This window comes from Bradyrhizobium sp. Kon10, from assembly GCF_055807395.1.
On record NZ_JBVVOZ010000003.1, the window covers coordinates 1 to 57,671 of the forward strand.

Sequence of the window (57,671 nt, forward strand, 5' to 3'; positions counted from 1 at the left end):
GAGGCCGCGCTCAAGGACCCGGCGGCGGCGCAGATCCAGGCGTCCGCTTCGCAGGACCCGTTCTTCATGGCGCGGCGCGCGGTGCAGATCGGTGTCGGCATACTCAACGGCCAGAAGCCAGCCTCGACGGTCGAGCTCCTGCCCTCGAAGCTCGTGACCCGGAACAATGTCGCCGAGTACAAGGGCTGGACCTCGGACCGGTCGCAGTAACCGATCGTTTCTGATGCGTTGCGCTCTGCGCCGCTCGCGGGACCACGAGCCCACGGGCGGCGTTTCCTCGCGCGCGCACCAGATTCATCCCTAGACCACTTAGTCAGGACGCCACATAGCGAGCGCCGACCGCGTCGCAAGCTCGAGAGAGCAGGTCTAGCCGGCAAACGAGGCCGGCGCTTCGCCAGCGCGATGCCGGCGCCATATTTCGTTGAAGGCGTTTTCGATGTGTCGCGTCATACCCACAGTATCGAACAGAGGCCAAGTGGACCGATGCGCCGCCAGCTTGCTCTTGAGGGCGGTTCGAAGTTCGGAATCATGCGCGATCCGAAGCGCTAGGGTCTCATATTCGTCCAGCGATCGCGTCACCAGCTCAGGAAGGCCGACAGCATTCAAGAGACTGGCTGCGACACGTCCCGCAAAGGCGGTGCCGAGACAGGTCAGGACGGGCAAGCCAGCCCAAAGAGCGTCGCTGGCCGCGGTATGGGCGTTGTAAGGCAATGTGTCGAGGTACAGATCCGCCAGCTGGTGGCGCGCCAAATGTTCGTCGGCAGCCGCGAATGGGGCGAACACGATTCGTTCGGCGGCGATGCCGCGCGCAACGGCTTCACGCCTCAGGTTCTCCCTGGCGATCGGGTCCGCATCAAGCAGCCAAAGGACGCTGCCGGCGGTTTTGCCAAGCAGCCTCATCCAGACATCGAACAGCACCGGCGTGATCTTGGACGTTCTGTTGAACGCGCAGTAGACGAATGCATCATCCGCAAGTCCGACCTCGCTCCGGGCCGGTAGCTTTGGCAGGATCGGTCGCTTTGCGTCGGTCGCCTGATAGCTATGAGGGAGGTAAATCACCTTCTCGGCGTAATACTTCTGCTCTGCTTCGGGGATCACGATCGGGTCGGCCATGATGTAGTCCATATAGGACGCACCCATGGTGCCGGGAAAGCCGAGATAGTTGACCTGGATGGGAGCCGCCCGGCGCGCCAGGATTTTCGGCCGCGCACCGGCGGTGAAGCCGCCCAGATCGACGAGCACCTCAACGTCGAGCTGGCGTATCAGCTTGACCACGTCCTCGTCGGGAACGTGGCTGACATCCTCAAAGCGTTCAAATGCGGCCTTGAGGCGGTCGCGCATCTTGCCGCGGTCGTCCGGTCCGTAGGAGATGGCGCTGATGTCGAAGCGCTCGCGATCGTGCGCCTCGAAGAGACCAGCCGCCAAATACGCGACGGCGTGATTGCAAAAATCGGCAGACATGTACGCGACCCGCAGCCGGGAAACCGGCGACGGAGTTCCAGGTCTCGCGGCACCTCGGTCCGGTGCGACCTCGGCGACATAGGTCTTGGCACAGGTCAATTGGTGCGCGGGAGACGACGAGGTATGAAAGAAGGTGAAGGGGTCGACCGCCACGCCGGATTCGACCGCCTCGTCCAGCGCGGCCTGTTCACGTTCGAAACTGCGCCAGTCGCCACGCTTCCGCCTGGCAGCAACGAGCTTGCTCAACGCGAACGGGAAAGCCTTGTTCAGCGCGACCGTTTTTTCGAGCGCTGCGATGGCTTCGTCGTGCCGGCCCATTTGGGCAAGGACCTCAGACAGGACGAAATGGTTATGCGGATTCGAAGGCACAAGCTCGACGGCCCTTTGGTAGCTGTCATGCGCCTGGTCCAGCTGGCCGAGCTGCTGGAACGCACTGCCTCGGTTTGCGAACGCTGCGCTCGATGGCGCGATCGCAATGGCGCGATCAAATTCCGCGATCGCGCCGCGAAGCTCCTGCCGTGCCATCAGGATCGCTCCGCGATTCACATAGGCGTCCGCGAAGTCGGGCGACAGCGCAATCGTTTTGGCAAGCCAGGCGAGCGCATCGTCTGGCTTGTTCAATGCGCGCAGCACGTTGGCATAGTTGAAAAGAACGTCGGGATTGCCGGGATCGACCCGGGCAGCCTTCTTGAGCAATGGCTCGGCATCCGCGAAATTGCCACGTTGGGCGTGCAACAGCCCCAGCATATGGAGCGCGATGGGATGCGTTCGGCTTCCCCTCAGGATGGCCGCGTAAGTCCGCTCTGCTTCCGACAGATTGCCAGAACGGTGCGCCGCAACGGCCTGGTCCAGAATAGCCGACGTATGCAGTGAAGGGGCCGAAGCTCCCTTGTTTCGGCTTTGCTGCGACATGTGATTGGGTTTCTGGATGAAGGATTTGTGCTCTGGCGAATTCGCACAAAAACTCTAGTCGGCTTTCATGGAGAGAACAACGGCCAGACCTGCGCCTCAAGGCGCGAAACGACCGTGCGGGTACCTAGATTCGCGCGCGAGAATATCGATGCCGGGCAATTGCGGTGGCCGCGATCGCAGCTATCGCGGACGTGGACCGCGGTCTGGATAGGACGGCCGTTGCACATAAGGGTTCGCCAAGCACATGGCGGAAAGTCCCGCAGCGGACGCTCTACACTCTTCCCACGAACTATACCGGCACGAAATCGAAGTGCCGCCGCCCCACTCCCACTTCTGCAGGCAAACCGGATAATCGCCGCCGAACCGTTGAGCCGCGGCTGGACCGGCCGCGGACATTGCAATCCAAACCAGGAGGAGAAAGGGAAGCGCGCGCATCATGTAACTCCGACGATTTGCGACCCTAACACGGCATCTCCAATTTTCGCGCGGCGAAGATGTTCAAGCTGACCCGCAAAAAAGTAGACCCCCAGCGAAACCGCTGGGGGCCTTTGGTATCGGCTCAGAATTAAGTCTTAGAAGTTACGCTGAGCGCGCAGCAGCATCTGGAGCGAGCTCTGGTCCTTCAGCTCGTACACAGCTGCCGGCTTGGCAGCGGCTGCAAACGCCGGGGCGGCGATGAAGCCCGAGTACTTCTGGTCCAGAACCGAGTAGCTCAGGTCCGCGGTGAAGGTCAGGTTCTTGACCGGGGTCCACGCGGTGTTGATGCCGACAGCCGCGAAGTTGAAGTCGGGATTACAGGTAGAACCCGCGACTGCAAGCGTAGCGAAGCCGGCGCAGATGAGTGCCTTGCCCGTATCGCCATACTTCAACTGAGCATACGCACCGTAGATGCCCGACGCCCAGTATGGGTTCCAGTTGTGGGTATAACCACCGCGGAAGCCCCAGGTCTTGACGGTATCGATACCGGTGTTCACGCCACCAATGGTGCCGAAGACGCCGTCAGCAATTCCGGCCACGCCGATGCTCTGGTACGCCGCGCTGCTGCCGCCGTACATGAAGAAGGCCTGCGGGAACAAGCTCTGGAAGTTGTACCGAGATGCGCCATCGGTGTAGACAGCCTGCAGGTTGATGCTGTCGCCAGCCCCTGTCGGGATGTTCTTGATGGACAACGCACCCTGAACCGCCCAGCCCCACTTATCGGCGGGATGGTCAGTGGGTTCGGTCGTGCCGTAGTACGCGGAGTGGATCTCATGCGCGACGGCCGAAATCTGGGCCAGACCCCAGGCCTGGTCGACGCGGACCTGACCGACGATGTCGGGCGAACGCGTGCCACCCCAATCATTGGCGCCATAGGTGCCCGTGATGAAACCAGCAGCTGTGAACCCGTTGGTGTTAAAGAGGTTCGACTGGCCACCGGCCGCCGTCGTCATGTCCTGCAACGCGATCGAAGCGGTGATGCCCTGGCCGAAGTCAGCCGTGTAGGCAACCTGGTTGATGCCGGTCACGTTGTTGCTGCCGCCCGGAAGCGTATCGGGACCGCCAGCGGGATAGCTCTGCCACGGAGCGTCGAAGATCGACACGGTGCGACCGAAGGTGAAGCCTGCGAACTGGATGAACGCATGGTAGAGGCCGAGCGTGGCGGAACCGGTCGAAAACGCCGACGGGGTGCTGCCGGTGACCGAGGTCGAGTCCCAGCTGAAGACCAGATCGGCGAAGGTGCGAACCACGCCGTACTCGGTCGCAGTGCGCGTATCGATGGTCAAGTCCTGACGAGCGCGACCATGGTAGTAGTCGGTCAGGCGGTTGTTCGTACCGGCTGACGAGCCCTGGCGGAAGTTGTAGTCGCCAGCGCCGCCGAGCATCAGGTCGGCGCGCAGATAGCCGCCGAGCTTGATGCAAGTGTCAGTGCCCGGGATGTAGTAGAAACCCGCACCGTACAGGGAGCAGATCCTCACGTATTCGACGGCCTTGGCCTTCAACGGAAGATCGGCTGCCTGGGCTCCGCCAGCGGCGACCAGACCCGCCACTGAGCCGAGCAAAAGGCTCTTAAAGTTCATGTTAACCTCCAAGTTTGCTCTCCAGGGACGGTCATTGACCGGACGGCCAATTCCCCGTTCCCCCTCTAATCACCGCTAGAGCCGATCGCGTCTTGGGACACACCCGCATAAACGCGAGGGACTTAAGCGAAAGACTTAGACGGGACGACCTCGGGATGCCCCCCTCCGTCGCAACGGGATAAGAAACGATCGGACCTGATCAATCAATGATCGATTGCCTCGGTTTGGGCAGGGAACGGCCGTTTTCCAGCGATTGTTGCACAAATATCACGATTGCTTGAACCGAAGAATGGCGCGCAAGCACTTGATAAATGGTGGCATTTTCTCTTGGAATCGTTCAATATGCACTTGTCCCCAAGCGCACCATGTCCGCCTCGTTGGCAGCCCAAACCTGCCCGATTTACCCGCCGTGCCGTGATGCCACGCGGCATCTTCATCTCAGCCCAGTGGCGGCGGACTAGAATCGGTCCCGCGTGCGTTTGGGGGGCCGCGGCGTCTGGATTCGGTCCCCATTTTCCCCGCCGGCGGTCCGGATTGGCGCCGGTTCCGCGGAGCCTTATGCTCGCCGGATCTCTTGCGAATAGGTTGCCGGCTCGACGCTTCCCGTCATATCGATTCTGCTGGAACGTGGTCGTAAAAGCGCCGACATTGCCGCAGATCAACCTTGTCCTGCGCGAACGGCATCACGTGAAAATTCTCGATTACGGACGGTATTCAATGGGCAGCTTCACCACCAGGTCGATCGTCGGGCGCCCCGGGCAGGGTATGAGGCGCCGGCTGAAGTTCGCCGCCGTGATGCTGGGTGTCGGTCTGGTATGTTCGGCAGGTGTGGCCCGCGCCGGCGATGACGATGAGGACGACGATAGAACCTTCGAGGAGAGGATCATCGACAACCTCATGTCCGGTCTCGGCGCAAAGAGCATGGAAACTCCCGGCATCGAATATCGCGAGCGGTCGCCCTTGGTGGTTCCGCCCAAGCTCGATCTGCCGCAGCCGACTTCAGCCGAAGGAGCCAAGGTCGCACCTAACTGGCCCAAGGATCCCGACGAGAGGCGGCGCAGGGAAGCCGCTGCCGCAAGGAAGAAAAGTGGAGGCAACAGGGCGGTCGACCCGTATGTGGCTGCCCAACCCTTGACGCCGAAAGAACTCGATGCCGGCCGCGTAGCAGCACCACGGGAGAACTCTGATCCCGTCCAGCCGGGGGTCAGCCCGAATCAACCGACTCTGAGCCCTGCCCAGCTCGGCTACTCAGGTGGCTTGTTCGGTACGTTGTTCAAGAGCGGCAGCAGCGAACAGAAGCCGTTCACGGGAGAACCCACGCGGAGGAGCCTCGTAGAGCCACCGCCGGGATACCAGACCCCTTCGTCCAACTATGCCTACGGCTCTGGCGCTGATGACTCGAAGCGGACCTATTTCGACGTGCTATCGGGCAAGGAAAAGGAGAAGTGAGTCGCTTCTGAGCGATCCGGAGGATTCGCATCGACTCCCGAGCGGCCAGCGCTGCACACCCTTCGCCATCGTCGCCGCCGTCAATTCCCCGCAAGCGACTATTCCAACAGACCTCCGACTACGGTCTTTTTGCGTATGCTCACGTCGGAGCATCTCGATCATCGCGATTAGCCCTGGCCACGATGACGCGCGACGGAGATGCGCCTACTCGCCTGGAGCAGCGGCACTAACAAGCGCCAGCCGCAAACCCTCATGTCTGCCCAATAGGAACGTTCACGCTCCGCTCAGTTTGTCCCGCACCTGCAATCAAACTGGAGTTGTGAAATGCGAAATACGACCTTGTCGATCCTCACGTGTGCGCTGCTCGCCGCGGCCTCGATGACGGGAGCTTATGCTCAAGGAGCCGGTGGCACTGGTGGAGCTGGTGGCGCTGGGGCCGGGGCCGGTGCAGGGGCTGGAACTGGAGCTGGAAGTGGCGCAGGAGCTGGGGTGAGCGGTGGCGGGACAACCGGAGCTGGCACGGGAGGCGTCGGAGCTAGCGGCGCAGGGAATTCCGGCATGGGGAGCAGCGGCGCGAGCGGAGGAGCCGGAGGGCTTCAAAGAAATGCAATTCGGCCAGGCAGAGGAGAAGATCCTACCCACCGCTAACGAGTTGCGGAAACGCCGTGTAGATTTTGGCGAGACAACAAATTAGACGTCTCGGCGAACGACCTCAGCCCGCCAGCGTAGCTGGCGGGCTCTTCGGACCACCTACGAGAAGAACCAATCATGCATACCATTCTGCTTTTGCTGGCGTTGGCGGCGCCGAGCCCGCCCACTGCCGACGCACCAGCCTCTCGGATATCCTATGAATATCCTTGGTGCGTGATGGGAGGTGAGATGGGCTATGACTGCTCATACAGTACGAGAGCTCAATGCCTGGCGTCAGCTTCTGGCCGCTCGAACGTATATTGCGATTTAAACCCGCGGGCATCGATCCAGGAGCAACCGTCCGCAGGACGGACCGTGCACCCGCGCCGGGCACGTTGAGTGTACCTTGCCTGAACTCTGTAGATTCGCAGTGGTCCGCGTTCCTCATCGCGCGACCGCGTTGACCAGCAAAGAGCCTGCCGTTCAGTTCGCATCGTCTCCTTCGGATACATCGGCCTCTTGGCTACTCTTACCCCACTCCGTTCGACTGGCTCTTTGATTCAGCCGCGTTCGTTGATGTTCGTCTTGATAATGTTCGCTTCCGCCGTTGTTGACTTTGCGCAAAGGAATCCATTTATCCCGCATCGTCGTCTGCGATATACCTAGCGCCACAGACAACGAATACTGTTGTCAAACCTATGCCTTTCGACGCGCGACTTCTTCGAGTCGCCATTGCATCGCGATCCAATCTGCCCGAACAAAGAGAAGTGGTCACGGCGGTCACATGAACAACAAAGAACCGGATCTACTCAACGGTCTGATCCAGCCGGCGCGACTGACGTCGGTGGTCGATGTCGGGGCCAACCCGATTGACGGTGACCCGCCCTACAAAGCGATGCTGCAACGAAGACTTTGCACCGTCGTTGGTTTTGAACCGCAGGACGAGGCGCTCGCTGTGCTCAATGCCCGCAAGAGCGACCTGGAGAGCTACTATCACTACGTCCTCGGAAACGGGCACAAGGCGAAACTGCGCTTCTGCCGGACACCGGGAATGACAAGCCTGCTGCTTCCGGATCAGAATGTTCTGTCGCATTTCGCTAAATTCGCCGAATGGGGCAGCGTGGTCAGTGAACATCCGGTCCAGACCCGCAGGCTCGACGATATCGCCGAAATCCGCGATCTGGATTTGCTGAAAATCGACGTTCAGGGCTCCGAACTGGCTGTCTTCGGAAGCGGGCGCCAAAAGCTGAAGCAGGCGGTCGCCATCCAAACGGAGGTCTCGTTTCTTTGCCTCTACAAGGAGCAGCCGACATTCGGCGATATCGACGTCGAATTGCGCAAACAAGGGTTCGTTCCCCACGCTTTTACGGCGATCAACCGGCGCATGATCGCCCCGTTGAGCGACCCGTCCAATCCGTATGCGGCCATGAACCAGTTGCTGGAGGCTGACATCGTCTATGTGCGAAACTTCATGCGGCCAGCCGAGATGACGGTCGAGCAACTGAAACATCTCGCAATGATTGCTCATCATTGCTACCGTTCGTTCGACCTTGCCGCGAACTGCGTTCACCACCTGATTGCGCGCAAGGCGATCCCCGACCAATCGATCCGCGAGTACCTGGCGTCTTTCCAGGCCCCTGCCGCGCCGACCGTGAGTAGTTCGGAAAATGCAGGTTTGTAGCCGGCGAAGAATGAGCCGCAACGCTTCGGGGAGGCCAGCGAGCAAGCGTGGTTCGACCACCGGGGCTAGTGCGAAGCACCCTGCCCTGCGCGCTCCCGGAGCCGATAGAACTGGAGCGCCGCCTTCGCGGTATTCGGCTTCAGCCGCAGGAAGCTCGCAAAGCATTGCTCCAATCGTTCTTTCGCCTCGTGGGCTGCGTCGGGCTGAAACGTCAAGATCGCCTTCGTCGTGTCCCAGGATAGACCGACGGCTTTGGCGAGAATGAGAATCTGCTCGGGCTCGGAGCGGACCAGCGCACGCTCGATCGCTCCAATCGGCAGATCGCTCATGAGCGACAAGGCAACGGCAGTCTTGTCAAAACTTCGCTCGCCGATGAAGCCCAGCACGCGTGCCTCGTCGAGTTGCCCGACCGAATGCAGGGATTTCACCTCGGCCAACGCCCGGGCATGCTCGCTTGAGCCTGCTCGCGCTACCGTCTGAAGCTTATCGGAACCCTCCGCAATGGCACTCTGGATCAGAGCTGCCTGGCGTGGATCGGCCGTCTCCAACTTGGATCGCACCATCTCGGATGCATGGACGAACAATTTCAGCAGGGTCTCGCGCGGAATATCCGGGCGGGCCCAGATGCACATCGCGAGCGCGCTATTGTCTCGCGCGCGCCCGACGAGGCTGGACATACCCTGTGGCGAGAATCTGGCGCCGCCATTGCTTGCGGCCCGTACCGCAACATCGTTGTTGCCGCGTCCGACGAGGACATCGGTGACGGGTTCCGTCAACTGGGTTCGACCGGCGATGGCCAGCAGGTGATCCTGGCTCTTGGTCCTCGCGTTCTCCGCCAACGTCGCCTCGTCGAGCCGTGGCGAGTGCTCAAGTATCGGCATCGCCACCTCCGGCGCGTCGTCAAACGCCAATAGACGGATGGTCCGGCGGGGTGCGTCGGGCAATCTGGAAAGACGGCTCCCGAACGACGCCCGGGCGGCACATTCGATGGTCCGGAGCAGCGTGCTCATCACCTCGTCGAATAGATCGATCTGCTCGTCCGTAAATTTGCCCGAGCCGAACACGAAGAGATCGGCGACCTTTCGCAGGAGCTCGGCACGCTTTGACAGCTCGCGGCTGGCGAGCGTCGCCTCGAGTTGATCGATCAGGCCGTTCTCCAAGTTCATCTTCTGCATCCTGAACAATGAGCCGCCTGTGTTCCGGCGGAGGTCATGCCATCACGCGACGTTCTGCACCGGCAAGATCGCCTTGAAGTCGAGTTCGGAATTCGGCACCGGCCGCCCGAACAGATATCCTTGCGCGAAGTCTACTCCGGCCGCTTTCAAGGCCTCGAATTGCGCGGGGAGTTCGACGCCTTTCGCGACCGTCGCGACATCGAGACCACGCGCCAATGCGGCGGCGGAGGCGACCACAGCGGCGCAGTCCCTTCGCGTCGCACAGCCCTGCACGATCGCCCGGTCGATCTTGAATTTGTCGAATGGAAAGCTCTGGAGGTAGCTTGCGGCGGAATAGCCCACGCCGCAATTATCGAGCACGACGCCAATGCCCAGGTTCTTCAATTGCCGGACCGTGAGCAGGTGAGCCGCCAGATTCCCTTCGATGAGCGCAGCGTCGGGAATTTCGAGTTCGAGCCGCTCGGGCGACAGCCCCGACTCGACGAGCGCGCACAGGACGACATCCAGGATGTTGGGCTTGTGGAACTGGGCAGCGCTCATATTGACGGCGACGCGGATGTGCGCCGGCCAGGCGGACGCATCCAGGCAAGCCTGCCGCAAGATCCATTCACCAAGTGGCAACATCAGTCCGGCCGCCTCGGCAGCGGCCAGAAACTGCGAAGGCGGCAACACGCCCTTCGAAGGGTGATGCCAGCGCACGAAGCACTCCAGGCCCGTCGTCGCGCGCGTCCGAACATCAATCACGGGCTGGTAGTGCAGCTCGAATTCATTGCGATCAACGGCGTCCCGCAGTTCGCCCTCCATCCACTTTTGCGTGTCGGCAGCTTCCGTCATGTCGGTCTGGAAGATGCGGAAATCGTTTCGTCCGCCGGATTTCGTGGCATAAAGTGCGAGGTCAGCCTTCCGCAGCAACGTCTCGGGGTTGACGCCATGCTCGGGCGCAAAGGCGATCCCGATGCTAGTACCGACGCTGACGCGGTTGCTGCCGAGATCGAACGGTTGCTCGATGAGGCCAATGATCCTCAGCGCCAGTGCGATCGCACCTTCGCTCTGATCGTTTTCGTTCTCCTGGATGATCGCAAATTCATCGCCGCCAAGCCGGGCCAACACGTCCGTATCCCGCAGCGACGAACTCAGTCGGCGCGCGACATCGACCAGCAGCTGGTCGCCTGCGGCGTGACCGAGCGTATCGTTGACCAGCTTGAACCGGTCGAGATCGAGCATCAGCACGGTGAATGTCGTGCCATGCCTTTGCAAACGCTTTGCCGCTTCGTCGAGCTTTTCCGAAAAGACGGCGCGGTTCGCCAGACCCGTGAGCAGGTCGTGCTGTGCGAGATACGCGATACGCTTCTCGTTTCTCGCCCGATCGGTGATGTCCTCATGGGTCGTGAGCCAGCCACCGTCCTGCATCATGTGCCGCGCAATCGCGACGACACGCCCGTCCGCAAGCTCGCGCGTCTCGTTGAGCTGCTTCACGTTGCGATCGAGATAGACCTCCGGCGCGACATCGACAAAATGCGTACCTTGCTCGCGACGATACTCGAGAATTTGCGCCAGCGTGGTTCCGGGTTTGATCCGGCTGTGGTCAATGTGGTAAATGTCGCAATAGCGCGCGTTCGACACCACGATCCTCTGCTCCGCATCGAACATGCAAAGCCCCTGGGACATGTTGTTGAGGGCGGCATCGAAGCGCAAGTTGATGGCCTCGAGCTCCGCAGCTTTCTGCGCCAGCATTTGCTCGCCACGTTTCTGCTCGGTGACGTCTTCGTGCGTCGCGACCCAGCCGCCGTCGGGCAGCGGCTTGCGCTGGATCAGGATCTGGCGGTGGTCTTTCAACTCATAGTCCTGCTGTCGCTGGGTCGGCATGAGCCGGACATGCTGATCGACGCTCAGCGAGCTGGCTTCGCCGCGATCCTGATAGTGCTGCAATATCCGCTGCAGCGGCGTACCGGGCCTGACGAGTTCGTCCGGCAGATCGTACATCTGCTGGTACCGGCAGTTGGAAACGACCAGGTTCTTGTCTGCGTCAAACAGGCACAGGCCTTGATTCATGTTATTGATCGCGACATCGAACCGCGCGTTGATCAGCTTCAGTTCGGCGGCATTTTCGGCCAGCAGGATCTCGTCTCGCTGCCTCTCGGTGATATCCTGATGAGTCGCGACCCAGCCACCATCCAGCATCGGCGTTCGCACGATCGAGATGGTCCGGCCATCGGCGAGTGTGATGATCCTCGGAGTCCGGTGCCTTGCGCCGTCGAGGAACTCCCTGACATCGAGATCGCCTGCAACGCTCTTGTAGCCACGGACGATGCTGTTGAGCGGCGTTCCAGGCTCGACCTGCGACTCCGTGAGGTGATAAATCTCGCGATAACGACTGTTGGCGACCAGCAGCTTCTCGCCGGCATCGAACATGCTGAGCCCATGCGGCATGTTGCTCAATGCGACGTCGAACCTGGAGCTCGCGGCCGCAAGCGCATTCGTTTGCCGCCGCAGCAGAAAAGTGCCGATCAGAAGGATGGCGACGATCGCAGCAGCGAGTGGTCCAAAGGTGTAGAGATGCCGATACCATGGCTGCAGCACGTGAGCGCGCGCGTAGGTCACGACCAGAACCAGCGGCAGACCGGACACGGCCTTGTAGCCCGCGATACGCGCGACGCCGTCGACGGGACTCGTCAGTTCGTATGAGCCGACCTCGGAGACCGGTAGATACTGGTTGAACAGCGGCCCGCCGGCGACCGACATCCCCAGCACCTTATTCTGCTCCGGAACGCGCGCGAGGATCCGCCCGTTGCGATGGAGCAGCACCACCGAGCCATTCGGGCCAAGATCGATCTTGCGGTAGATCTTGAGGAGAAAGGATTGATCCAGCGGCGCAGTGACGATGCCCGCAAAGCTCCCATCCGGGTTGCTCAAACGGCGCGACGCCGCGCTGAACCATTTGTCGCCCCCTGCCGAGCGATAGGGTGGCGCAACGAACAATCCGGTGCCGGCACCATCGCGCTGCGCGATGAAGTGCGCCATGTCGGAGATGTTGTTGCGCGGCAGCGCGTGGTCGTAGGAGTGCGCAACGACCGTTCCGGATGCATCGGTCCAACCCACCGCGACAAGGATCGACGAACTCTTGACCAGTTGCCGCAACGCGGCGTTGGCGGCACCGGGATCGGCGTATTTTCCCGACAAAGCGTCGTTGCGGATCGCCTGCGCCTCAAGCAACACGCGATCGATGTCTTCGAACGTCATCGCGGCGTGTTCGGCCAGAATGGCCGAGAGATTGAGAGCATCGGTTTTGGCAGACGCGACCGCTTCTCGATAGCGGACGGCCAGATCGACGAGAAACAAGGCGACGACGACGAACGAAAACAGCAGGCCCAGGATCGTCACAGACGATCCCGGCGATCCGGCCAGCCTTCGCCAAGCTTTCAGCATTGCACGTCTGTGGTTCGAGCGAACGGCCCACCATCGCCCTGCAACGCTAAGATTTGGTTGAACCGGCTATCGCAAATTGAACTCGGTAGTCCTACGGATGGATGCCGGAGGCATCTCCATACCGATCAGTACCCCACCCCACGCCGGGCACTCCGGTTAGGAATGGCGCGCAGGTAGCCCCCCGGACCAGCGCACGCCGCTGGACGATGCTTCGCATCGCCAGCAGTGTTGCGCTGCGTCCGGGGGAGCCAGACCTTAGTTCTTGCTCTTGTCGACCAGCGCGCCCTTCTTGATCCAGGGCATCATGTCGCGCAGCTTCGCGCCGACTTCCTCGATCGGGTGCTGGGCGAGCTTGGCGCGGGTTGCCTTGAACGAGGTCTGGTTGACCTTGTTCTCGAGCATCCAGTCGCGTGCGAACTTGCCCGACTGGATGTCGTTCAGAACCCGCTTCATCTCCTTCTTGGTCTCGTCGGTGACGATGCGCGGCCCGGTGACGTACTCGCCGTACTCGGCCGTGTTGGAGATCGAGTAGTTCATGTTGGCGATGCCGCCTTCATAGATCAGGTCGACGATCAGCTTCACTTCGTGCAGGCACTCGAAATAGGCCATCTCCGGCGCGTAGCCGGCTTCGACCAGGGTCTCGTAGCCACCCTTGATCAGCTCGACCAGGCCGCCGCAGAGCACGACCTGCTCGCCGAACAGGTCGGTCTCGCACTCTTCCTTGAACGAGGTCTCGATGATGCCGGCGCGGCCGCCGCCGATGGCGGAGGCGTAGGACAGGCCGAGGTCATGGGCGTTGCCGGACGAGTCCTTGGCGATCGCGATCAGGCAGGGCACGCCGCCGCCGCGCTGATACTCCGAGCGCACGGTGTGGCCGGGGCCCTTCGGCGCGATCATCAGCACGTCGAGGTCGGCGCGCGGATCGAGCAGGTTGAAGTGGACGTTGAGGCCGTGCGCGAAGACGAGCGCTGCGCCCTTCTTCATGTTGTCGTGCAGGTGCTCGCGATAGATGTCGCCCTGGAGCTCGTCCGGGGTCAGCATCATGACGAGATCGCCCCACTTGGCAGCTTCGGCGACTTCCATCACCTTGAAGCCGGCAGCTTCCGCCTTCTTGGCCGAAGCCGAACCCTTGCGAAGCGCGATCGCGACGTCCTTGACGCCGGAATCCTTGAGGTTGAGCGCATGGGCGTGGCCCTGGCTGCCATAGCCGACGATGACCACCTTCTTGCCCTTGATCAGGTTCAGGTCGGCGTCGCGATCGTAATAAACACGCATGGTCATTTCCTCATTCAGGGGCCGGAAGCGGCCGTTGGTCAGGTCTCAGATCGTGAAATTTGCGGATTTCGGGGGCTGTCTAGAGCATTTTCGGCCCCCTGGGAAACCCGTTTCTGCATGGAAATCCGCGGCATCATGCATCCATGAAAACAGGGTAGAGCGATGCCAACAGCAGGATCGCCATCAACACGTTGAAGACGCGGACCAGCCGCTCGGAGGTCAGGACCGGCCGCAGCGCGCTGCCGAAGAGCGCCCAGACCACGGTCGAGACCGCGCCCACGAGAAGGCTGATCAGGGTCTGGATCGCGATGTTGATTGGAAACCGGGCAATCGCCGCATAGGCGGTGATGGTCCCGATCACGATCACCCAGCCCTTGGCGTTGATCCACTGGAACATGGCCGCGCCCCAGAAGGTCATCGGCCCGCGGGCGCTTGCCTCGCCCGGCTTGGCCGGGCCGGAGAAGGCGATCACGGTGGCGAGGTAAATCAGGTAGGCGGCGCCGGCATATTTCAAAATCGTCTCAAGGATCGGATACGCCAGGAAGACGGTGCCGAGCCCAAGGCCGACAGCACCGATCATGAAGGCGAAGCCGATGACGATGCCGGCGATGTGGGGGATGGTGCGCCGAAAGCCATAGGTCAGGCCCGAGGTCAGCAGCATGATGTTGTTCGGCCCGGGGGTGAAGTACATCACCACCATGAAAGCCAGAAAGGCATAGAAGAGCGAATAGGCCATATTCACCTCACGCGGTTTTCGGCAGCGCGCGCGGCCGCCTGACCAGCACCATCACCGCGATGCCGCCGATCACGGTCAGCATGCCGGCGAGGCGCAGCGGGCCGAACTTCTCGCCGAACACGATGCTGGAGGCGGCAGAACCGACGAACGGCACGAGCAGGGCGAACGGCACCACTTGGGCCGCCGGATAATCACGCAGCAGCCGGCCCCACAGCCAATAGGCAATGCTGGTGGAGATGGCACCGATCACGAGCAGGCACATGAGGCCCCTCAGCGACATGTGGATCACCGCCTGCCAGGTCGGCGCCGGCCCATCGACGGCCAGCGCGAGTGCGAACAACGGCACTGCGGAAGTGAGGCACAGCCACGCGAAGAGGTCGAACATCGGCACGCCACGGGCTCCCCGCAGCAAAACGTTGCCGACAGCAAAACTGATCGGCGCGATCATCAGCACCCCGAAAGCACCGACGCTGAAATCGTAGCCGACGGTGCCGCAGATCATCAGCAGGCCGACGGCCGCAATGAGGACGCCCAGCGTCTGCACCGGCGTCGGGCGCTCACCAAATGCGAGCGCGGCGAAGCCGATGGTGAACAGCGCCTGGCTCTGCACGACGACGGAAGTCAAGCCCACCGGCACCCCATGCGCGATGCCGTAGGCCTGGCTCAGGAACTGACCGAGGAACAGCGTGAAGCTGATCGCGATCAAGAGCGACCATGCGATCTTGGGCTTGCGAACGAACAGGCAAGGCACTGCGGCGATGAGGAAGCGCATCGCAGTCATCAGCTCCGGCGAAAACTCGTCGAGCGCGAACCGGCTCGCCACGAAGGCAAGCCCCCAGATGATCGCCACCAGGATGGCAATGAGGATATCGGCCAGCTTCATGCTTGCTCGCCGGCCTTGGGTTTCCGCAGCAGATAAGTGCCGTGCATCGGCGCGTGGTAGTCGACCGAGACCAGCGTGAAGCCGACATCGGTCAGCATCCGCTCCATCACCCAGCCGAAGGTGGAATATTCGTCGCGCATATGCGCCATCACGCTCTCGCGCGAGAAATCGTGGTTGTTGGTTTGGAAGTCGGCCCATTGCTCGACGTCGCGGTCGACGGCGTCGGGCATCGAGACATAAACAATATCGCGCAGATAGAAGCTCGCGCCCGGCTTCAGCGCGCGATAGATCCGCGACATCGCAACCACCTTCCAGAAATCCGGCAGATGGTGCAGCGTGAACTCGCTGACGATCAGATCGTAGCTTTCCGGCTGGTACGAGAAGCTGAGCAGGCCCGCCGATTGCGTACGGACAGGCGCCTTGCGATCGCGGGCATAGATCTCGGCCAGCGCCAGCATCGCCGGCGAGATGTCGATGGCATCGACCTCGGCACCCATCAGCGCGGCTTCGGTCGCCAGCACACCGTTGCCGCAGCCGATATCGGCGATGCGCCAGCCCCGCTGCACGCCGAGCATCTTGAGCGCGGCGCGCGCGCGCAGATCGGCGTCATCGTGGCTGTCATAAATCGAGGCGACCGCGGGCCCGATGCCGATCCGGTTGCGCTCGTTATAGTACCAGTCGCGCGCCAGCATGGGTCACATCCCTTCGGGCCCGCGGCCGATCGCGGCAACGCCGGTGCGCGACACCTCGACAAGGCCGAGCGGGCGCATCAGGTCGATAAACTGGTTGATTTTTTCGCTATTGCCTGTGATCTCGAACACAAAGCTCTCGGTGGTGGCATCGATCACGCGGGCGCGGAACGCATCCGCAAGCCGCAGCGCTTCGACGCGGTGATCGCCCTGTCCGCGCACCTTGACCATGGCGAGTTCGCGCTCGATCGAGCGCTTGGTCAGCGTCATGTCGACGACGCGGTAGACCGGAATCATGCGGTCGAGCTGGTGCTTGATCTGTTCGATCACCATCGGCGTACCCGTGGTGACGATGGTGATGCGCGAGAGATGCTTCTGGCTCTCGGTCTCCGACACCGTGAGGCTTTCGATGTTGTAGCCGCGCCCGGAGAACAGGCCGATCACGCGCGCGAGCACGCCCGGTTCGTTCTGCACGAGCACGGAGAGCGTATGCGTCTCGCTGGGATCGTGACGCTCCTCGATGAAATAGGCGGATGCGGGCTGGTTCATTGTCGTCCCCTCTTGTCTCTCGTCACGCCATCGCTGGCACGTCCGTCCCGACCCAACGGCGGAACAGATCAAAATCGATGTTGCCGCCGGACAGCACGAGACCGACGCGCCTGCCTGACAGTTTTGTCTTTTCCTGAAGCGCCGCGGCGAGCGCGGCGGCGCCGGCGCCTTCAGCGAGATTGTGCGTGTCGGTCCAGTAGGCGCGGATCGCTGCGGCGACTTCTTCGTCCGTCACCTGGACGATACGCGAGGCACCCTTGCGGATGATGGCAAGCGCTTCCGGATCGGGAATCCGCGTCGCCATGCCGTCGGCGAGCGTATTGCTGGTCTCGGTCGTCACGATCTTCCCCGCGGCGAACGACAGCGCGTAGGACGGCGCCGCGGTCGACTGCACGCCGACAATCTCGGTCTTCAAGCCGAGCAGGTCGCGCGCCAAGATGCAGCCGCAGATGCCGGAGCCCTGCCCGATCGGCACATAGAGGACATCAAGGTCAGGCGCGGCCCTGAACAGTTCGAGCGCATAGGTCGCGACACCCAGCACGAGGTCGGTGTGGAACGACGGCACCATGTGGAGCCCGGCGAACTGCGCGCGGTGTCCGGCCTCCTCGCGCGCGGCCTGAAAGTCCTCACCGTGCTCGACGAGCTCGGCGCCAAAGGCTTTCATCGCACGGTTCTTCTCGACCGAATTGCCGCGCGGCACATAGATCACCGCAGGCACGCCGTGGCGGCTCGCGGCAAAAGCGAGGCTCTGGCCGTGATTGCCGCGCGTCGCCGAGATGATGCCGGGAATGTTCGGCCGCTCGCGCTTGAGCCGATCGAGATAGACCAGCCCGCCGCGCACCTTGAAGGCGCCGATCGGGGTGTGGTTCTCGTGCTTGACCACGACCTCGGTGCCGACCCGCTGGTTCAGCAGCGGCCAGACATGCGCCGGCGTCGGCGGCATCGCCTGCCCCACGATCTTGTGCGCGCGATCGAGCTCCCTCAGGTCGAACATTGTAGCCCTTCCATGGACCATTGCTCACACCTGTCATCCCCGCGAAGGCGGGGATCGAGTGTTCCAGAAGCCCCCGAGAGTGATCGAGAGGCCTCGGCGTACTGGATCGCCCGGTCAAGCCGGGCGATGACAGCGGAGTTTGTAACGATCGCGCTCACACCAGCGCCTTGCCGCCGGCAAACGCCTTTGCCGTTGCCTCGTCATTGGCCTGCTCCGGCAACAGCATCTCGTTGTGCGCCTTGCCGGACGGGATCATCGGGAAGCAGTTTTCCAGCGCGGCGACGCGGCAGTCGAACAGCACCGGGCGCTTGACCGAGATCATCTCCTGGATGGCGCCATCGAGATCGGAAGGCTTGTGCACCTGGATGCCGACGCCGCCATAGGCCTCCGCGAGCTTGACGAAATCCGGCAGCGCTTCCGAGTAGGAATGCGACAGCCGGTTGCCATGCAGCAGTTGCTGCCACTGCCGCACCATGCCCATGTACTGATTGTTCAGGATGAAGATCTTGATCGGTAGCTCGTACTGCACCGCCGTCGACATTTCCTGCATCGTCATCTGCACCGAGGCGTCGCCGGCGATGTCGATGACGAGACTGTCGGGATGGGCCACCTGCACGCCGACCGCGGCCGGCAGGCCGTAGCCCATCGTGCCGAGACCGCCCGAGGTCATCCAGCGATGCGGCTCCTCGAAGCCGAAGAACTGTGCGGCCCACATCTGGTGCTGGCCGACCTCGGTCGTGATGTAGGTGTCCCTGCCGCGCGTCGCCTCGAACAGGCTCTGAATCGCGTGCTGCGGCAGGATGATATCGCTGCTCTTCTTGTAATACAGCGAGTTGCGGGCGCGCCACTGCGCGATCTGCTGCCACCATGCCTTGATGTCGGGCTTCTTCGCCTCCGCCTTGAACACCTGGAGGATGTCGCCCAGGATGTTGCCGCAGTCGCCGATGATCGGCACGTCGACCCGGATGTTCTTGTTGATCGAGGACGGATCGATGTCGATGTGGATCTTCTTCGAATGCGGCGAGAACGCGTCGACGCGGCCGGTGATGCGGTCGTCGAAGCGCGCGCCGACGCACAGCATGACGTCGCAATCATGCATGGTCATGTTGGCTTCGTAGGTGCCGTGCATGCCGAGCATGCCGAGCCAGTTCTTGCCCGACGCCGGATAGGCGCCGAGGCCCATCAGCGTCGAGGTGATCGGAAAGCCGGTGACCTCGACCAGTTCGCGCAGCAGCTTGGTGGCCTCCGGGCCGGAATTGATGACGCCGCCGCCGCTGTAGATCACCGGGCGCTTGGCGCCTGCGAGCAGCGCCACCGCCTTGCGGATCTGCGTCGCGTCACCTTTCACCCGCGGCGCATAGGAGCGGTGCACGTCGGACTTGCGCGGCGGATGATAGGTGCCGGTCGCAAACTGCACGTCCTTCGGCACGTCGACCAGCACCGGGCCGGGACGGCCGGAGGTCGCGACATAGAAGGCCTCGTGCAGCACTTTTGCGAGATCGTTGACATCGCGCACCAGCCAATTGTGCTTGGTGCAGGGGCGCGTGATGCCGACGGTGTCGCATTCCTGGAACGCGTCGTTGCCGATCAGATGCGTCGGGACCTGGCCGGAGATGCAGACCAGCGGGATCGAATCCATCAGCGCGTCGGTGAGCGGCGTCACCATGTTGGTGGCCCCCGGACCGGAGGTCACCAGCGCAACACCCGGCTTTCCGGTCGAGCGCGCGTAGCCTTCAGCAGCATGGCCGGCGCCCTGCTCATGGCGGACCAGGATGTGCTGGACCTCGCTCTGCTGGAAGATCTCGTCATAGATCGGAAGCACCGCGCCGCCGGGATAGCCGAAGATATCCGTCACGCCATGATCGATGAGCGCGCGGACGATCATCGCGGCGCCGGTCATCTGGTTCGGATCGTGGCTCTTGTCACTCATTGGCTTGCTCCGGATGCGCTGTTGCCAGCGGCTTCGTTCGTGTCGGGTTCGGGAAATAAAAAAGGCCCCGAAGAGGGCCCATGCACACCGCCTGTCATGTGGATGGCAGCTAGCCACCCCCGGCGGTGTGCCTGGGTACGACGGCGATAAGGAGTTTGGTAATAATGTTACGCATGGCTGGCGCTCAGCTTCCCAAAGGTTGCGCGAACATAGCGGCCAAAGCCCGGATGTCAAGGCAATGCGGCCGTTCCCGCGCGATTTTGGCAGTGTAGCGGCGTTCCCCGAGTTCGGCGAGAGCAAATTCGCGAGGCGACGCACAAAAGCCCGTCATTCCGGGTCCCGCGCCGCATTGACGACAGCGGCCAGCCACCCCCTCGCCTCCTCGGGCTTCACCCACTCGAACTCGGGCAATTGGTGCCGGAACCAGGTGAATTGCCGCTTGGCGTAGTGGCGGGTATCGGCGCGCCCGATCGAGGCGGCCTCGTCCAGACTGAGCTCGCCGCGCAGGTGCCGCATCAATGCCGGCACGCCATGCGCCTTCATGGCCGGCAGAAGTGGGTCGAGCCGCCTGGCAACCAGCCGCTCGACTTCCCTCACTGCACCGGCCCCCAGCATGGCGTCGAAGCGAGCATCGATGCGGGCATAGAGCTCGTCGCGCTCGGGGCTAAGGAACACCGCGCGAAAACTGTCCTTCGGCAACAGCGGCGGCTCCCCCTCGCGGTGCCAGTCGAGCAGCGAGCGGCCGGTCGCTTCGATCACTTCGAGCGCGCGCGCGATGCGGCTGCGGTCGCGCAGGTTCAATCGCTCGGCCGCGCGCGGATCGCGGCGCGCGAGTTCCGCGTGCAGCGCCTCGACGCCGTTCTGCTCCAGCCGCGCCCGTACGCTCTCGCGCACCTCCGCCGGGATCGGCGGCACGACCGAGAGCCCGGCCGTCAACGCCTTGAAATACAGCCCGGTGCCGCCGATGAAGATCGGCAGGCGATCCTGCGCCTGCGCCTCTTCGAGTGCCCTCGCGGCGTCGCTCACCCAGGCGCCGGCCGAGAAATTCACGGCAGCATCGACATGGCCATAGAGGCGATGCGGCACGCGCGCCTCGTCGCCATGGGTCGGGCGCGCCGTGATGATGCGGAGGTCGCGATAGACCTGCATGGAATCGGCATTGATGACGACGCCATTGGTGGCGAGCGCCAGCTCGAGCGCCAGGGCCGACTTGCCGCTGGCGGTCGGGCCTGCGATAAGCACCGCCTTGCCAACATGCCTTCTGCCGACTTGTCCCTCGCTCACGAAAACCTCAAATGTCCCTCGTCGCCACGCTGATCTGCAATCCCGCCAATCCCGCCCTCGACAGCACCATCGTCGACGGCGCCCGGGCCGTGCTGCCCAAGGCAGCACCGGCGCACTGGCTGTTCGACGGGGTCGCGGTCGACATTCCCTTCGGCGCGGACAGTAACCTCGAAGGCGACCGTCACGCCATCGAGCAGCGGTTGCGCGAGCTTCGCGGCGACCTGCCGATCGACATCGTCGTGCAGCCGGCCGGCTTCCGGCGCAAGAGGCTTTTTCTCGCCGACATGGATTCCACCATGATCGGCCAGGAATGCATCGACGAACTCGCCGATTTCGCCGGACTGAAGGCCCACGTGGCCGCCATCACCGAACGTGCGATGCGCGGCGAGATCGAATTCGAGCCGGCACTGCGCGAGCGCGTTGCGCTTCTGAAGGACCTTCCCGCAGACGTCGTCGACAAGGTGCTGGCCGAACGCATCACGCTGACGCCGGGAGGCCGTGAGCTGGTCGCGACCATGCGCGCGCACGGCGCCTACACCTGCCTGGTCTCCGGCGGCTTCACGCTGTTCACGCGCGCGGTCGCCGCACAGCTCGGCTTCCAGGAGAACCGTGCCAACGAGCTGGTGGTGCGCGACGGCAAGTTCGCCGGTGAGGTGAAGGAGCCGATTTTGGGCCGCGCGGCCAAGCTCGCGACGCTGGTTGATTTGATGGAATCGTTCGATCTCGACGACGTCGACTCGCTCGTGGTTGGCGATGGCGCCAACGATCTCGCGATGATCCAGGCGGCGGGATTGGGCGTAGCGTATCACGCCAAGCCAACCGTGGCGGCCGCGGCGGCCGCGCGGATCGATCACGGCGATCTCACCGCGCTGCTGTATGCGCAGGGGTACAAGCGCGAGGAGTTCGTGGAGGAATAGTCTCCTCTCCGCGGTCATCACCCGCGAAAGCGGGTGATCCAGTATTCCAGAGACAGGGCGAGGATACGGAAAAGCCGCGGCGTACTGGATGCCCCGCTTTCGCGGAGCATGACAGTGAATGTGTGGCTACTTGTGCCGCTACTGCACGCTCAACGCCACGAACCGCAGTTCGCCATCGCCGTTCGAGACCAGCAACAGCACGGACTTCTTGCCGTCCTTCTTGAGCTGGTCGACCCGGTTCTGGATATCGGCGCCGCTCGACACCGCCTCCTGCGCCACCTCGACGATGACATCGCCGGGGGAGAGCCGCTTCTCGGCCGCATCCGAACTGACCTCGACATTGGTGACGACCACGCCCTTGACGGTGTCCTTGATCTTGTAACGCGCGCGCAGATCCTTGCTGAGCGCGGCGAGATCGAGGCCGAGCGCCTTTTGGGTCACGGGCTTCTCCGGCGCGGGCTCGTCGGTCTTCACGGCGGCCTGCACCTTGTCGGCATCCTGGAGCCGGCCGAGCGCAACCTTCTTGGTTTCTTCCTGGCCCTTGCGGATGATGACGACGTCGACCTCCTTGCCGACCGCCGTGTCGGCGACGACGCGGGAGAGATCCTTCGGGTCCTTGACGTCCTTGCCGTCGAATTTGACGACGACGTCGCCGGGCTCGATGCCGGCGGGCTTGGCCGGACCCTTGTCGTCGACACCGGCAACCAGCGCGCCACGCGGCGGCTTGATGTTGAGGCTCTCGGCGATCTCGTCAGTCACGCTCTGAATGCGCACGCCGAGCCAGCCGCGGCGCAACTCACCGAACTGGCGGAGCTGGTCGACGACGCCCGCGACCGTCTTCGACGGCACGGCGAAGCCGATGCCGATCGAGCCGCCGGAGGGCGAGATAATCAGGGTGTTGACCCCGACGACGTCGCCATCGAGATTGAAGAGCGGGCCACCGGAATTGCCGCGGTTGATGGCCGCGTCGGTCTGGATGTAGCTGTCATAGGGGCCCGACGAGATGTCGCGGTTCTTGGCCGAGACGATACCGGCCGTCACGGTGCCGCCGAGGCTGAAGGGGTTGCCGATCGCAACCACCCAGTCGCCCAGGCGCAGCTTGTCGGAGTCGCCGAACTTCACTGACACCAGCGGCTTCGGCGGCTTGAACTTCAGCACGGCGAGATCGGTCTTCTTGTCGACGCCGACCAGCTCGGCCTTGATCTTGCTGCCGTCGTTGAGAATGACGTTGATCTCGTCGGCATCCGCGATGACGTGGTTGTTTGTGACCACGACACCGGAGGTGTCGATGATGAAGCCGGAGCCGAGCGAGTTGGTCTTGCGCGGCGTCGGGTTGTTGTCGGCACCCTTGCTGCCGCCACCGGGTCCGCGGCGGTTCTTGAAGAAGTCGTCGAAGAATTCCTCAAACGGCGAGCCGGGAGGAAGTTGCGGCATGGTGTTGCTGCCGCCGCCGCTGGTCTTGGCGTCGACGGTCTGCGAAGTCGAGATGTTCACGACCGCGTCGATCACCTTCTCGGCGACGTCGGCGATGCCCTCCGGTCCGCGCGCATAGGCCGGCGAGCCCAGCGCGCTGAAGGCGCCGATGGCGATCGCAGCCAGCCCAAATCGCAAGCGGATTGGGCGCAAGCGGGTCATGGCAATGGTGGCAGCGGTCATAGCGGTCTCCAGAGAGAACAAGGATTCGACTCCAGACTGCGCTCGAACCGGGGGACGGCGCAAGCACGGAGCTTAACGGGCCTCAGGGCCCGGACAATACGGCGAAAAGCGGCCCCTCGCCTTCACTTTGGCGTTGATGCGGCCTTCTAAATCGGCCGCCGGATAACCCAGATCAGGATCAATCCGGCCACAGCCGAGCCGATCCCGACAGCGCGCAGGATGTTGTCCGGCGTGGTGATTGCGCTCTTCATGGCCTTGCGCATCCAACTAGGACTTGCCGCGAACATCAGGCCTTCGAGCACGAACAGGATGCCTAGGCCGATGAGGAAGTCGGCGAACGCAATGGACCTCATCGGATTGGAACCTCCCGTTATTCAGTTCTTGTCTGGACCAAGGGCGGCAGAAGCGCCGCCCTTGGTCTGGCTTATGGCTTCGCAGGTGTCTCGGTGGCCGTCTTGCCGCCCGGGTTACCGAAATAGCGGAAGAAATCCGAGTCCGGCCGGAGCAGGAAGCGGGTATCGCTCGACTTCAGCCCGTTTTCATAGGCCGACATCGATCGGTAGAATGCGAAGAAGTCAGCATCCTTGCCATAGGCTTCCGCGAACAGGCGGTTGCGCTCGGCGTCACCGACGCCGCGGGTCTGCTCGGCGGTCGAGTTCGCCTCCGCAATGATCACCGTTGCCTCGCGATCGGCCTTGGAGCGGATCTCCTGCGCCTTCTGGCCGCCCTGCGCGCGGAACTCGGCCGCTTCGCGCTGACGTTCGGTCTGCATGCGCTGATACACGGCCTGGCTGTTCTGCTCGGGCAGATCGGCGCGGCGGATCCGGACGTCGACGACCTCGATGCCGTAACCATCGGCTTCGTGGTCGAGTTGCTCGCGGATGCGTCCCATCAGCTTCTCGCGATCATCCCGCACCACGGTGATGAAATTGACCTCGCCGAGCACGCGGCGCAGGGCCGCGTTCAAGAGCGAGGTGAGCTGCAGGTTCGCGGCCTGGATCGAGCCCACGCTCTGATAGAAGCGCAGCGCGTCCTTGATGCGGTAGCGCGCAAAGGCATCGACCACGAGCCGCTTCTGGTCGGAGGCAATGACCTCCTGCGACGGGTTCTCGAGATCGAGAATCCGCTTGTCGATGTTAATCACCGAGTTCCAGGGCGCCTTGAAGTGCAGCCCGGGATCGGTGACGACGTCCACCGGCTTGCCGAATTGCAGCACGATGGTCTGCTCGGTCTGCTGCACGGTGAACAGCGACATGTAGGCGACGATCATCACCAGCAGCAGCGCAAGCAGCGCCACGATGCCTGTAACCGGAGACCTCATCGGGTGCCTCCGCTCGACGGCTGGCCGGTGGTGGCAGGCCGCTTGGCCGTCAATTCATTGAGCGGCAGATAAGGCACGACGCCCTGGCCCGAGGAGCCTCCGTCATAAATCAGCTTCTCGGAGCCGCCGAGCACGCGCTCCATCGTCTCCAGATAGATCCGTTCACGCGTCACGTCGGGCGCCTTCTTGTATTCCTCGTAGACCTTCAGGAAGCGAGCGCTCTGGCCCTTGGCCTCGGCGACCGCCTGCTCCTTGTAACCTTCGGCGTCCTGCAGGATTTTGGCCGCGCGGCCACGCGCATCCGGCACGACCTTGTTCGCATAGGTCTGGGCTTCGTTTTGCAGCTGCTCAAGGTTGGCGCGTGCCGCCTGCACGTCGCGGAAGGCATCGATCACCTGCGCCGGCGGATCCACTTTCTGCATCTGCACCTGGGTGATCTGGATGCCCGCGCCGTAGCCGTCGAGCGTCTTCTGCATCAGGTCCTGCACGGTGGCTTCAGTCTGCGTCCGCGCCCCGGTCAGGATCGGCTGGATGTTGGAGCGACCGATCACCTCGCGCATCGCGCTTTCGGCGACCGCCTTCACGGTGCCCTCGGGATTCTGGATATTGAACAGGAAATTGCCGACCCCGTTGGGCTTGATGCGCCACAACACGGTGAAGTCGACATCGACGATGTTCTCGTCGCCGGTCAGCATCAGGCTCTCTTCGGGTACGTCACGGATCGAGCGCCCGCGCCGGGCCGGATCGTCGATCAGCGTCATGCCGATGGAAATGGTGGACACGCGCAGCGCCTTCGGCAGCAGCACCGTCTCGATCGGATAGGGCAGATGGTAGTTCAGGCCGGGATCGACGGTGCGAACGTGCTTGCCAAAGCGCAGCACCACGCCTTGTTCTTCGGATTGTACCCTGAAGAAGCCGGACAACAGCCAGAGCGCGATGATGATGAGCAGGATCAGCGTGATGCCGATGCCGGAGAAATAGCCGCCGGGCATGATCTGCTGCAGCCGGTCCTGGCCACGCCGCAGAAGGTCTTCCAGATCCGGCGGCCTCGGCCCGACCGGTTGCGGGCCTGAGCCCCATGGCCCCTTCGGACCCGAGCCCCACGGGCCACCGCCCTGATTCTTCCACGGCATTCGATGCTCTCCTCGGCAGACCAGGACTAGAACTGACCCGGCCCGCATTGTCCGGTGCCGGCTTTATAGGGGACCGGCAGGTCCCTTACAACGCGGCCATGACCGTCCCACGAGCTATGCTCGGGAGCGGAAAAGTCAATGTAAACATTGGCGAATGCGGTTAATTGGGCGACCGCCGACGATATGTCACATAGGAGTAGTCGGCGCTGTCGTCCGGGCCGGCCGGGTGGCGGACGCGGCTCGTCTCCTCCCACATTCCCTTATCGATGTCGAAATGTGTATCGCCTCCGGGCCGCGCATGCACTTCCGTGATTTCGAGGCGATCGGCACGATCGAACCATTGTCGGTAGATTTCGGCACCACCGATCACCGCGATCTCGGCAACCGAGCGCCGCAGGGCATCGCCCCGCGCCACCGCGGCCGCATCTGCGTTCGAGGTCGTGACGACCGCGCCGGCTGCACGATAGCCGGCGTCGCGCGTGACGACGATATTGGTTCGCCCGGACAGCGGCCGAGGCAGGGATTCAAACGTCTTCCGGCCCATGACAACCGGCTTGCCGATCGTGAGCGCCTTGAAGCGCTGCATGTCGGATTTCAGTCGCCACGGGATCGCATTGTTGGCACCGATGACACCATTCTCCGCGACCGCGAGCACGAAAACGATCTCCATCAGGTCCCGCTCCCCGCAAGTCGCGACAGCGCAGGCCCGGTGACGCGGCACAGCGTCCAGTCGTCCATCATCTCGGCGCCGAGCGATTTGTAGAACGCAATCGACGGCGCATTCCAGTCGAGCACCGCCCATTGCAGGCGCGACCAGCCGTTCTCGACGCATTCCGTGGCAAGATAAACCAGCAACGCCTTGCCGAGACCGTGACCTCGATGTGACGGCCGCACATACAGATCCTCGAGATAGATGCCGTGACGGCCGCTGAAGGTCGAGAAATTGACGAACCAGACCGCAAAGCCGACCGGCTCGCCATTCCATTCGGCGAGTGCACAACAAAGCCGCGGATCGTTGCCGAACAGCGCCTCCGCAATCATCGCCTCGGTTGCCTCGACCTCGTGCGACAGTTTTTCGTACGCAGCGAGTTCGCGGATGAAGGACAGAACGAGCCCGGCTTCGCCTGGACGCGCGCGGCGGATGTTGAAAGACATCAGCGCTAAACCGCGACCGCCGCCTTGATGTGCGGATGCGGATCGTAGCCGACGAGCTCAAAATCCTCGTAACGGAAGGAAAAAATGTCCTTCACGTCCGGGTTGATCCGCATCACCGGCAGCGCGCGCGGCGCGCGCGTCAGTTGAAGCCGCGCCTGCTCCAGATGGTTGGAATAAAGGTGGGTGTCGCCGAACGAGTGCACGAAGTCGCCGGGCTTCAAACCCGTGACTTGCGCGACCATCAGGGTGAGCAGCGCGTAGGAGGCGATGTTGAAGGGCACGCCGAGGAACACGTCGGCCGAGCGCTGATAGAGCTGGCATGACAGCTTTCCGTTCGCGACATAGAACTGGAACAGGCAGTGGCACGGCGGCAGCGCCATCTTGTCGACCTCGGCCGGATTCCAGGCCGAGACGATCAGGCGGCGCGAGTCCGGGTTGCGCTTGATCATGTCGATGACGTTGGCGATCTGATCGATGCTGCGGCCGTCCGGTGCCGGCCAGGAGCGCCATTGATGGCCATAGACCGGGCCGAGATCGCCATTGGCGTCCGCCCACTCGTCCCAAATGGTGACGCCATTGTCGCGCAGATATTTGACATTGGTGTCGCCCTTCAGAAACCACAGCAGCTCATGCACGATCGCCTTCAGCGGCAGCCGCTTGGTGGTCAGCATCGGGAAACCGGCGGACAGATTGAAGCGCATCTGATGGCCGAACACCGACAGCGTGCCGGTGCCGGTCCGGTCGGTCTTCTCGGCGCCGTCTGAAAGAATCCGCTCGAGCAGGTCCTGATACTGGTGCATGTGCCAAAAACCTTTGGAAAAACGGCAGCCTTTGGGAGGACGGCGAACTTAATGGCCGCCTCGGCGCAGCGACAGCATCGATTCGCCGCCTCGACCGATTATACCCGGAAAAGTGAGCCTTCCCGCAGCAAACGACAAGGGGCGGAACTCGCATCCCGCCCCCTCGCCTATCACTTTGATTGTGCTGGCGATCAATTCTCGGATTCGGTGAACACCTCGTCCCGCTTGGCCCGCAGGAAAGGCAGCACCGTGAGCACCAGCAGGAAGGCCGCGATCGCCAACAGTGCGGCCGACAACGGACGCGTCAGGAACACGGTCCAGTCGCCGCGTGAGATCAGCAGCGCCCGGCGCAGGTTCTCTTCCATCAGCGGGCCGAGCACCATACCGAGCAGCAGCGGCGCCGGCTCGAAATCGTGCTTGATCAGCCAATAGCCGATCAGGCCGAACACGCCCGCGAGGATGACGTCAACCGGCGCGTTGTTCACCGAGTAGATGCCGATCGCGCAGAAGATCACGATCGAGGGGAACATCAGCCGGTACGGCACACGCAACAGCCGCACCCAGATTCCGACCAGCGGCAGGTTGATGATGATCAGCATCAGATTGCCGATCCACATCGAAGCGATCATGCCCCAAACGAGTTCCGGCTGCTTCTGCATCACCTGCGGGCCAGGCACGATGCCATGAATGGTCATCGCACCCACCATCAACGCCATCACCGCGTTCGGCGGGATGCCGAGCGTCAGGAGCGGGATGAAGGAGGTCTGTGCCGCGGCGTTGTTGGCGCTTTCCGGCGCCGCGACACCCTCGATCGCGCCGCGACCGAACCGCGAGGGGTTCTTGGCGATCTTCTTCTCGAGCGTGTAGGATGCAAAGGACGCGATGACAGCGCCGCCACCCGGCAGAATGCCGAGGATCGAGCCGAGCACGGTGCCGCGTAGGATCGCGGGCGTCGAGTCGATCAGGTCCTTCCTGGTCGGCATCAGGCCGGTGATCTTCTGCTGCACCAGATCGCGGTTCATCTCGGCGCCGGCGTCGAGATTGCGGATGATCTCCGCGAAACCAAACACGCCCATGGCCACCGTCGCGAAGCCCAAGCCGTCGGCAAGCTCCGGAATGTTGAACGCCATGCGCGAGGCGCCGGTCTCGATGTCGGAGCCGACCATCGACAGCAACAGGCCGAACACGATCATCGCGATCGCCTTCAGCACCGAGCCCTTGGCCAGTACCACCGCGAAAATCAGGCCGAGTACCATGAGCGAGAAATATTCGGCCGGGCCGAACGCCAGCGCGAGCTTGGTCAAGGGCGCGCCGAGCACGGCGATTAGGACGGTCGCGACGCAGCCGGCAAAGAACGAGCCGATTGCTGCGATCGCCAGCGCCGGGCCGGCACGGCCCTGTTTCGCCATCGCGTGGCCGTCGATGGCCGTGACGACCGATGTCGCCTCACCGGGAATATTGACCAGGATCGACGTGGTCGAGCCGCCATACTGGGCACCGTAATAGATGCCGGCGAGCATGATCAGCGCGCCGACCGGCGGCAGTCCGAACGTGATCGGCAGGAGCATCGCCACGGTTGCGACAGTGCCAATGCCGGGCAGCACGCCGACAAGCGTGCCAACCAATGCGCCAATCAGGCACATGAGAATGTTGATCGAGATCGGCAGCGACAGGCCGTAGAGCCACCAGGGTGACCACCAGGAGATCTGAAACACCACACCGAAACCGAGACCCAGATTGTGGAAGAGATCGAACATCAAACCCTCACTGAGCCAGGAAGCGCGGGAACATCGGCATCGGCAGCCCGAGCACGTAGGGAAAGAGCAGCGCGCAGCCGAGCGTCAGGCAGGCGCCGACGATGATCGCTTCGACCCAACGCGTCTCATGCGTGCCCATCGCCGCGATCAGGAAGCTCGTGAAGGCGGTGACCACCACGCCAAGCGGACGAATCGCCAGGGCGAAGAAGACAATCGAGATCATGACGAACAGGGGCCCGCGCCAGGCATAGTGCGCCATCGCCGGCCCGTCGGTTAGCAGTCCCGTCAACGCGATCCCGGCGCCGAGCGCGACAAGCAGCCCGCCAAACATCCGCGGCGCCGTACCTGCGCCGAAGGAGAAGCCGCGCATGCCCTGCAGATCGCTCGAGGCCCACAGCGCGAACAATGCGAGCGCCATCAGAACGATGCCGCCGACATAGTCCTGTGCCGACCTGATCGTCATGAAGATCGTGAGGATCGCCACCGCAAACAGCGGATAGGAATAGATCAGCGCGAGCAGCACATCGGACGACGCCTTCTTGGTGTCACCACCGACGGCTCCGAGCAGCGCAGCAGGTGCGCCTGCGAACAGCGCCGTTGCATGGCTGATCAGGACTGTGGCCGGGCCACGGCCGCCGCCCCAGCCAAAGATGGTTCCGATCGTCCAGATGAATTCGAAAATCTGCGGCGCCAGGGCCAGCAGGCAGAAACCGATCGCGACCGAAGTGTTTCTGGTTGCTGTCGCCGAGTGGCCCATTGTATCGGCCATGCATGTCTCCTCCGCGACTCCTAAGTCACGAGCACTGTTGTTCTAATCGGCTGGAAATCGTTCCCCCCGCCCGGGTCATTGCGTAGCGATTTTCATCACACAATGCCAGCAAAACCCAACACGCCCCCTGCGAGCAGAAGCCACAACGGATTGACGCGCGAGACGGATGCTATCACTGCAACCGTCGCGGTCAGAAGCAGCGCAGCACTGCCGCGATCAGTCGCCTGGGCCAGGATCAAGGCGCTCGCGGCCATCAAGCCGATCGAGAGCGGAACCAGCGCAGCCTGGATCAGCGCGGGCCAGCGCGATTGGCTCGGTCGGTTCAGGAGCCGGCTGACATAATAGGCAAGCAACGCCGTTGGCAGGCACATCGCCAGCGTTGCGGCCAGCGCGCCGGGAATGCCCGCGACCGCGTAACCAATCAACGTGACGATCAGGACGTTGGGACCGGGCGAGAGCTGCGCGATCGCATAGGCGTCGGCAAACTGCTTGTCGGTCATCCAGTGATGCACGTCGACCGCGATGCGGTGCATCTCGGGTACCGCGGCCGCGGCGCCGCCGACCGCGAACAGCGACATCAGACCAAAGGTGGTGATCAACGCCCAGATCGGATTCTCGCTGCTCATGCTGCTACCTTCCGTCGCACGACGAAGCTCACCGCGATGCTGAGAGGGATCGCCACCAGCAGCACCGCCTGGAGCGGCAGGCGAAGCACGCCGATTGCTGTGAACACCGCGAGCATCAGGATGAGCGCGACCGCGTCCATCCGCTTGAACAGCGGCGTCATCATGCGGAACACCACAGCGATTAACAGGCCGACCGCGGCACAGGAGATGCCGGCAAGGCTGCGGCGCAGCACGTCCACATCGCCGAAACGGGCGTAGACGATCGCGAGCCCGGTCATGATCAGTGTCGGCGGCAGCAACAGCCCGGCAAAGGCGGCAACGCCCCCGGCGATGCCCCGCAGCCGCGACCCGAACACCATCGACAGATTGACGATATTGGGCCCGGGCAGGAAATGGCAGAGCGCAAAGGTCTCGTTGAACTCGTCCGCCGTCATCCAGCCGTGCTGCTCGACCATGGCTCGCCGGGCAAACACCAGAACCCCGCCGAAACCGGCCAGCGACATCCGGGCAAAGGCCATGAACAGCGCCGGCAGGCTGGGCGGAAGGCTGTGGACGGCGGTGAGATCCGGCACTTGCGCGGCCGGTGCTGAATCCGGGGACATGCCAACAGCTTAGAACGCGGTCCGCCGCCGGGCCAAGGCCGTCCGCAACCTATCCCAAAGGGAACCGCGGGATTCCCGCTCGAAACACCTGTCATTTGAAATGTTTGCCCCCTATATTGGGGGTGCCGGTTCGCCGGCTATGGAAATAAACGGTCGTCGCAATAAACCATTCGGACCCGGGGGCGGTACCCGGCGCCTCCACCAAAGCCCACCGATTTTCGGGCTTCAGCCTGCCGAGAGGCGGGTTTTGGCGGGGGCGAAATAGGATCGACGAGGGCGTAAAGGGCGAACTTTTTCCCGGTATTGTTCCGCCGTTATCGGGCTATGCAATAGTTGCCAACGACAACTTTGCTCCGGTTGCTCAGGCTGCGTAACGCAGTTTGAAAGACCATCTTGAAGTCCTAACGGGTTAAGCTCCGTTAGGCGGGGTTCGGAGGCACCTGGCAACAGAAGCCTCCACTTACCTCTTATTTCCTTCCCGGCGGGGACTCCTGCTGACCCGTCAGGCGCGGTACTATTGCGGCTTGGCGAGTCGGGCCGGCAGGGCCCGTCTCCTGGAATGCAACAGGACCACCATGGCGACCGACCATATCCGATACGACGTGCTGGCAACCGACGCGATGCGCGGGGTGGTGCGTAAGGTGCTGACCGATGCAGCGGCCAGCGGATTGCCGGGCGAGCATCATTTCTTCATCACATTCGCCTCGAAGGCCGACGGCGTGAAGATCTCGTCGCGGCTGCTCGCGCAATATCCGGAAGAGATGACGATCATCCTCCAGCACCAGTTCTGGGACCTGACCGTGCTCGAAGACCGCTTCGAGGTCGGCCTGTCCTTCGGCGGCATTCCGGAGCGGCTGATCGTGCCGTTCAGCGCCATCAAGAGCTTCCTCGACCCGTCCGTGAAATTCGGCCTCCAGTTCGAGGCCTCCGACGTCGCCGATGTCGCGCCCGAGAACTTGCCGGCGCCCCCCGCTGCTTCAGCCGTGTCGGTCCCCGCGCCCGTCGGCGACAAGGCGGAGACCACGGAGGAGCCGACCCCGCCCAGCCAGGGCGGCGCCGAAGTCGTGCGGCTCGATCGTTTCCGCAAGAAATGATCCAGGTTGGGCGTGAGATCGTCGCGCCGGTCCAGGTCCGTATATAGATGAGCACATGAAGAGGCCGCGCGATATTTCGTGCGGCAGAATGGATGTGCTCATGGCCAAGACCGCCGGATCAGAGACTGCCCGCCCCTCACGCTCCGCGACCCGCACCGAGACCGACAGTTTTGGCCCGGTCGAGGTCCCGTCCGATCGCTATTGGGGGGCCCAGACTGAACGCTCGCGCCACAATTTTCGCATCGGCATCGACCGCATGCCGATCTCGCTGGTGCATGCGCTCGGCATCGTCAAGCTCGCCGCGGCACAGTCCAACCTCGAACTCGGGCTGCTCGACCAGCGCCGCGCCAACGCCATCATCCGCGCCGCCCGCGAGGTGATCGAGGGCAAGCTGGACGACCATTTTCCGCTGGTGGTGTGGCAGACCGGCTCGGGCACGCAGAGCAACATGAACCTCAACGAGGTCATCGCAAACCGCGCCAATGAGCTTTTGGGCGGCGAACTCGGCACCAAGAAGCCGGTGCACCCCAACGATCACGTCAACATGAGCCAGTCCTCGAACGATTCCTTCCCGACCGCGATGCATATCGCGGCCGCCGGCCGCATCACGGACGACCTCGTTCCCGCGCTGAGTGAACTGCTGAGCGCGCTTCGCAAGAAGGAGAAAGAGTTTGCGAGGATCGTCAAGATTGGCCGCACGCACACCCAGGACGCGACGCCGCTGACGCTCGGCCAGGAGTTTTCCGGCTATGCCGCGCAGGTCGAAAGCGGGATCGCGCGGCTGAAGGTTGCGGTGAAGGACCTCTATCCGCTGGCGCAGGGCGGCACCGCCGTCGGCACCGGGCTCAACTCGAGTCCTCGCTTTGCAAAACTGTTCGCCAAGCACGCGGCCACGATCACCAAATTGCCCCTCACCAGCGCCGCCAACAAATTCGAGGCGCTGGCTTCCAACGACGCGTATGTCCTGGTGCACGGCGCCATCAATTCGGTGGCGACGGGGCTGTTCAAGATCGCCAACGACATCCGCCTGCTCGGATCGGGCCCGCGGTCCGGTCTCGGCGAACTAGTCCTGCCGGAGAACGAGCCGGGCTCATCGATCATGCCGGGCAAGGTCAATCCGACGCAATGCGAGGCGATGACGATGGTGTGCTGCCAAGTGTTCGGCAATCACACCGCGATCACGGTCGCCGGCAGCCAGGGCCATTTCGAGTTGAACGTCTACAAGCCGGTGCTGGCCTACAACATGCTGCACTCGATCCGCCTGCTGGCAGACGCCGCGCGCTCCTTTACCGAGCATTGCGTCAGCGGTATCCGCGCCGACGAAAAGCACATCAAGGAGCTGATGGAGCGTTCGCTGATGCTGGTCACCGCACTCGCGCCGAAGATCGGCTACGACAACGCAGCCAAGGTGGCGAAGACCGCGCACGCCAACGGCACCACGCTGAAGGAAGAAGCGCTCCGGCTGGGCTTCGTCTCGGCGGACGAGTTCGATCGTTTGGTGCAGCCGGACAAGATGACGAGGCCGGGATAAATTCCGAATTCCGATAGTCATCCGTAGTGATACGGAGCCCCGACGCTCACAATTATGAGGCTTAACGGAGAGGATTTGATTACCGTCAATGTCGCGGCAAGGATGCGTGCTACGCATTCGTCTCCCCCCTCGCGGGGGGCGAAATTCATCGTTTGATGGCTGACAGGCCGATTGACGAGGAGAAGCGAATGGCGATCAAGTCTCAGATCAAGTCTCTTGGGGCGCGGTGCGGCGCCTGGTTTCTGGATGTTTCATCCTGTCTGGAAAGGATCGGGTGATGGAGACGCGGCATGGGGAACGTCATCAACCTGAATCGTTTCAGGAAGCGCGCCGAGCGGGAAACCTCGGCGAAGCAGGCGGACGCCAACCGGGCGAAGTTCGGCCGCACCAAGGCGGAGCGGTCGGCGGAGGAGACGCGGGCGGACCAGGCGAAGGAGCGTCTGGACCAGCACCGGATCGATCGCGAGGAGCAGCCATGAAGTCGCCGGTCGTGAAACGATCAATCGTGGTCGCCGGCCACAAGACCAGCGTCAGCCTGGAAGAGGCGTTCTGGAACGGCATGAAGGAGATTTCGAGCCTGCGCAACATGACGTTGTCCGAGCTCGTTGGCGAAATCGACGGCGGTCGTCAGCAGGGCAATCTATCCTCGGCGATCCGGCTGTTCGTGCTCGACTACTTCAAGAGCCGCGCCATGGCGGTCCAGCCGGAAAAGGTCCCGGCCCAGTAAGCGCCGGGGTGCTTGCCCCACACTTTCGTGATCCGCACTTTAAAATCGCTCTAAGGTGCAGCTTCCGCGAGCGAGCGCGCTTGACCTCGATGCCTTGCGTTGAAAATACAGGGCATGACCGACACCCATGATACGCGCCCGCTTTTGCCGCTGGGTCTGGCCCAGCGCGGCTACACCGGCGTCATTCAGCACCTTTCCGCCAAGGACGCAGGCTCGGCGCTCTCGGACATCGAGCTCGAGAGCCGACTGATCGAGCTCGGCTTCGTCGAGGGGGCCCGGGTCGAGGTCCTGCACGAGGGGCTGGTCGGGCGCGACCCGATCGCGGTTCGCGTCGACAACATCACCATCGCGGTGCGCCGTCGCGAAGCCATGGCCATCATCGTCGCGTAGACAGCGACCGGATATTTGATCCAAGGCCTTTAAGCACATGGAAGCACCCCTGCTGCATCTCGCCCTGGTGGGCACGCCAAACAGCGGCAAGACCTCGCTGTTCAATGCGCTGACCGGCAGCCGGCAAAAGGTCGCGAACTATCCGGGCGTCACGGTGGAACGCAAGGAGGGCTTCTTCGTCACGCCGTTGGGACGCCAGGTCTCGGTGGTCGACCTGCCCGGCACCTATTCGCTGCGCGGCCGCAGCCCGGACGAAGAGATCACCCGCGACTTCGTGCTCGGCAAGGCCTCGGGCGAGGCGCTGCCCGATCTTGTGCTGTGCGTCGCCGATGCGACCAACCTGCGGCTGACCATCCGCCTGCTGCTCGAACTCAAGCGCACCGGCCGGCCACTGCTGCTGGTGCTCAACATGTTCGATATCGCGAGCCGACGCGGTATCAGCGTCGACGTCGAGCGGCTCGCCAAGGAGCTCGGCGTGCCCGTGGTCACATCGATCGCGGTGCGCAAAAACGGCACCGCCGACCTCTTGAACCTGACCGACGATATCTCGGCAAGGCTCGCGGCCGAGCCCGCCGAGAACAGCTGGCGCGCGCTCAGCGTCTCCGAGCTGCGCGCCACGCAGCGCGACGCCGACCGCATCATCGCCGACTGCGTCAGCCTGCCTGCTAGCCCCGACACCTGGACCGCGCGGATCGACGCCGTGGTGCTGCATCCCGTCGGCGGGCTCGTGGTGCTCGCGGCTATCCTGTTCGTGATGTTCCAGGCGGTGTTCGCCTGGGCGCAGCCGCTGATGGAGCTGCTCAACTCCGGCTTCGATGCGCTCGGCCAGTTCGTGCACGCCACCCTCCCCGTCGGCCTGTTGCAGAGCTTCGTTCAGAACGGGGTGATCTCCGGCGTCGGCAGCGTGGTCGTGTTCCTGCCGCAGATCATCATCATCTTCCTGTTCATCCTGCTCTTGGAAGATTTCGGTTACATGGCGCGCGCCGCGTTCCTGATGGACCGCATCATGGGCGGCGCCGGCCTGCACGGCCGCGCCTTCATTCCGCTGCTGTCGAGCTTTGCCTGCGCTATTCCCGGCATCATGGCGACGCGGGTGATCGACAACAAGCGCGACCGGCTGACCACGATCCTGATCGCGCCGCTGATGACCTGCTCGGCGCGCATTCCGGTCTATACGCTGATCATCTCCGCCTTCATTCCGGCGAAGGACGTCTGGGGCTTCGTCAACCTCCAGGGCCTCGTGATGTTCGGCCTCTACGCCGCCGGCATCATCAGCGCGCTGCTGGTCTCGTTCCTGATCAAGTTCTTCATGCTGCGCGACTACGCGCCGGCGCCCTTCATGCTGGAGCTGCCCGACTACAAGATGCCGCGCCTGAAATCGATCGCGATCGGCGTCTATACGCGCGCAAAAATGTTCTTGCACCGCGCCGGCACCACGATCTTCTCGATGATGGTGCTGATCTGGTTTTTGGCTTCGTTCCCGCAGCCGCCGGCGGGTGCCACCGAGCCTGCCATCAACTTCAGCCTGGCCGCGATCATCGGTCACGCGATCGCGCCGCTGCTCGCGCCGGTCGGCTTCAACTGGCAGATCGCGGTGGCGCTGATCCCGGGCATGGCGGCGCGGGAGGTCGCGGTCGCAGCGCTCGGCACCGTCTACGCGATCGAAGGCGGCAAGGAAGCCGCCGAGCAGATCGGACAGGTGCTGGCGACGAAATGGTCGCTCGCGACCGCGCTGTCGATGCTCGCCTGGTACATTTTCGCTCCGCAATGCGCGTCCACACTGGCCGTGATCCGGCGCGAGACCGGAAGCTGGGTCTGGATGGCGACGACGTTCGGGTACATGCTGGTGCTGGCCTATGCCGCTAGCTTTCTGACCTACAATGTCGCGGTGGCGTTAGGGGTGGGATAGGTCCCTCGAAACCAAAACTGCGAAAACAACCCCATGCACAGTAGACGGAAGCTGTGAGATCAACGGGTTACGCATGTACGAAATCTCTGGCCGTAACGCGAATGGAGCCAATCGAAATCCGAGCTCCTCACTGCCACGGTTGACCCGTCGGGGAAAACAGGTTCACGATGCCATCATCGGCTGTCCCCGGCATCGTGACCAGCTCGACATCGGCTATCTGGTTCATGGATCAGTTCACAACCACCAGCCTCACCGCCGAGAGACTGGCCGAACACCACCTTGCGGATCTCGTTGCGCTTCACCTCGATCCCGAGGTGTCCCGCTACATCGGCGGCGTACGTTCGGCCGAGGCGACGAAGTCGTATCTCACCGTCAACATGGCCCATTGGGATCAGCACGGCTTCGGGCTCTGGGCACTGAGAACGCGAGACGGAGCGTTCGCGGGGCGAGCGGGACTCCGGCACATCCTGGTGGATGACACAGACGAGATCGAGATTGCCTATGCGATCAAACGCACGCTCTGGGGCCAGGGACTGGCAAGTGAGATCGCGACCGCGCTGACGCATGTCGGACTGTCGCAACTGGCGTTGCCGTCGCTGATCGGCTTGATCGTTGTCGGCAACGCCGCGTCCCGGCGCGTGCTGGAGAAATCGAATTATGTCCTCGAGCGCAGCACGCAGCGGCACGGCAACGAGGTGGCGATTTACCGCATTCGGCGGTGAGCGAAGCCAATAACGACCAGTACGCCCCAATGGTCCGCTCGTAGGATGGGCAGAGCGAAGGCGAAACCCATCACGCTTCAGCTCGGAGGCAGCGATGGGTTTCGCAAGAGCTCTCCCCAACCTACGCACTGGGTCGCATGGCCATAACGATGTTACGGTTCGAAGATGTCCAGACGCCACACAGTCCTGCTTGATCTCGACGGGACACTGATCGATTCCCGGCCCGGCATTGCCGCAAGCTGCCTCGCGGCGCTGCGCGCGCTAGGACATTCTCCTGACGAAACGCTGGACATTACGGCCTTCATCGGGCCGCCGCTCGAAGACGTGCTGCGCGCTTTGCTGCGGACATATGACGACGACCGCCTCGACACGGCGGTGATCGCCTATCGCCGGCACTACGGCGAAAGCGGCTTTCTCGGAAGCGAGCTTTACCCCGGCATCGGCGAGGCGCTTGGAGAGATGCAGCGGGCGGGCTTACGCCTCTACATGGCCACGTCGAAGCGCGAGGTCTTTGCCCGACGCATCGCAGAGTACTTGAATCTCGCCGGATATTTCGACGGAATCTATGGCTCGGTCGACGGCGGCAAACTCGATCACAAGCCTGAATTGCTCGCCCAAATCCTGTCCGAACAGGACCTGATCGCGGCGGACGCGGTCATGGTCGGAGACCGCCGGCACGACATTGTCGGCGCCCACGCGGTCCGGATGCGCGGCGTTGGCGTGCTTTGGGGATATGGCAGCCGGGATGAGCTTGAAACGGCGGGCGCAGATCATGTGGTGGAACGCACCGCTGATCTCGCTCGGGCCGTTCGATCGATGCTGGAGAGCTAGCTTGCGATTCGACTAGCCACGTGTCCCGAACCGAGCATGCCGTCATCCACAAAATTCGTGCGAATCTGCAAGAAATTCGCACCCGGATTTGAATGGCGTTCCCGCAATTGGCTGTCTATGGTCGATCCATGTCGCGCCTTGCATGTCTATTTGTTGCTGCCGTCCTGTCGCTGCTCCCGATGGCCGCGCCGGCTGCGGCCGCCCACAAGAAGCCGGCGCAAAGCTGGCACGGCTATGGCTTCCTGCCAGGCTATCGGCAACCGCTCAGCAACAGCCAACCGCTCTTCGTGCAGAAGAATGGACTGCGGCGCTACGCGCGCAACAACCGGCGTCCCTGGTATATCGACCCGGTGCCTGCCTATTACGGCTACGACGGCGACTGGCACTATTTCGGCCGGCCCGGCTTTGCCGGCCCCCGCTACAATGGCGGCAGCTTCGGTCCGTGCTGGACGCGCACCCCGATCGGCGCGGTCTGGAATTGCGGCTGAGACCCGGAGATCTACCCCCGAAGGCCCACGCCCTACCTGAAATACCCCATGACGAGATCGATATCCGAGCTGTCGGCGACGGTGCCGTTCAGCTCGGCATCGATGACACGGCGACAGGCTTCGATCGCGGCGTGATCGCCGAGATCGTTGGCGGCTTCCAGCGCGAGCCATGCGGCGTCGACGGAAGCCTTGTCCGGAGCCGACCCGCCGGTGTCGGCGTTGAGGCTCTTGGTCTTGCGAATCGCGGTGCCGAATTGAGGCAACATTGCAAATACTCTCCTGCCAATTCCCGAATGAGGCTCAGCGCACCTGCTCAGTGCATGTGGAGCTCGGGCTGACGACCCTGGGCGGGATCGGCGCCGGCGTTGTTCTTGCGCGACTGGTAGAACTTCAGGACGCTGCGCGAGGTCTCGGTCTTGAGCCGGCCGAAATCGCGCTCGTTGTCGTGGAGCTCACGCGCCGTGATCAAATGATCCTTGGCGCCGAGGAACAGCAGCGACATGGTCGTGTCCCAGGAGAAATCGAGCGCCTTGCACAGCACCAGCAGGATCTCACGGTTGCGGTCCATCATCGCGCGCTCGATCACGTCGACCGGCAGCGCCGAGAGCAGCGACAGGCCGATCTGCACCTCGTCGAGACGGTGCTGGCGCGCATAGTTCGAGATCGAATCCTGGTTGAGGTTGCCCTGGCGGTGTTGCGTCGTCACCACGCGCTTGGCAACGAAGTAGCTGCGCGAGGACGGCCCGAACTTGGACTGCAAATCGCCGGTGACCTCGGTGACCGAACTCTGGAGCTGCGCCATCATCTCGGGCCGCTCGTGCTCGAGCCGGCGGCGGACGTCTTCGGACGCCTTGGAAATGAGCTGCTGGAAGATGTGCCGCGGCACGTCCTTGCGCAGGCCGAGTTGCTCGGCGAGGATCGAGTCGCCCTCGGCGCGCCTGACCATGTGCAGCAGGCCCGAGCCGGAAAAACGCGCGCCCTCGTTCTTGGCAACGGAGGTCACGACGGCCTGGTCGCCGCGCTTGACCAGCACGTCGGTCACGGCCTCGCCGATCGACTTGCGCTGGGCGATCGCGAGCAGATGCGACTGGCCCTTGGTCATGGCGCTCTCGACCAGCATCTTCTCGTCGAGCCGGGTGGAGTCGCGCAATACGGGACCGGCGACGTCGATCTCGTCGTCGAGAGCGAGTTTTTCGACGACGTTGAGCGGCGCGTGATCGCAGGCCGCCATCAATTCCGAGAGCTGCGTGCGCGCAGCGACCTCGATCTCGTCGGCGAGCCGCCCGATGACCTCGCCGAACATGCTGATCTCGTCGTCGCTATAGCGGCCGGTGATCAAAATATCGGTCGCATGCCACAACGCCTTCACCCGGCTTTCGTCGGTGCCGCGTGCGATGGCATCGTCCAGATCGTGTAGAAGCGATTTCGCCCCGTTCATGTCGATCACCCCAGTCCTTGGCGGCTCGCCCTGTGCCTTGATCGGCAGGACGCCGACTTCCTCTGGAACCGACACTAGGGAACAAACGCGAGAATCCGGTAAAACCGGCAGATCAGTTTTGCCGGGCAAAATTCGTTAAAATGCAGGGGAATGGGTTTAGCGGCGCGTAACACGGAAGGTGCGCTCCCTCTCCCGCTTGCGGGAGAGGGTTGGGGTGAGGGTGTCTCCGCAGCGGGACGATCCCCCAGCGGACAAAGCCCTCACCCGCGCCTTCGGCATAGCCGAGGCGGCGCCTTGGCGTTCTTAGATGACGGCCGTCAAAGGCGGCCTATGCTCTCCCGCAAGCGGGCGAGGTCAAGCGAGCCCGCGGCCCGTTCAGTGCAAACCAAACCTGCTCTACGGATTCTGTGGCGTCAGCACCAGCGGCGGCTTCGGCTTGGGCCTTGGCGGCGGCGGGCCCGGGGCCGGCCTCACCTCGATCGGCGGCGGCAGCGGCGCGATCTGCTGGCTCGCAAGCGGCGGGCTCGGCGCGGCGGGCGCGGCCTGCGGGGCCTTCGGCGTCGGCGCGACCCTTGGCTCGGCCTTTGTCTCGGTCTTTGGCTCAGACCTTGGCTCAGATTTGGGCTTCGGCGGTGCGCGGCGCGGATCGCGACCAGGCATCGGCACATCGGTGAGCGACGATTCGGGCGCGGGGTCGGGAGGGACCAGCGTCGGCAGTGCGGCGGTGGCCGGCGGCGGTTCGCCGCGCTCGATGGCATCCAGCCGGCGCGTCTCGCGATCGATGGTGCGCACCGCAAGCCATGACGACAGCGGCGCGAGATCGACGCTGCGGTTGAGCTTGTCGGGCGGGCCCGCCGCAAACACCTGAATTTCCGGCGGGGCGCCGGAGAGCCCGGTCATGATCGGCGTCAGGCTGGCGCGGATATCGGCCTGATCCGCGGGAATATCGTAACCGCCGGAAACGATGGCGCGGGCGTTCTTCGCTTCCAGCGGCGTGGCGCCGACGCGCAGCCGGCCGTCGCGAATCGTGAACGGGATCTGCGCGGAAGCGACCGTGATCGGGCCTGCCGAGAGCGCCGGGTCGACCAGCTGGCGCAGCCGGTTGTCGTCGGAGACCTGGCCGCTGTCGCTGGCGCGAATGGCGATCTCGAAGGCACGCGGATTGAGCCCGTTGATTTCAGCCGAGTCGAGCGTCACGGTACCGTTGCCGGCGAGCGCGCCGGTCAGCGCCGCGACGCTGCGGCCCTGACTCGTCAGCGCCATCTGCAGCGACGCGCGCCCCTTCGGCAAAGCGAGATCGCGGTAGCGCAAACTCGCCGCATCGACATTGCTGAGATCGACGCGCGCACTCAGCGCAAGGCCGTTGGCGCCGTTGCGCGCATCGAGGCTTGCGGTCATCTCGCCGCCCCCAATGCTGCCCTTGAGCGCGTCGAGCGCGAGCGACTGGCCGTCACTCCTGATCGTGCCGCTGAACGGACGCAGCTCGATTGCGCCCGGTAAAGTTCCGCGCAACGCCTGGAAGGCGATCCGGCCACGCCAGCCCGTGACGAGTCCCGCGCTCAGCGGCTCTCCAGCGTCTCGTCCGGCCGCACCCAGGGCCACCGCGAGCGTGGGCATGAGATCGAGCGTGTCCAGCCCGACTTCGCCATCGACGCTCTTCTCCTGATCCAGGGTCATGGCGAGATGGCCGCGCAGGTGCGAACCGGCGGCAGCGCTGTCGAGATCGTCAAAGGTCAGTCGATTGCCGGACAGCGTGAGGCGGGAGGACAGGCTGACGCTCTGGGCGGATTTGTCGGCCGGACTGGTCCCGAACAGCGGTGCCAGATTGGCGTTGCGCACATGCAAGTTCACATTGGCCTTGGGCTCCGGCCCAGACAATTCGACACTGCCCAGGGCATCCGCCTTCAGCGCGCCGCCACTGAGCTTGGCGTTCAATTGCAGCGGCCGGCGCCACGCGCCGCTCAGCTTTCCTTCGAACTGCGAGGCGCCCTCGCCTGCGGCGACGATGCGATCGAGGCCGAGCAGCGCCAGCAGCGCACCCGCCTGCGGCGTCGACACTTTCGCGTCCAGCGTGAAGTCGCTGTTGCGGAGGCGGTCGATGTCGATGCCATTGAGCGCGGCCGCCGGCGTCTGCGCAGCCAGTGTCGCAATGGCCTTGAGCTGCGGCGCATCGAGGTCGAACACGGCGCGGGCGTCGCTGCGGCCGGCATGTTCGGCGTTCTTGTCGAGGCTGAGATCGAGCTTGAGGCGGGTCGCGCCGGGCGGTGACGGGAGAGCATCGAACCGCGCGCGCACCGCGGGCGCGATCGGCTCGAGCAGCGCGGTGAGATCGCGCAGCGAGTTGGCCGAGGATTTCAGCGCGAGGCGGCCCGTCGCCTGGGTGCGGTCGAAGCTGCCGCTCGCCTCGGTGGTCACACCGTTCGCCTGACCGAACCGCAACTGCTCCAGCGACAGCGATGTCGCGCCATAGCCGAGCCTGGCCGCGAACGGCCGCAGCTCCTGGCCGGCGGAGATCGCGCGGCCGACGTCGAGCGAGAGCTTTGCTTCTTCCGGCCATTCGCCCTGCGGTCCCGCCAGCGCGCGGACAAAACTCGCGGCGGCATCGAGGTCGAGCCGGTCCGCTTTCAGCTCGGCGTCGATCCGCGAGCCTTTGTTCGCGCCGGTCTGCACGAAAGCGATCCGTCCCTCCACAGTGCCGCCTTCGATATCGGCCTTCAGCTTCTCGATCGCGAAATGGTTTGCGGCGATGGTCACATCGCCTGCCAGGCGCAGCGGCCGCGTGCTGCGGCGGTTGACCTCGCTGCGGCCCTGGAGCCAGGCCACCAGCGTATCAGGATCGGAGGATTCGACGCTGAGGCGGCCGCTGAAACTGTCGGAGCCCGGCGCGGCCCCGTTCAGCGCCAACTGCGTCATGCCGGGCGCGCGCAAATCCAGTCGCTGGAACGTCCACGATCTTCCGTCAGTCGTCAGCTCCGCCGAGATGTTCTGGAGCGGGCGGCCACCCAGCATGATCTGGTCGGAATTGAACTCGATCTGCGCCGGGATCGGTGCCTGCGGGATCGCGGCGAGGCCCGCGCGCAGCGCCGGCAGGATGCGCAGCGGCTCGGCATCATCCTTGCCGGCCAGCTTGTCGGCATCGACCTGACGCGCCGACAGCACCGCGCGCAGCAGCGGCGACGCACCGAACCTGAGATCACCGACGCCGCCGACCTTCAGCGCTGCGTCATCATTGCCGAAGCTCGCGTCGATCTGGTCGAACTTGGCACCGGCCGGGTCGGCCTTGAGCTTTGCGGTGAGCTTCCAGGGCGTGGGCCCGCTCTCGCCCGGCTTCCGTGTCGCCGGCACGGCCAGCGTCAACGCGCCCTCAAATTTCGGCAGGCGGTTGTCGAAGGCAAGCACGCCTTCGAGATCGGCCAAAATGGCACGCTCGCCTGGATCGATGTTGAGGTGAAGACGGGTGGCGCTGCCGTCGGGGCTCGGGCCGGAGGAGATGCGGAACGGATAGCGCGTGCGCCCGGCGGTGAAATTGCCGTCACCGCGCACGGAGCCGGCGAGCGAGCGCACGTCGCCGGAGAAGGCGATGTCGTTGAGCTCCAGTGTCGAATGGCTGGCGGCGTCATGCAGCGCGATGCGGCCGGTGAGGTTGAGCCGCTCGATGGCAAGCGAGGCCAGATTGAAGGTGCCGCTCGCGGTCGACGGCAGGTCGACCCGTCCTTTGGCGTCGAGGCCGAGATCCACCGCCATGCCGTTGACGGTGAGCTCGGTGGCGCGCCATTCGCCGCGCATCAGCGAGCTCAGGCTAAACTCGACGTCGAGCTTGTCGGCGCGCAGCCGGCCGAGATCGTTGTTGCCACCGAAGGTGACCGCCCGCAGCCGCAACGTCGGCGCCGGCAGCAGCCGCGCGTCCAGCTCGCCCGCCACCCGTACCGGCACGCCGATGATACGGCTCGCCTCCGCCTCGAACTGGGGCCTGAACTGGTTCCAGTCGACGAAGTAAGGCCCGATCAACGCGGCCAGCAGCGCTAAGATGAAGGCAATCGCCAATCCGAGCAGCGTCGTCTGCACGGGTCTCCCCTCGGCCAAACCGGCAACCGGGCCAAACCTTGGCCGCCAAACCTTGGCCGCAGAGGCTTCAGGCGCGCCGGAACAGCCTCTTATATAGGGGGAAGTGTGGCGAAGTCACAGCGACTGTTGGGCGCGGCGGTTAACCCCGGTGCGGGATCCTCATGGTGAGGAGGCGCGCAAGCGCCGTCTCGAACCATAGAGGCCCCCGCCTGCGGCCATCCTTCGAGACGCCCGCCTTTAGGGCGGGCTCCTCAGGATGAGGTAGAGCGCTCGTAGAACCAACGCTGACGGCTATTACCAGCTTGCCGGAAGCTGCTTGAGGCCGCGCAGCACGAAGGTCGACCGCCATTCCGGGTTCTCGACGTCGTCGATGCGCAAATCCGGCAGCCGCCGCAGCAGCGTGGCGATGGCGATCTCGGCCTCGATCCGCGCCAATTGGGCCCCCAGGCAGAAATGGATGCCGCCGCCGAACGACAGCGGCCTGACATTGGGCCGGGTGATGTCGAGGCGGTCGGGCTGGTCCGGATAGACTGCCGGATCGCGGTTGGCCGAGCCGAGCAGGCAGAGCACGGTCTCGCCCTTGGGGACCTTGACGCCGCCGAGATCGTCGATCTCCTCCAGCGTGACGCGCCCGGTCATCTGCACCGAGGAATCGTAGCGCAGGAATTCCTCGATCGCGTTGGTGATCAGGTCCGGCTGCGCCTTCAGCAGAGCAAGCTGGTCGGGATTGCGATGAAGCGCCAGCAGGCCGTTGCCGATCAGGTTGACGGTGGTCTCGTGGCCGGCACCGAACAGCAGGATGATGTTGGCGGTCAACTCTTCATTGCTGAGTTTGCTGCCGTCCTCCTCGGCCTGCACGAGCTGAGTGATGAGATCGTCTCCGGGAGTGCGGCGGCGCAACTCGAACAGCTGCTGAAAGTACATCTGCGCCATCATGTTGGCGGCGTTGGCCTTCGCGATCTCCTCGGGCGACATCGGCACCGGGTCGAGCAGCCGCCCGCCATCGCGCGAGCTGTTGTAGAAGACCTCGCGATGATCCTCCGGGATTCCGAGCATCTCGCAGATGATGGTGACCGGCAGGCGGAAGGCGAAATCCTCGATCAGGTCCATGTGGCCGCGGTCGATCACCGCGTCGATGGCCTGATCGACGATCGCCTGAATGCGCGGCCGCATGTCTTCGACCCGCCGGGCGGTGAAGGCCTTCACCACGAGGCCGCGCAGGCGGGTGTGGTCGGGCGGATCGGCCTGCAGCATCCAATGAGCCATGCTGCGGAACACCGGCTCGCTCATGATCTCGGGGCCATAGCGGCGCTTGGTGCGCTCGACAAAATCCTTGCCGAAGCGCTTGTCGCGCATCACTAGGCTGACCTCGGCATGACGACTGGTCACGAACGATCCGAACTGCGTCACGTGGACCGGCTCGGTGGTGCGCAGCCGCGCATAATGCGGATAGGGATTGCGAATGAAATCCGGCGACAGCGGATTGAACAGCGGATCGCCGCCCGCGGGTTGCACTTGCTCGTTCATGGTGACCTCACATCGGTTGCCGCATGACACGAATACGCCGGCTGCCCCGATGCCCGCGTAACCCATCCCTGAGATTATCAACTGGATACATTGTTGTATCGAGTTGCATTCTGCCCTAAACTGTCCGGATGTCAAGGGTGAGAACCAGGCCGACCAGGGACGACACGCGGGACAAGCTGTTCGAGGCAGCCGCCCGCGTGTTCGAGGACGACGGCATCGGGGGCGCCAGCATCGAGGCAATTGCGGCTGCGGCGGGCTTCACCCGCGGCGCGTTCTATTCCAACTTCAAGAGCAAGGACGAGCTGATCATCGCCATGCTCGAGGACCATGTCGAGCAGTCGATCCGGCGCAACATGGAGATCCTCGCGCAGCACGACAATCTCGACGATTTCATCGCGGCGCTGAAAGCGATGGATCGCAGCCGGCAGGACCCGCTCGGCCGCTCGCCGCTGCTGCAAATGGAGATGATCCTGTTCGTCGCACGCGCCGAGAAGCGCCGCCCCGAGCTCGCAAAACGCCTGCGGGCGCGGCGCAAGCTGATCGCCGACATCATCGAGGCCACGCTGAAGAGCAACGGGAGAGGCGACAAGCTGAATCCGCCGTGGATGGCTTCGGTCGTGCTGGCGCTGGAGGACGGATTTCGGCTGCACCGGCTGATCGATCCGGAGACCACGCCGGCGGATAGTTTCTTGCGCGCGATTGGGGATTTGCGGCGGAGGACGGGGTTGACGTCGGAGTGAGAGCGGTTGGGAGGCATCTCGCCCTTGACCTACTGAGACATGTCGCCGCCGCATTGTTGCGGTGCAGAGCGCATCGATATAAAAAAGGGCTGCGGCGGCAACATCGTCCGCAACGCCAACTGCGCTACGCCCCCAGCATCGGTAGCTCATCGCATGACCAAAGCGCGCGCCGTGCCCATGCCCAGCAACAGCGTGCTCGCGCCGCTCTATGCGGGCGCGGACCTGTTGGATGCTTATGCAATTCAACTGCCGGCGGGGGCCAGCGATGATGTAGAGGTGCTGGCCCGCGCCGCGCTCGAGCGACAGGCGTGGTGGATTCGTGCGCTCACGCGTGTCCGCGATGTGGTGATGGCGACGGTCGCCGTCAAATCGTCGCGCGCCGTCGGTCTTGCCGCAGCGGCGCGTGGGCCGGTGATCGGCTTCTTCCCGGTGCTGTCAAAGAGCGCGACGGAGTTGGTCCTGGGCGAGGATGACTGGCATCTCGACTTCCGCGTCACCATCCAGCTGCGCGCCGATGCAGCACATGGGCGCGAGCTGGTCGCGGGTACCGTCGTGCATTGCCATAACCGACTGGGGCGTATCTATCTTGCGACGATAGCCCCGTTTCATCGCATGATTGTGCCGGCCAGTCTGGAACAGGCGGCAAGAGCAATGAAGATTTAAGCGTGCTTTGCGGGCCGACCGTACCTGGAGTACGGGCGTCTTAGGCCGAGCGCTTCACCGGGTCGCGCCCCTCCGGCGCGACATCGAGCCGGCTCAGCATCGCCGTCGCCTGCTCGGCGCAGTGCTCGATCAGCCAGCGCTCGAATGCGACCGGCGCCAGCGCGGGCGCGTAGAGAAAGCCCTGCACGACATCGCAGCCGAGCTCGGACAGCATCTTGCGCTGTGCCGCGGTCTCGACGCCTTCGGCGACGACGGTCATGCCGAGACCCTGACCGACGCGCACCACGGCGGTGACGACCGCGACTGCGCCCGGGTCACGCTCGATGTCGCGCATGAAACTGCGGTCGATCTTCAATTCGCGGATCGGCAGATGGGCGAGCCGGCTCAGGCTCGAATAGCCGGTGCCGAAATCATCGACCGAAAGTCCGACGCCGAGCGCGCGGATCGCATGCATCGTCTCCAGCGCGGCGGCGCCGTCCTGCATGAACGTGCCCTCGGTGATCTCGAGCATCAGCGCGTCCGGCGGCAGCGCGTATTCGGCGAGGATATCCTTGAGCCGCGCGGCAAGGGTGACGTTGCGGAAATTGAGCGGCGACAAGTTCACCGAGACACAGGGAATGTCGAGCCCGGCGCGGCGCCACTTCGCCATTTGCCGGCAGGCCTCGCGCACCGACCACAGGCCGATCTGCTCGATCAGGCCGCACTCCTCGGCGAGCGGGATGAATTTGGCCGGCGAGACGTCGCCGAGCACGGCGTCGTGCCAGCGCGCCAGCGCCTCGATGCCGTGAATGGCGCCGTCGCAGCTGCGGATCTGCGGCTGGTAGCTGAGCGTCAGCGTCCCCTCCGCGATGGCGCGGCGGAGCGCTGCGATCAGCGCCAGCCGCTGCTCGGTGAGGCCGTTCATCTCGGCGCTGAAGAGGCGATGGGTGGAGCGACCGGCCTGCTTGGCCATGTACATGGCGGCATCGGCCTGCTGCATCAGCGTGTCGATGTCGGTGGCGTGATCGGGATAGAGGCTGATGCCGATGCTCGCCGACATCTGCAACTGCCTGGAGCCAAGCCGCGATGGCGCGGCCAGCGCCTCCGTAATCTCGGCCGCGACACGCTCGGCGCTCTCGGCGTCGCGATATGGCAGCAGGATGACGAACTCGTCGCCGCCGAGCCGTCCCAGCATGTCTTCGGGACCGATATGCTCGCGCAGGCGCTGCGCGAGCTGGATCAGCAGCTCGTCGCCGGCGGCATGGCCGAGCGTATCGTTGACGTCCTTGAAATGGTCGAGGTCGAGAAAGGCGAGCGCGACGTGGCTGCCGGTCGGACAGGCGGCGATCGCCGTGGTGATCAGATGCCGCAGCTGCGCGCGGTTGGGCAGGCCGGTGAGGATGTCGTGATAGGCGAGCCGCGCGATCTCGGCGCGGGCCTCCTTGCGCTCGATCGCGAAGGCGCCGAGGTTGACGCAGGCATCGACGATCCGCCGGTGCCAATTGCTCGGCGCGCGCGATTCCCGATAGTAAAAGGCGAAGGTGGCGATGACCCGGCCGTCCTTGGCCTTGACCGGGGTGGACCAGCAGGCGCGCAGGCCAATCCCGAGCGGCATCGCCTTGTAGGGCTGCCAGCGCGGATCGGTGTCGAGATCGATGGCCAGAACCGGCTCGCCGTAGAAGGCAGCCGTGCCGCAGGAGCCGACGTCGGGCCCGATCGCAAGGCCGTCCAGTGCGCGGGAATAGTCCTCGGGCAAGCTCGGACCGCCGAGCGGATGAACGAGCCCCGCGGCATCGACGTGCAGCAGCGAGCAGACCACGTCGGGTGCGATCTCCTCGACCCGGCGGCACAGCCGGTCGGCGATCTCGGTGATCGGAACCTCGTCGGCAAGCGCGCTCATGATGAGCTGCTGGAGCGAGCGCAACTGCCTGGTCTCGGTGATGTCCTCAAGCAGCGAGAAGATATGCTTGACCCGGCCCCTCTTGTCGCGGAAGGCGTCGATCCGGGCGCAGACCCAGATTTCTTCGCCGTTCTTGTCGTAGGCCAGCGTCTCGATTTCGCCGCGCGGGCCGCCATGCATCAGGCGCTTGACGAGCTTCGCGACGGCTCTGCGATCGGTATGGCAGCCGGCGATGAGCTCCGCCGCGTGCCGCCCCTCGGCTTCCGCGCTGGTGAAGCCGAACAGTTGAGTGAAGGCGGCATTGACGTAACGGATCTTCTGTCCGACGTCGGTGACAATGACAGCACGGTTGGTCTGGTCCGATACCGCATCGAGAAGTCCAATTCTTGCGCGGCGCTCCGCCTCGACGGTGACATCGCGCACGAACAGGACGTGATGAGCGGCGCCCGCGATCATCGCGCAGGACAGCGCGACGGCCGCCCTGATGCGGGTGCCGTCAGGGCGCACGAGGCTGATCTCGTCGCGGAACTCCGTAACCGGGTCGGCCTGGAGGCACTTGAGCGAGAGAATTTCCGCATCCCGGCCGAGCACCTCGGTCCGCGCGAGCTTCCAGATCCGCACGGCCCCGGCGTTGAAATGCGTGATCCGGCGCGCGTCATCAAGGATGACGATGCCATCCTCCGCGCATTCGAGCGCGGCCAGCAGCAGGTCCGGAATTTCTGTCACAACATCGGAGGCAGACATCGTTTGACCCGGAGGCATCGGGAAGATGCGGCAATCGGCCAAAAGCTAACGCTCCGATAGTGTCCAAGACGTTTGTACAGCCCGGCCGCGCCCTGCCCAAGACGCGACATGCTTAACGTTCCGCGAAGGAGCCGCAGGTAATCCGACGCTTATTGCGCGGCGGAGCCAGACTTGAGCTCGTGCAGACGGCCGGCCACGGCGCGCACCTTGCGAGGGGCCGCTTGCCAGATCGAAAACGCCGATAACCCGCTCACCACGATGGCGATGGCAAAGGCGAGCGTGTAGTCGCCGACGCGATCATAAAGCACGCCCGTTACCCAGGGACCCGCCGCGCCGCCTGCAAGGGCGGCCAGCATGATCGTGCCGAAGATGCTGCCCTGGTGCCGGCCCTGAAAAATCTCGAACACCACCGCGCCCATGATGGAGGTGAGGCCATAACCGAGCGCGCCTTGCGTGAACACCATGAGATAGACGAGCCAGAACGAGGGCTGATATTTCAGCGCCATCAGCGCCGCGAAACAGATCGCAAACCCCGCGCAGCTGATGGCCCAGACCCATTCCCGCCCGATCCGGTCGGAGACATGGCCGAGCAGGATCTGGCCGGGAATGCCGAGCAGGCTGACGATCCCGAGCGCCCAGACCGCGACGCTCGGGCTGAAGCCGATGTCGAGCAGGAATTTGGTCTGGTGCACCTGCACGGCATACCAGATGTACAGGCCGCCGAAATAGCCGAGCGCAATCCACCAGAAGCGCGCCGTCGAAAGCGCACGCCGAAGCGTCCAGTCAGTGTTGGCCCAGACGGGGTCGACGATGTTGGAGACCGGTTTTGCAGCACCCGGAGCGGGCGCGGCGTCGCCGTCCGGCTGAAGGCCGATATCGTCGGGCCGCTTGTGCAGGAACAAATTGATCGGCGCCAGCACAATCAGGACCATCAGCCCCATCGCGGTGCAGGCGGTGCGCCAGCCGGTCTGCTCGATCATGTGCTGCACCCATGGCAGCAGCGTCACCGAGCCGATACCGACGCCGGCAAAGGCGATGCCAATGGCAAAGCCGCGCTTGCGGATGAACCAGTTCGGCAGGAACAGCGACTGGCCCGAATAGCCGAGACACACAGAGCCCGCGCCGACCATGACGCCGATGGTGACATAGAGATGCCAGGGCGCGCTGGTCAGCGGTGCCAGCAGCAGCCCGCCGCCCATCAGCAAGACGCCGAGTTCCATCACCGCGCGCGGGCCCGCGCGATCCATCAGCCGGCCGATCAGCGGGCTGACGACGCCGGAGACCACGAAGCCGAACGAGAACGCGCCCGCGGTGACGCCGCGCTCCCAGCCGAATTCAGAGACGATGGGAGGAAAGAATAACGAGAAGGCCGTGCGCGCGTTGACGCCGATCGCCATGGTGACGAACGTCACCGCGACAACGACCCAGCCGTAGAAGAACCGAAGCCGCATTGTGTTTCATCCCTGGACGATCCTTCCGACCATCCGGGAATGGCCTGGTCAAGCGATTTTCGCGCATGCCGGTCGGGCGGTCAGCTCAGGCGGCGTCGCGCTGCGAGGGTTTGGCAGGCGCGTCGAACAGAATCCGCTCGATCGGCTGCGGGCGGCCGAACAGATAGCCTTGCGCGAAGTTGACGCCGAGCGCCTTCAGGCGGTCGTACTCCTCGCGGGTCTCGACGCCCTCGGCGGTCACCGACATGTCCAGGCCGCGCGCCAGTGTCACGATCGAGGCGATGATGGCGGAGCTGCGCGGCTGGTGCGTGAGGTTGCGGATGAACGACTTGTCGATCTTGATCTTGTCGAACGGGAACGCGGTGAGGTAGCTGAGCGACGAGTAGCCGGTGCCGAAATCGTCGAGCGCGAGCTCGATGCCGATCTGCTTCAGCCGCTCCATGAAGGCGTGGTTCTCGGTGCCACGCTCGAGCAGGACGGATTCGGTGATTTCGATCTCTAGCCGTTGCGGCGGCAGCCCGGAATCGCGCAGTGCCGCACAGATCGTGTCGAACAGATCGGGCTCCTTGAACTGGATCGGCGACAGGTTGACGGCGACGATCAGCTCCGAGGGCCAGGCGGCGGCATCCGCGCAGGCGCGACGCAGCACCAACTCGCCGAGCGGCACGATCAGCCCGGTCTCCTCCGCAAGCGCGATGAACTGGTCGGGCGGGATCAGGCCGCGGGTCGGATGCCGCCAGCGCACCAGCGCCTCGAAGCCACGCCGCGCCCCGCAGAGAGCATCGACGAACGGCTGATAGTGCACCTCCAGCTGGCAAAGCGCGATGGCGTCGCGCAAATCCCCTTCCAGCGTGTTGCGCGCTTCGAGCTCGGTCGACATCGCCTCGTCGTAGACGGTGAAGCAGTTGCGGCCCGCCGATTTCGAGCGGTACAGTGCAAGGTCGGCCTTCTTCAGCAACTGCTCCTGGTCGCTGCCGTGATCCGGTGCGATGGCAATGCCGATGCTGGTGCCGATCTCGACGCGGTGACCGGGCAGCGGAAACGGCTCCGCCACGAGCTTGGCGATCCGCCCCGCCAGCTCGATCGCGCACGCACGCTGGTCCTCGCCGCCTTGCCGGATGATGGCGAATTCGTCGCCGCCGAGCCGTGCCAGCACGTCGCCCGCCCACAGCGCGGATTTCAGCCGCTGCGCTACCTGACGCAGCAGCGCATCGCCAGCGCCATGACCGAGGGAGTCGTTGACGTTCTTGAAGCGGTCGAGATCGAGCATCAGGATCGAGAAGGACGCACCAGAGTCATTCAACTGACCGTTGAGCTCGTCAAGCCGCCCGAGGAAAAACGCGCGGTTCGGCAGGCCGGTCAGGATGTCGGTCTGGGCAAGCTCGAGCACGCGCCGGTTCGCCAGCGACAGCCGCCGCGAATTGCGGCTGGCCAGCATCAGATAGATCGCAAGCGAGAATGTGAGTAGCACACCCACTGTGAGCACCGTGATCGTGCGGTCGTAAGCCATCTCCAGCGGACCGCCGGCCGTCGGCATCGCGCGCACCTGCCAATCGGTATCTCCGATCTTGAGATGACCCGACCAGTGCAGGCCCTGCGCGACGTCGCGCATCGACTGCGGCGCGGTGGCCGTCGACGAATAATCCGGCAGGATCTGGTCGAGGCTCACGATTTGCCCCGTGAACGGCGGATAGACGTTCATGCTGATCGCGGGGCTTGCGCCGGTCGTCACACGAATGTCCTGCATCAGGAGCGCCAGGTCGAACACGCCGATGACGTAGCCCGCCAGATTGCGACGCCGGTCCGCGACCGTCTCGCGCGAGGTGCCCTTGGCATAAACGGGAACGGCGACGAGGACGTCGGGCAAGCGCCCGCCCTCCCTCGGCTCGTACAGGCGGGTGCGGATGGCGGAGATGCGATCGTTGTCGCGGGCGCGCTCGAGCACCGCGCGCCGTTCCGGAACGGTCGCATAGTCCATCCCGTAGACGGGCGAGGTCTTCGGCTGCGTCGAGTAGAAGACCGGAAAATATTCGTCGCTCTGCGGCGCGGTTGCAAAGCTCTCGCCCTGGAGCGACTTGATGCGATAACCGGAGATGCCGTCCGTGACCGCGGCCGCCTCGTATTCGGCGCGCTCCTTGCGGTTGACGCGCGGCAGCCAGGCAATGCGCAGCATGCCCGGGTGACGTTCGAATAGTCGGGCGCTGAAGGACTCGAACTCGCTGCGGGTGATGTCCTCGTTGATCGACTCGAACAAAGTGCGCAGCGCAACCAGCCGGCTGATATATTCGTTCATGCCGTTCTGAATGACGATCGCTTCGGTTTCGGCCGCGCTGTCGAACTCGATCCCGTTGACGCGGTCTTCCCACCGCGCCACCCCCGCAGCGCCCGCCAGCGCGAACAAGAGCCCGAGCCCGGCTGCGACCAGCGCAGGACGATAGAGCGCGAACAGCGGCGCGAGACCCCACCGTCCGGTCATCCGCCTCCGATCCTGATCATTCTGATCGCGATCGCCCATCCTGAAGCCGCCGTCCTCTCCGCGCCCGACCCCAACCGAACCTCTGGTTGATTCCTCGGAGCGACGATCGGAACAGGCCTGCGGTTAAGAACTTTGCAATTTCGGAACCCGGCTATTCCGCATGACCCGGCGTGGTTAATGAAGTGCAGGAATGACCTGAACCTTTAGGGACGCGAGATGCCGGCTTCCCCGCAGTAATACGGGCCGCCAAACCGTCGCCGGTTAGCGAGCTGTTCAGGCCGCTGCGATAGCTTTCTCGAAAGCGCTCTCCGTACCCGGCAAGACGTCCTGATGTATCGATTTCGATCAGCCAGATGCATCGTCCTGACCATCGCATTGTTGGCCGCGACCAACCTCACGGCCAGAGGCGATGAGATCGGCGTCAGTGAGGATGCGATCCTTTTCGGTCAGGCCGCCGCACTCGAAGGCCCCTCCTCCGCGCTCGGACAACGCATGCGGCAAGGCGTCGTCGTGGCGTTCACGGAAATCAACGCAAAGGGCGGCGTCCATGGGCGGAAGCTGCAGCTCATCAGCCGCGACGACGGCTACGATCCCGACCGTTCGGTGGCACAGACGCTGCGGTTGATCGAGGACGACAAGGTGTTCGCGCTGATCGGCGCAGTGGGAACGCCGACCGCGATGGCGACCATCCCGATCACCAGCGCGAGCAACGTTCCCTTCATCGGGCCGCTCAGCGGCGCCGACTTCTTGCGCGATGCCGAGCTCTCGAACGTCGTCAACATTCGCGCCAGCTACGGCGCTGAAGCCGAGACGTGGATCAAGCACCTCACCGAAGATCGCCACTTCACCCGCATCGGCATCTTCTACCAGGACGATTCCTTCGGCCGCGACGGTCTTGCGGGCGTGAAGCGCGCGCTTGCCAAGCGCGGGCTCGAGCTTGCCGCCGAAGGCACCTTCGAGCGCAACACAAGGGCGGTCGGCGCGGCCTGGCGGGTGATCAAGCGCGCCGAGCCCGAGGCCATCGTCATGGTCGGGACTTATGGTCCCTGCGCCGAATTCATCAAGCTCGCACACCGCAGCGGCGTCTCGCCAACTTTCGTCAACATCTCGTTCGTCGGCGCCGTTGCGCTCGCCAGAGAACTCGGAGCCGAGGGGGACGGCGTCATCGTCTCGCAGGTCGTACCGTTTCCGTGGGACCGATCGCTGAAGCTCGTGGCCGACTACCAGGCGGCGCAGAAAGCGTTCGACCCGACGCTGACGCCCGATTTCGTGTCGCTCGAAGGCTATATCTCCGGGCGCCTCGTCGCCGCGGCGCTGGAACAACTCGGACGGAATCCGACGCGGGCGGACCTGATGCGGATCTTCCACGAAGTCGGCCGCTTCGAGATCAGCGGCAGCATCATCACGCTCGGCGCGCGCGCGATGGACACCTCTCCCAAGGTGTTTTTGACGGTGATCCAGAAGGACGGGACGTTCAGGGCGGTTGATCGGCTGTAAGGCGATCAGCCCTTCCTGCAACCGCTTCGGTTGCTAGCGATCGGGCCGCTTGCCGTTTGACTAGCCATAAGGAGGTTTGTTGTCCTCGTCGAACGTAGGGCTAGCGCAGGCGCTCAGCAACACACCGATCAGGGTCGCCCACGCCGAAGCGGTCAGAAACTTCATCGGCTCGGTCTCAGACGCTTCATGAACCATTTTCCCGGCATGGAACTTTGACGTCGCGGGCCGGGACGAGGTTCAAGGCAGAGCGCGCTTTCAGCCGCGCCGGGTCCAGCGCTCGGCGTTGACGGCGCCCTGCGGAGCCTCGCCCTTGATAATCGCCTCGACCTGCCGCACGGTTTCCAGCGACTGGTATTCGATCGCCTGCGGCGTCAGGCCGCCGACATGCGGCGTGGCGATGACGTTCGGCAATTTCGCAAGCTCCGGCGTCGGCATCTGGTCGGGCGCGCGTCCGACGTCCATCGCCGCGCCCGCGATGCGGTTCTCCAATAGCGCCCGGGCCAGTGCTGCCTCGTCGACGAGATTGCCACGCGAGAGATTGATGAAGACGGCATGCTTTTGCATGCGCGCCAGCGCCGCCTCCCCGATCAGCTTCTCGGTCTGCTCGTTGGCGATCGCGAGGCAGACGACGTAGTCCGATGCGGTCAGGAGCTCATCGAGCGTAACCTGTCTGATCGCGCTGTCGTTGACAGTCGCAAACGGGTCGGACACCAGCACGTCCATGCGCAGCACCTTCGCCACCTCGGCAAGATAGCGCCCGATGCTGCCATAGCCGATGATACCGATCTTGCTGCCGCCGAGCTGGCGGCCCATCCGCGCCTCCGGCTTGCAGCCGGCGTGGTAGTCGGCCGTTGCCCGCGACACGCCGCGGGACAGATCAACCATGAAGCCGAGCGCAAGCTCGGCCACGGCCTGCACGAAGCCGGGGCCGGCGCGGGTCACGAGCACGCCGGCTTGCGAGGCGGCCTCGACGTCGACGTTGCGGATGTCGACGGCACAGCGGACGAAAGCGCGCAGGTGTGGCAGTTGTGGAAAGATCTCGCCGCGGCCCTCGGTCATGCGGTCGGCCACGATGATGTCAGCCTCTTTCGCCGCGTTCACGAGGCCGGCAGCGTCGAGCGGCTGATCGCCCTCGTGCAGGATCACCTCGGCGATCGAGCGCAAGCCGTTGAGGCTGCGATCGCCGTAGTAGTTGCGCCGCATCTCGGGCGTGTGGGCGAGCAGAACCTTCACGGAGAACTCCTTCAATAGCCGAATGCGCGCGGCAGTGCGGTGGAGAGCGACGGCACGAACGCGATCACCAGCAGGCAGAGCAGCAGCAGGCCCAGATATCCCATGATCGGCTTCACCGTCTGCTCGATCGGCACATTGCCGATCAGGCAGGCGCCGTACAGCCCGAGCCCGAGCGGCGGCGCGAACAGGCCAATGCCCATCGCGACGACGAGCACGACGCCGAAATGCAGCGGATCGATGCCGAGTTGCACCGCGACCGGCAGCAGCAGCGGCCCGAAGATGATGAGGGCGGCGGCGCCTTCCAGCACCGAGCCCATCACGATCAGCACGGCGATCGCCAGCAGCATGAACAGCCAGACCCCGCTGGTCTTGGACAATCCGAGCATGATTTCGCCCACC

The 57,671-nt window shown here is 63.9% G+C and carries 49 protein-coding genes, 1 other RNA gene and 1 pseudogene (1 of these 51 running past the window's edge); 18 read left to right on the forward strand and 33 right to left on the reverse strand.

Annotation, left to right across the window (positions count from 1 at the left end):
* Window positions 1-210 (forward strand): annotated as a pseudogene (locus AC0L2O_RS05390) (ABC transporter); the annotation flags it as partial.
* Window positions 211-366: 156 nt separating this feature from the next.
* On the opposite strand, the gene AC0L2O_RS05395 reads toward AC0L2O_RS05390, so the two are convergent.
* The 3 genes from AC0L2O_RS05395 to AC0L2O_RS05405 form a co-directional block, all read right to left on the reverse strand.
* Window positions 367-2,373 carry an O-linked N-acetylglucosamine transferase, SPINDLY family protein gene (locus AC0L2O_RS05395; RefSeq protein WP_473368968.1) on the reverse strand — a complete coding sequence of 669 codons (2,007 nt, stop codon included), beginning with the start codon at window positions 2,371-2,373 and terminating at the stop codon, window positions 367-369.
* 180 nt (window positions 2,374-2,553) lie between these two features.
* Complete coding sequence (locus AC0L2O_RS05400; RefSeq protein WP_473368969.1) at window positions 2,554-2,811, reverse strand: DUF3551 domain-containing protein; 258 nt, start codon at window positions 2,809-2,811, stop codon at window positions 2,554-2,556.
* 134 nt (window positions 2,812-2,945) lie between these two features.
* The gene (locus AC0L2O_RS05405) at window positions 2,946-4,430 is read right to left on the reverse strand and encodes a porin (protein WP_473368970.1); all 1,485 of its coding nucleotides are present in this window, start codon (window positions 4,428-4,430) and stop codon (window positions 2,946-2,948) included.
* 717 nt (window positions 4,431-5,147) lie between these two features.
* Here AC0L2O_RS05405 and AC0L2O_RS05410 point away from each other — a divergent pair.
* From AC0L2O_RS05410 to AC0L2O_RS05420, 3 genes are all read left to right on the forward strand, one after another.
* Window positions 5,148-5,879, forward strand: a complete 732-nt coding sequence (locus AC0L2O_RS05410; RefSeq protein ID WP_369726665.1) for a hypothetical protein — start codon at window positions 5,148-5,150, stop codon at window positions 5,877-5,879.
* 768 nt (window positions 5,880-6,647) lie between these two features.
* Window positions 6,648-6,908 carry a DUF3551 domain-containing protein gene (locus tag AC0L2O_RS05415; RefSeq protein ID WP_473368971.1) on the forward strand — a complete coding sequence of 87 codons (261 nt, stop codon included), beginning with the start codon at window positions 6,648-6,650 and terminating at the stop codon, window positions 6,906-6,908.
* 385 nt (window positions 6,909-7,293) lie between these two features.
* Window positions 7,294-8,190 carry an FkbM family methyltransferase gene (locus AC0L2O_RS05420; protein WP_409192374.1) on the forward strand — a complete coding sequence of 299 codons (897 nt, stop codon included), beginning with the start codon at window positions 7,294-7,296 and terminating at the stop codon, window positions 8,188-8,190.
* Window positions 8,191-8,255: 65 nt separating this feature from the next.
* Here AC0L2O_RS05420 and AC0L2O_RS05425 read toward each other — a convergent pair whose 3' ends face one another.
* The 10 genes from AC0L2O_RS05425 to miaA all read right to left on the reverse strand — a co-directional run bounded on the left by AC0L2O_RS05425 (window position 8,256) and on the right by miaA (window position 21,131).
* Entirely contained in the window at window positions 8,256-9,356 is a 1,101-nt protein-coding gene (locus AC0L2O_RS05425) for a DUF2336 domain-containing protein (protein ID WP_473368972.1), read from the reverse strand.
* 51 nt (window positions 9,357-9,407) lie between these two features.
* On the reverse strand, window positions 9,408-12,746 hold the full coding sequence (locus AC0L2O_RS05430) for a bifunctional diguanylate cyclase/phosphodiesterase (protein WP_473368973.1): 3,339 nt from the start codon (window positions 12,744-12,746) through the stop codon (window positions 9,408-9,410).
* Between the two features lie 300 nt (window positions 12,747-13,046).
* Window positions 13,047-14,066: a ketol-acid reductoisomerase gene (ilvC, locus tag AC0L2O_RS05435; protein ID WP_409192372.1), complete on the reverse strand. Its 1,020-nt coding sequence runs from the start codon at window positions 14,064-14,066 to the stop codon at window positions 13,047-13,049.
* A 133-nt stretch (window positions 14,067-14,199) separates the two neighbouring features.
* A complete protein-coding gene (locus AC0L2O_RS05440; RefSeq protein ID WP_473368974.1) occupies window positions 14,200-14,802 on the reverse strand; it encodes a LysE family translocator in 603 nt (200 codons plus the stop codon).
* Window positions 14,803-14,809: 7 nt separating this feature from the next.
* A complete protein-coding gene (locus tag AC0L2O_RS05445) occupies window positions 14,810-15,685 on the reverse strand; it encodes an EamA family transporter (RefSeq protein ID WP_473368975.1) in 876 nt (291 codons plus the stop codon).
* A complete protein-coding gene (locus AC0L2O_RS05450; protein WP_473368976.1) occupies window positions 15,682-16,377 on the reverse strand; it encodes a class I SAM-dependent methyltransferase in 696 nt (231 codons plus the stop codon). The genes AC0L2O_RS05445 and AC0L2O_RS05450 overlap by 4 nt, the downstream gene beginning before the upstream one ends.
* A gap of 3 nt (window positions 16,378-16,380) precedes the next feature.
* Entirely contained in the window at window positions 16,381-16,923 is a 543-nt protein-coding gene (ilvN, locus tag AC0L2O_RS05455) for an acetolactate synthase small subunit (RefSeq protein WP_369721805.1), read from the reverse strand.
* A 22-nt stretch (window positions 16,924-16,945) separates the two neighbouring features.
* Window positions 16,946-17,917, reverse strand: coding sequence for a threonine dehydratase (locus AC0L2O_RS05460; RefSeq protein WP_473368977.1), 972 nt, complete (start codon window positions 17,915-17,917; stop codon window positions 16,946-16,948).
* A 154-nt stretch (window positions 17,918-18,071) separates the two neighbouring features.
* Window positions 18,072-19,847 carry an acetolactate synthase 3 large subunit gene (locus AC0L2O_RS05465; protein WP_369721803.1) on the reverse strand — a complete coding sequence of 592 codons (1,776 nt, stop codon included), beginning with the start codon at window positions 19,845-19,847 and terminating at the stop codon, window positions 18,072-18,074.
* A 327-nt stretch (window positions 19,848-20,174) separates the two neighbouring features.
* Entirely contained in the window at window positions 20,175-21,131 is a 957-nt protein-coding gene (gene miaA, locus AC0L2O_RS05470; protein WP_473368978.1) for a tRNA (adenosine(37)-N6)-dimethylallyltransferase MiaA, read from the reverse strand.
* Between the two features lie 11 nt (window positions 21,132-21,142).
* Between miaA and serB the strand changes: the two genes are divergently transcribed.
* Window positions 21,143-22,048 carry a phosphoserine phosphatase SerB gene (serB, locus tag AC0L2O_RS05475; RefSeq protein WP_473368979.1) on the forward strand — a complete coding sequence of 302 codons (906 nt, stop codon included), beginning with the start codon at window positions 21,143-21,145 and terminating at the stop codon, window positions 22,046-22,048.
* Between the two features lie 138 nt (window positions 22,049-22,186).
* Here serB and AC0L2O_RS05480 read toward each other — a convergent pair whose 3' ends face one another.
* The 11 genes from AC0L2O_RS05480 to AC0L2O_RS05530 form a co-directional block, all read right to left on the reverse strand.
* The gene (locus tag AC0L2O_RS05480; protein WP_473368980.1) at window positions 22,187-23,704 is read right to left on the reverse strand and encodes a Do family serine endopeptidase; all 1,518 of its coding nucleotides are present in this window, start codon (window positions 23,702-23,704) and stop codon (window positions 22,187-22,189) included.
* Window positions 23,705-23,850: 146 nt separating this feature from the next.
* Window positions 23,851-24,057 (reverse strand): DUF2065 domain-containing protein, encoded by a 207-nt coding sequence (locus AC0L2O_RS05485; RefSeq protein ID WP_369721800.1) that lies wholly within the window; start codon window positions 24,055-24,057, stop codon window positions 23,851-23,853.
* 71 nt (window positions 24,058-24,128) lie between these two features.
* Complete coding sequence (hflC, locus tag AC0L2O_RS05490; RefSeq protein ID WP_369721799.1) at window positions 24,129-25,025, reverse strand: protease modulator HflC; 897 nt, start codon at window positions 25,023-25,025, stop codon at window positions 24,129-24,131.
* Window positions 25,022-26,158: an FtsH protease activity modulator HflK gene (gene hflK / locus AC0L2O_RS05495; RefSeq protein ID WP_369721798.1), complete on the reverse strand. Its 1,137-nt coding sequence runs from the start codon at window positions 26,156-26,158 to the stop codon at window positions 25,022-25,024. The genes hflC and hflK overlap by 4 nt, the downstream gene beginning before the upstream one ends.
* Before the next feature lie 160 nt (window positions 26,159-26,318).
* Window positions 26,319-26,828, reverse strand: coding sequence for a dihydrofolate reductase (locus tag AC0L2O_RS05500; RefSeq protein WP_473368981.1), 510 nt, complete (start codon window positions 26,826-26,828; stop codon window positions 26,319-26,321).
* On the reverse strand, window positions 26,828-27,313 hold the full coding sequence (locus tag AC0L2O_RS05505) for a GNAT family N-acetyltransferase (RefSeq protein WP_473368982.1): 486 nt from the start codon (window positions 27,311-27,313) through the stop codon (window positions 26,828-26,830). Before AC0L2O_RS05505 ends, AC0L2O_RS05500 begins: the two co-directional genes overlap by 1 nt.
* Before the next feature lie 5 nt (window positions 27,314-27,318).
* Window positions 27,319-28,113 (reverse strand): thymidylate synthase, encoded by a 795-nt coding sequence (locus AC0L2O_RS05510; protein WP_369721795.1) that lies wholly within the window; start codon window positions 28,111-28,113, stop codon window positions 27,319-27,321.
* A 191-nt stretch (window positions 28,114-28,304) separates the two neighbouring features.
* On the reverse strand, window positions 28,305-29,870 hold the full coding sequence (locus tag AC0L2O_RS05515) for a tripartite tricarboxylate transporter permease (protein WP_369721794.1): 1,566 nt from the start codon (window positions 29,868-29,870) through the stop codon (window positions 28,305-28,307).
* Between the two features lie 7 nt (window positions 29,871-29,877).
* Window positions 29,878-30,639 (reverse strand): tripartite tricarboxylate transporter TctB family protein, encoded by a 762-nt coding sequence (locus AC0L2O_RS05520; protein ID WP_473368983.1) that lies wholly within the window; start codon window positions 30,637-30,639, stop codon window positions 29,878-29,880.
* 95 nt (window positions 30,640-30,734) lie between these two features.
* The gene (locus AC0L2O_RS05525) at window positions 30,735-31,265 is read right to left on the reverse strand and encodes a chromate transporter (protein ID WP_473368984.1); all 531 of its coding nucleotides are present in this window, start codon (window positions 31,263-31,265) and stop codon (window positions 30,735-30,737) included.
* Complete coding sequence (locus tag AC0L2O_RS05530) at window positions 31,262-31,867, reverse strand: chromate transporter (protein WP_369721791.1); 606 nt, start codon at window positions 31,865-31,867, stop codon at window positions 31,262-31,264. The genes AC0L2O_RS05525 and AC0L2O_RS05530 overlap by 4 nt, the downstream gene beginning before the upstream one ends.
* A gap of 85 nt (window positions 31,868-31,952) precedes the next feature.
* Between AC0L2O_RS05530 and ssrA the strand changes: the two genes are divergently transcribed.
* From ssrA to AC0L2O_RS05580, 10 genes are all read left to right on the forward strand, one after another.
* Window positions 31,953-32,328, forward strand: a transfer-messenger RNA (tmRNA) gene (ssrA, locus tag AC0L2O_RS05535).
* Window positions 32,329-32,442: 114 nt separating this feature from the next.
* Window positions 32,443-32,961 (forward strand): SspB family protein, encoded by a 519-nt coding sequence (locus tag AC0L2O_RS05540; protein WP_473368985.1) that lies wholly within the window; start codon window positions 32,443-32,445, stop codon window positions 32,959-32,961.
* Window positions 32,962-33,049: 88 nt separating this feature from the next.
* Window positions 33,050-34,492 carry a class II fumarate hydratase gene (gene fumC, locus AC0L2O_RS05545; RefSeq protein WP_473368986.1) on the forward strand — a complete coding sequence of 481 codons (1,443 nt, stop codon included), beginning with the start codon at window positions 33,050-33,052 and terminating at the stop codon, window positions 34,490-34,492.
* Window positions 34,493-34,782: 290 nt separating this feature from the next.
* Window positions 34,783-34,971, forward strand: a complete 189-nt coding sequence (locus tag AC0L2O_RS05550; RefSeq protein WP_369721790.1) for a DUF4169 family protein — start codon at window positions 34,783-34,785, stop codon at window positions 34,969-34,971.
* Window positions 34,968-35,219 (forward strand): ribbon-helix-helix domain-containing protein, encoded by a 252-nt coding sequence (locus AC0L2O_RS05555; RefSeq protein ID WP_369721789.1) that lies wholly within the window; start codon window positions 34,968-34,970, stop codon window positions 35,217-35,219. The genes AC0L2O_RS05550 and AC0L2O_RS05555 overlap by 4 nt, the downstream gene beginning before the upstream one ends.
* A gap of 114 nt (window positions 35,220-35,333) precedes the next feature.
* Window positions 35,334-35,609 carry a FeoA family protein gene (locus tag AC0L2O_RS05560; RefSeq protein WP_369721788.1) on the forward strand — a complete coding sequence of 92 codons (276 nt, stop codon included), beginning with the start codon at window positions 35,334-35,336 and terminating at the stop codon, window positions 35,607-35,609.
* Window positions 35,610-35,646: 37 nt separating this feature from the next.
* The gene (gene feoB, locus AC0L2O_RS05565) at window positions 35,647-37,518 is read left to right on the forward strand and encodes a ferrous iron transporter B (protein ID WP_473368987.1); all 1,872 of its coding nucleotides are present in this window, start codon (window positions 35,647-35,649) and stop codon (window positions 37,516-37,518) included.
* Window positions 37,519-37,742: 224 nt separating this feature from the next.
* Window positions 37,743-38,240: a GNAT family N-acetyltransferase gene (locus AC0L2O_RS05570; RefSeq protein WP_473368988.1), complete on the forward strand. Its 498-nt coding sequence runs from the start codon at window positions 37,743-37,745 to the stop codon at window positions 38,238-38,240.
* 165 nt (window positions 38,241-38,405) lie between these two features.
* Window positions 38,406-39,071 (forward strand): HAD hydrolase-like protein, encoded by a 666-nt coding sequence (locus AC0L2O_RS05575; protein WP_473368989.1) that lies wholly within the window; start codon window positions 38,406-38,408, stop codon window positions 39,069-39,071.
* Between the two features lie 128 nt (window positions 39,072-39,199).
* On the forward strand, window positions 39,200-39,559 hold the full coding sequence (locus tag AC0L2O_RS05580) for a hypothetical protein (protein WP_473368990.1): 360 nt from the start codon (window positions 39,200-39,202) through the stop codon (window positions 39,557-39,559).
* A gap of 32 nt (window positions 39,560-39,591) precedes the next feature.
* On the opposite strand, the gene AC0L2O_RS05585 is transcribed toward AC0L2O_RS05580, so the two are convergent.
* The 4 genes from AC0L2O_RS05585 to AC0L2O_RS05600 form a co-directional block, all read right to left on the reverse strand.
* Window positions 39,592-39,825 (reverse strand): hypothetical protein, encoded by a 234-nt coding sequence (locus AC0L2O_RS05585; protein WP_473368991.1) that lies wholly within the window; start codon window positions 39,823-39,825, stop codon window positions 39,592-39,594.
* Between the two features lie 47 nt (window positions 39,826-39,872).
* Window positions 39,873-40,997: a DUF2336 domain-containing protein gene (locus AC0L2O_RS05590; RefSeq protein ID WP_473368992.1), complete on the reverse strand. Its 1,125-nt coding sequence runs from the start codon at window positions 40,995-40,997 to the stop codon at window positions 39,873-39,875.
* Between the two features lie 396 nt (window positions 40,998-41,393).
* Window positions 41,394-45,062, reverse strand: coding sequence for an AsmA family protein (locus AC0L2O_RS05595; RefSeq protein WP_473368993.1), 3,669 nt, complete (start codon window positions 45,060-45,062; stop codon window positions 41,394-41,396).
* 294 nt (window positions 45,063-45,356) lie between these two features.
* The gene (locus AC0L2O_RS05600) at window positions 45,357-46,589 is read right to left on the reverse strand and encodes a cytochrome P450 (RefSeq protein ID WP_473368994.1); all 1,233 of its coding nucleotides are present in this window, start codon (window positions 46,587-46,589) and stop codon (window positions 45,357-45,359) included.
* 128 nt (window positions 46,590-46,717) lie between these two features.
* On the opposite strand from AC0L2O_RS05600, the gene AC0L2O_RS05605 reads away from it, so the two are divergent.
* Complete coding sequence (locus tag AC0L2O_RS05605; protein ID WP_473368995.1) at window positions 46,718-47,329, forward strand: TetR/AcrR family transcriptional regulator; 612 nt, start codon at window positions 46,718-46,720, stop codon at window positions 47,327-47,329.
* 153 nt (window positions 47,330-47,482) lie between these two features.
* Window positions 47,483-47,992, forward strand: coding sequence for a DUF2867 domain-containing protein (locus AC0L2O_RS05610; protein ID WP_409192353.1), 510 nt, complete (start codon window positions 47,483-47,485; stop codon window positions 47,990-47,992).
* Between the two features lie 40 nt (window positions 47,993-48,032).
* Here the strand turns inward: AC0L2O_RS05610 and AC0L2O_RS05615 are convergent, their stop codons facing one another.
* From AC0L2O_RS05615 to AC0L2O_RS05625, 3 genes are all read right to left on the reverse strand, one after another.
* On the reverse strand, window positions 48,033-50,615 hold the full coding sequence (locus AC0L2O_RS05615; protein ID WP_473368996.1) for an EAL domain-containing protein: 2,583 nt from the start codon (window positions 50,613-50,615) through the stop codon (window positions 48,033-48,035).
* Between the two features lie 149 nt (window positions 50,616-50,764).
* A complete protein-coding gene (locus tag AC0L2O_RS05620) occupies window positions 50,765-52,066 on the reverse strand; it encodes an MFS transporter (protein ID WP_473368997.1) in 1,302 nt (433 codons plus the stop codon).
* A gap of 85 nt (window positions 52,067-52,151) precedes the next feature.
* Window positions 52,152-54,542, reverse strand: a complete 2,391-nt coding sequence (locus AC0L2O_RS05625) for a bifunctional diguanylate cyclase/phosphodiesterase (protein ID WP_473368998.1) — start codon at window positions 54,540-54,542, stop codon at window positions 52,152-52,154.
* Window positions 54,543-54,872: 330 nt separating this feature from the next.
* On the opposite strand from AC0L2O_RS05625, the gene AC0L2O_RS05630 reads away from it, so the two are divergent.
* On the forward strand, window positions 54,873-56,039 hold the full coding sequence (locus AC0L2O_RS05630) for an ABC transporter substrate-binding protein (RefSeq protein WP_369721776.1): 1,167 nt from the start codon (window positions 54,873-54,875) through the stop codon (window positions 56,037-56,039).
* Window positions 56,040-56,294: 255 nt separating this feature from the next.
* Here AC0L2O_RS05630 and AC0L2O_RS05635 read toward each other — a convergent pair whose 3' ends face one another.
* Window positions 56,295-57,272, reverse strand: a complete 978-nt coding sequence (locus AC0L2O_RS05635; RefSeq protein ID WP_473368999.1) for a hydroxyacid dehydrogenase — start codon at window positions 57,270-57,272, stop codon at window positions 56,295-56,297.
* Window positions 57,273-57,283: 11 nt separating this feature from the next.
* Window positions 57,284-57,671, reverse strand: partial view of a TRAP transporter large permease gene (locus AC0L2O_RS05640; RefSeq protein WP_473369000.1) — the 3' portion only. It continues 1,466 nt past the right edge of the window; 388 of the gene's 1,854 nt are visible here — the last part of the coding sequence; its start codon lies off the right edge, out of view; the stop codon is at window positions 57,284-57,286.

Bases quoted from the DNA above. Each gene is read 5' to 3' on its own strand.
- AC0L2O_RS05395 (WP_473368968.1), bottom strand. From the start codon at position 2,373: ATGTCGCAGCAAAGCCGAAACAAGGGAGCTTCGGCCCCTTCACTGCAT.
- AC0L2O_RS05400 (WP_473368969.1), bottom strand. From the start codon at position 2,811: ATGATGCGCGCGCTTCCCTTTCTCCTCCTGGTTTGGATTGCAATGTCC.
- AC0L2O_RS05405 (WP_473368970.1), bottom strand. From the start codon at position 4,430: ATGAACTTTAAGAGCCTTTTGCTCGGCTCAGTGGCGGGTCTGGTCGCC.
- AC0L2O_RS05410 (WP_369726665.1), top strand. From the start codon at position 5,148: ATGGGCAGCTTCACCACCAGGTCGATCGTCGGGCGCCCCGGGCAGGGT.
- AC0L2O_RS05415 (WP_473368971.1), top strand. From the start codon at position 6,648: ATGCATACCATTCTGCTTTTGCTGGCGTTGGCGGCGCCGAGCCCGCCC.
- AC0L2O_RS05420 (WP_409192374.1), top strand. From the start codon at position 7,294: ATGAACAACAAAGAACCGGATCTACTCAACGGTCTGATCCAGCCGGCG.
- AC0L2O_RS05425 (WP_473368972.1), bottom strand. From the start codon at position 9,356: ATGAACTTGGAGAACGGCCTGATCGATCAACTCGAGGCGACGCTCGCC.
- ilvC (WP_409192372.1), bottom strand. From the start codon at position 14,066: ATGCGTGTTTATTACGATCGCGACGCCGACCTGAACCTGATCAAGGGC.
- AC0L2O_RS05440 (WP_473368974.1), bottom strand. From the start codon at position 14,802: ATGGCCTATTCGCTCTTCTATGCCTTTCTGGCTTTCATGGTGGTGATG.
- AC0L2O_RS05445 (WP_473368975.1), bottom strand. From the start codon at position 15,685: ATGAAGCTGGCCGATATCCTCATTGCCATCCTGGTGGCGATCATCTGG.
- AC0L2O_RS05450 (WP_473368976.1), bottom strand. From the start codon at position 16,377: ATGCTGGCGCGCGACTGGTACTATAACGAGCGCAACCGGATCGGCATC.
- ilvN (WP_369721805.1), bottom strand. From the start codon at position 16,923: ATGAACCAGCCCGCATCCGCCTATTTCATCGAGGAGCGTCACGATCCC.
- AC0L2O_RS05460 (WP_473368977.1), bottom strand. From the start codon at position 17,917: ATGTTCGACCTGAGGGAGCTCGATCGCGCGCACAAGATCGTGGGGCAG.
- AC0L2O_RS05465 (WP_369721803.1), bottom strand. From the start codon at position 19,847: ATGAGTGACAAGAGCCACGATCCGAACCAGATGACCGGCGCCGCGATG.
- serB (WP_473368979.1), top strand. From the start codon at position 21,143: ATGTCCCTCGTCGCCACGCTGATCTGCAATCCCGCCAATCCCGCCCTC.
- AC0L2O_RS05480 (WP_473368980.1), bottom strand. From the start codon at position 23,704: ATGACCGCTGCCACCATTGCCATGACCCGCTTGCGCCCAATCCGCTTG.
- AC0L2O_RS05485 (WP_369721800.1), bottom strand. From the start codon at position 24,057: ATGAGGTCCATTGCGTTCGCCGACTTCCTCATCGGCCTAGGCATCCTG.
- hflC (WP_369721799.1), bottom strand. From the start codon at position 25,025: ATGAGGTCTCCGGTTACAGGCATCGTGGCGCTGCTTGCGCTGCTGCTG.
- hflK (WP_369721798.1), bottom strand. From the start codon at position 26,158: ATGCCGTGGAAGAATCAGGGCGGTGGCCCGTGGGGCTCGGGTCCGAAG.
- AC0L2O_RS05500 (WP_473368981.1), bottom strand. From the start codon at position 26,828: ATGGAGATCGTTTTCGTGCTCGCGGTCGCGGAGAATGGTGTCATCGGT.
- AC0L2O_RS05505 (WP_473368982.1), bottom strand. From the start codon at position 27,313: ATGTCTTTCAACATCCGCCGCGCGCGTCCAGGCGAAGCCGGGCTCGTT.
- AC0L2O_RS05510 (WP_369721795.1), bottom strand. From the start codon at position 28,113: ATGCACCAGTATCAGGACCTGCTCGAGCGGATTCTTTCAGACGGCGCC.
- AC0L2O_RS05515 (WP_369721794.1), bottom strand. From the start codon at position 29,870: ATGTTCGATCTCTTCCACAATCTGGGTCTCGGTTTCGGTGTGGTGTTT.
- AC0L2O_RS05520 (WP_473368983.1), bottom strand. From the start codon at position 30,639: ATGGCCGATACAATGGGCCACTCGGCGACAGCAACCAGAAACACTTCG.
- AC0L2O_RS05525 (WP_473368984.1), bottom strand. From the start codon at position 31,265: ATGAGCAGCGAGAATCCGATCTGGGCGTTGATCACCACCTTTGGTCTG.
- AC0L2O_RS05530 (WP_369721791.1), bottom strand. From the start codon at position 31,867: ATGTCCCCGGATTCAGCACCGGCCGCGCAAGTGCCGGATCTCACCGCC.
- AC0L2O_RS05540 (WP_473368985.1), top strand. From the start codon at position 32,443: ATGGCGACCGACCATATCCGATACGACGTGCTGGCAACCGACGCGATG.
- fumC (WP_473368986.1), top strand. From the start codon at position 33,050: ATGGATGTGCTCATGGCCAAGACCGCCGGATCAGAGACTGCCCGCCCC.
- AC0L2O_RS05550 (WP_369721790.1), top strand. From the start codon at position 34,783: ATGGGGAACGTCATCAACCTGAATCGTTTCAGGAAGCGCGCCGAGCGG.
- AC0L2O_RS05555 (WP_369721789.1), top strand. From the start codon at position 34,968: ATGAAGTCGCCGGTCGTGAAACGATCAATCGTGGTCGCCGGCCACAAG.
- AC0L2O_RS05560 (WP_369721788.1), top strand. From the start codon at position 35,334: ATGACCGACACCCATGATACGCGCCCGCTTTTGCCGCTGGGTCTGGCC.
- feoB (WP_473368987.1), top strand. From the start codon at position 35,647: ATGGAAGCACCCCTGCTGCATCTCGCCCTGGTGGGCACGCCAAACAGC.
- AC0L2O_RS05570 (WP_473368988.1), top strand. From the start codon at position 37,743: ATGGATCAGTTCACAACCACCAGCCTCACCGCCGAGAGACTGGCCGAA.
- AC0L2O_RS05575 (WP_473368989.1), top strand. From the start codon at position 38,406: ATGTCCAGACGCCACACAGTCCTGCTTGATCTCGACGGGACACTGATC.
- AC0L2O_RS05580 (WP_473368990.1), top strand. From the start codon at position 39,200: ATGTCGCGCCTTGCATGTCTATTTGTTGCTGCCGTCCTGTCGCTGCTC.
- AC0L2O_RS05585 (WP_473368991.1), bottom strand. From the start codon at position 39,825: ATGTTGCCTCAATTCGGCACCGCGATTCGCAAGACCAAGAGCCTCAAC.
- AC0L2O_RS05590 (WP_473368992.1), bottom strand. From the start codon at position 40,997: ATGAACGGGGCGAAATCGCTTCTACACGATCTGGACGATGCCATCGCA.
- AC0L2O_RS05600 (WP_473368994.1), bottom strand. From the start codon at position 46,589: ATGAACGAGCAAGTGCAACCCGCGGGCGGCGATCCGCTGTTCAATCCG.
- AC0L2O_RS05605 (WP_473368995.1), top strand. From the start codon at position 46,718: ATGTCAAGGGTGAGAACCAGGCCGACCAGGGACGACACGCGGGACAAG.
- AC0L2O_RS05610 (WP_409192353.1), top strand. From the start codon at position 47,483: ATGACCAAAGCGCGCGCCGTGCCCATGCCCAGCAACAGCGTGCTCGCG.
- AC0L2O_RS05615 (WP_473368996.1), bottom strand. From the start codon at position 50,615: ATGTCTGCCTCCGATGTTGTGACAGAAATTCCGGACCTGCTGCTGGCC.
- AC0L2O_RS05620 (WP_473368997.1), bottom strand. From the start codon at position 52,066: ATGCGGCTTCGGTTCTTCTACGGCTGGGTCGTTGTCGCGGTGACGTTC.
- AC0L2O_RS05625 (WP_473368998.1), bottom strand. From the start codon at position 54,542: ATGACCGGACGGTGGGGTCTCGCGCCGCTGTTCGCGCTCTATCGTCCT.
- AC0L2O_RS05630 (WP_369721776.1), top strand. From the start codon at position 54,873: ATGTATCGATTTCGATCAGCCAGATGCATCGTCCTGACCATCGCATTG.